This window comes from Pseudomonas sp., assembly GCF_048265905.1.
GTDB lineage: Bacteria > Pseudomonadota > Gammaproteobacteria > Pseudomonadales > Pseudomonadaceae > Aquipseudomonas.
This window is the reverse complement of the sequence record NZ_JBLXAP010000019.1, coordinates 1-47,288: the sequence shown is the minus strand read 5'-3', so window position 1 is coordinate 47,288 and position 47,288 is coordinate 1. Positions and strand designations below refer to the sequence as shown.

Here is a 47,288-nt window from a genome sequence, read left to right as displayed (position 1 = left end):
GCTGGGGCGCAGTCTTGTGGTAGCCAGTTGATCCACTCCTGGTTCATCGCGGCAAAATCTTGCTCGATGTTTTTAAGCCATATTTGTGCGCTCAGCAATCGGCTGCGATCAGAACCTGCTTCAGCCAGCAAGCTGTCGATTTTTGCCAAAACTTCAATGGTTTGACCGGCTACATCAAGCGAGCGGTTTGTAGGGACTTGGCCTGATAGAAATACCAGTTCACCGAAGTTGACGGCGCCTGATAAACGATCATTGGTTTGTATGCGTTGGATATTCATAAAACTCCCTATTAAGTGATGATGACGGACTTATGTGCGTGTGAGTCCGTCCAAGCAGATTGGTGGTGGCGCGGCGTCAATCAGGTTCGCCAATACATCGGCACTGCCGCAGGCAAGTGTGAAACCGAGGCTGCCGTGGCCGAGGTTTAGCCAGAGATTATTGATGCCACTCGCTCCCAGCCATGGTGTGCCTTGGGGAGTGGCCGGGCGTAAACCTGCCCATGCTGTTGCGTCCGCAAAGTTGCCCGCGTCAGGAAAGCTAAGTGCGGCGAGATCGCGTAACTGCTTGATTCGACGAGCATCCAAATTGCTATCCCAGCCGCCGACATCAACCATGGCGGCCACCCGAAGTTGATCGTCCAAGCGTGCGTATACGACTTTGTTGTCGTAGTCGGTTACGTTGGTTTCAGGCACTGACTTCTGTGCCTCGCGTTTACCGGCTTCGAGTTGCAGGCTGAGGCTGTAGCCTTTGAGAGGATAGAGCGGCACATCAATACCCAGCGGCTTGAGCAGCGCCAGACTGTGCACGCCTGCGGCGACAACAAGGTGGTCCACCAGATGGTCATCGCCGCAATTCAGTTGCAGCGCCTTGACTCTGCCATTGCTGATGCGCAAGCCTTTAACGTCGTAGTTGGCGTGCAGCTTGAATGCGCTATTGGCTTGAAGCCGTTTAAGCAGTTGCTGGCAGAATCGATAGCAGTCGCCGACTTCATCTCCGGGTGCATAAACACCGCCATGCAATTCATTTGCGATACCTGCAAGTGCGGGCTCGGTCTCCAGACACTGCTCAGCGCTGAGTAGTTGGCGATTCTCGTCAGCAGGCGCTTTGCTCGCTTTTGCCCAACTGGCAGGGTCACGGTAAACCACCAGTTTGCCGTTTGAGCGCCAGCCGAAGTCATCGAGTTCGTCTTGCTCACGCCAAGTGCGCAGTACTTTTTGACTATGTAGTGCTAAGCGCAACAAGTGATCTGTGTTGCGTTGATTGACCGAGCGTCTGCAAGCTGCCAGAAATTGCAGGCACCAGCGCCATTGTTGCAGGTTGAATTGAGGCTTGAAGCGTAGAGGCGCGTCGCTGCGTAACATCCAGCTGAGTGCTTCCAAGGGCACGCCTGCGTCGGCTAGAGGAGAAACATAGCGGTAACTAAGCTGGCCACCGTTGGCAAAACTGGTTTCCAGCCCGACCTCGTCACGTCGTTCAATGAGATCGACTTCATGACCTTGGCGTATTAGGGCATAGGCCGTCGTTAAGCCAATGACACCTGCTCCGATCACCGCGACTCGCATGTACACACCTCATACCAAATTGGTTTTCAGGGTATGTAAATGTATTAGCTTCAAACCAATGAAAGATTGCAGGTAGGCCATAACCAAAAGCTATGCTGTTGGACTGCAATTGGAGGAAGAAAACATGCACTTGCGTCATATCGAAGTGTTTCAGGCGATTTTGCAAACCGGTAGCGTCACTGCTGCGGCAGATTTGTTGAATATTTCGCAGCCGGCAGCCAGCAAGGCACTGAAGCATGCAGAGCTGCAGTTGGGCTTCAGGTTATTCAATCGCGTGCGCGGTAAGTTGGAACCAACTGTTGAAGCGAGAATCTTGCGTAACAAAACTGAAAGCCTGTCGGCTGACTTGCAGAGCCTGCGGCGCTTGGCAAGCAATCTCAAACAAGGGGTCGAGAAAACGCTGCGGTTAGTGTCGACTCCGGCTTTGGCGCAGCAACTTTTGCCAATGGCCCTAAGTCAGTGGCGCAAGAAGCACGCGGGCGTCAGTTGTGAGCTCGCGACCCAGCATTCCGCCGAGATGATTCAGCGTTTGTTATTACGTGAGGCGGATATTGGCTTGACCTTGCAACTAGTCGAGCATCCGGGCTTGCAGTGCGAGTTACTCGCGCAGGGTTGTATGCAGTTAATAGCGCCGGCCGGTTGCTGGAGTAAGGATCAGTGCGATGAGCCGGTTTACTTACAGGATCTTGCTGGGGCTCCGCTGATTGGTTTGGACACTCGCGATGCCTTGGGCGGCTTGATCGGTGAGCATTTGCGGGCACTGCAACCCGCTCCGAAAATTAATACCTGGGTGCAAACCTATCAACTGGCTGGCGCTCTGGTTATGGCCGGGCAGGGCATGGCTTTGGTTGATCCTTTGACTGCGAGAGTTGCAGCCATGGGCGGCGCTCAGATACGTGTGCTGGAGCCAAACCTGGTGGTTGGCTTGTACCTTTTGCGGCGCGTGGGAGAAGAGTATCCCAAGGCGCAGCAGGCGCTGATTGAGCAGGTCAGGCAAGTCGCAAATCGGCTGATGAATGAGCGAAAACTTAGCTAGACTTCTCACATGGTCAAGGGATTCACTGACAAAGGTCGCGGATGTTAGTAAGTCGCTTCGCTGCAGTTCGTTGTGGACCTAACGCGTTTTGGCTAAGCACATTCATTGCGCAGACGTGTCTGCTGCCTGCCCAAAAGAGCGCATTTTAAGCACCGGCTTAATTTAAGTTCACGCCGATGAACCCTTGCTTGTTGATTTAGTCATAAAGGGAAATAAATCGAGAGGTAAGCGTCATGAGTAAAGGTTCCGTGTTTCGTCGATTAGCAGCATGCCTGGCAGTGTTCCATATGCTGATGGTGGCGCAAGTGCCGCTGGCAAATGCAGCGATGATTGGTACCTCTGAAGTGTTGGCTGAACATCAGCAGCAAGTAGATCGTCAGCAGTTGCTGGGCATGCTCGATGAGCAAGGCGTGCAAGAAAAACTGCATAACCTCGGAGTTGATCGCGACACAGTTGAAAAACGCATCAACAGCCTGACCAATGCTGAGCTTGCCCAGTTCAACCAACAGCTGGATCAAGCGCCGGCGGGCAGCGGCGTCATCGGCATCATTGTGTTGTTCTTTGTAATCTTCATCGTTACCGATATGCTCTGCGCTACCGACATCTTCAGTTTTGTGAAATGTATAAATCGATAACCAGGCTATTCGTTCCAGTCGTACTCACTATTCTACTTTCAGCTTGTGCGCAATCTCCGGTGTTATCACCGGAGATTGCGCAGTTGCCTGAGCGAGTGGAGCTTAGTGATGTGCCATTTTTTCCGCAGACCAAATACCAGTGCGGCCCAGCGGCGTTATCGACCATGCTGACTCAGCGCGGCATCGCGACTAGTCCAGGCGTGCTCAAGGATCAGGTTTATATTCCAGGTCGTGAAGGCAGTTTGCAGATAGAAATGGTGGCGGCTGCACGAACGCACAACATGCTGGTGTATCCACTGCAACCTAAGCTTGAGTCGATACTCAACGAAGTTGCTGCTGGTAACCCGGTGTTGGTGCTGCAGAATCAGGCATTTGACTGGTATCCACAGTGGCATTTCGCAGTGGTTGTGGGTTTTGACACCCGCGCTAAAACACTGATCTTACGCTCTGGCACGACACGTCGCTGGGTTACTGATTTTGCCGGTTTTGATGAGAGCTGGGCCCGTGCTCAGCGTTGGGCAGTGGTTACTATGCCGCCAAATAAATTGCCAGCCAGTGCTGAGCTGCAAACCTGGCTCAAGGCGGCAAATGATCTGGAGGAAACCGGTCGTAAGCAGGCTGCACAAAGCGCTTACCGCACGGCAACTCGGCAATGGCCGAGTGAGTCCCTGGCGTGGTTTGCCATGGCCAACAGTCGCCACGCCAGCGGTGATGCTGCTGGTGCTGAGGCCGATCTGCGCAAAAGTGTGCAACACAAACCTGACTTTGCTGCCGGTTGGTTCAACTTGTCGCAGGTATTGGCAGAGCGTGGCTGTGGGCAACAGGCTACGCAGGCGCAGGCGTGCGCAAAACAGTTGGCGCCTGAAGATGAACGGTTTAGTTCGCCATTGAAAGTCGCCCCGCAAGCTGCCGGGCAGTGTTCTGTATTGCAGGCCTGTTCGGTCGTGCAGTAACGCTTTGAGGGTATAAAAAACGGCGCCAAATGGCGCCGTTTTCATTGGAGCTTCTAAAGCTAGGTTTAGAAACCGAACTTGTCACGCAGGCTGTAATACCACGCGCCCATCGCCGTGAAAGGTACACGCAGCAAGCGCCCGCCTGGGAATGGGTAATGCGGCAGGCCAGCAAATGCGTCAAAGCGTTCCGCTTGGCCGCGCAGCGCTTCGCCGAGCACTCTACCCGCGAGGTGAGTGTAGGTAACGCCGTGTCCGCTGCAGCCTTGTGAGTAGTAAATGTTGTCGCCGATACGGCCAACTTGCGGTAGGCGCGATAGGGTAAGCAGGAAGTTACCGGTCCATGCGTAGTCAATCTTCACGTCTTTAAGCTGCGGGAAGGTTTTGATCATGTTCGGGCGAATGATTGCCTCAATGTTGGCCGGGTCGCGCGCGCCATAGACCACACCGCCACCGAATACCAAGCGCTTGTCGCCAGTCAGGCGATAGTAGTCGAGCAGGTAGTTGCAGTCTTCTACGCAATAGTCTTGCGGCAGAATACTCTTGGCCATTTCATCAGATAACGGCTCGGTGGCGATCACCTGAGTGCCGCATGGCATCGATTTGGCGCTGAGCTCGGGCATCAGGTCGCCTATGTAAGCGTTGCCCGCAACAACTACAAACTTAGCTTTGACTCGGCCTTTTGGCGTATGTACAACAGGGTTCGCACCGCGCTCAATGCGGGTGGCTGGCGACTGTTCGTAGATAACTCCGCCCAGAGACTCAACCGCCGCCGCCTCACCCAGCGCCAGGTTCAGTGGGTGGATGTGGCCGCCGCTCATGTCGAGCATGCCGCCAACATAGTTGTCTGTGGCAACCACTTCACGGATGCGCTTGGCGTCCATTAGCTCAAGCTGAGTGTGGCCGTAGCGTTCCCAGAGCTTCTTTTGCGACTCCAGGTGGGCCATGTGCTTGTTGGTGTTGGCTGCGAAAACGCCGCCGTCTTTGAGATCGCATTGAATGTTGTACTTGGCAACGCGCTCACGAATGATGCGGCCACCCTCGAATGCCATCTGGCCAAGTAGTTGCGCTTGCTTTGGGCCGACGGTGCGCTCAATTACGTCTATATCGCGGCTGTAGCTGTTTACGATCTGGCCGCCGTTACGGCCGGATGCACCGAAACCGACTTTTGCAGCTTCAACAATGCAAACTTTAAAGCCATTTTCGAGCAGCGAGATTGCAGTTGATAGGCCTGTATAGCCTGCGCCGACAATGCACACGTCGGTATCGACGTCACCATTAAGTTCCGGGCGGGCAGGGACGGGATTCGCGGAAGCCGCGTAATAGGATTGTGGATATTCCGTGTGCGCCATTTTGCAACCTCTGTTGTTTATTTTTTACGAATAGCCAGATGCTACCCGAGTTAAAAATGCCCGGCTAGTGGTCTTTAAGAAATCTTCAGCAGTCCTTTTATGGCTAAAAAATGCTTTTATTCAGTCGGTTAGCGAAAAAACTATTGACAGTTTTGTGCTCGGACGTAGAATGCGCACCCATTGCAGGCACATAGCTCAGTTGGTTAGAGCACCACCTTGACATGGTGGGGGTCGTTGGTTCGAATCCAATTGTGCCTACCAAACATATCCCGATCTGCACGGGAGCGAAAAAGGCGATCTGAAAAGATCGCCTTTTTTATTGCCGGAAAAAAGCCGATTGGAGTGTTTGTAAGGCTTGCTTTGGCGGTGCAGCGACTCAGGCGGCTATGTTGATGAAACTGAAAACGGCTCTAAATTGCCGGTTTTTATGTGCTATAGTGCTGCCTCGATTGAAATCATTGATTGGTTTTTCGAGCTATTTCAATCAGTTAGGTGCTTTTTGAAGGTTCTGCAGGTGTATGAACCCGGTATCTAATAAAAGAATTGCTAAAAATGGTCGCCTAGGCGGCCGTTTTTTGTGTTGTATGTTCACGTTTTACGTTACGTAAACTTCCAGTGACTGCGGTTCGGTCTGGTCGGCTTAATGCTACTGCCATAGTAAGGCAGGGATTCCGCCGAATCGCTTACTGGCTCATCCCAACCCATGTGGCCTTTGGTAGAGGTCACCACTAGGAGAGGAGGCGCCATGCCCATCATTACTCTTCCCGACGGCAGTCAACGTCCATTCGATCACCCGGTATCCGTACTTGAGGTGGCTCAATCTATCGGTGCAGGTCTGGCTAAAGCCACTGTTGCCGGTAAGGTTGACGGCAAGCTGGTTGATGCCTGTGATCTGATTGATCACGACGCAACGCTGCAGATCATCACGCCCAAAGATCAGGAAGGCGTTGAGATAATCCGCCACTCTTGTGCGCATTTGGTCGGTCATGCAGTTAAGCAGCTGTTCCCGGAAGCCAAGATGGTGATCGGTCCGGTCATTGATGACGGCTTTTACTACGATATTGCCTCGCCACGTCCCTTTACTTTGGAAGACGTAGCGGCGATCGAAAAACGCATGCAGCAGTTGATCGAAAAAGATTACGACGTAATCAAGAAGGTCACGCTGCGCGCTGAAGTCATTGAGCTGTTTAAGTCGCGTGGCGAAGACTACAAGCTGCGTCTGGTCGAAGACATGCCTGACGAACAGTCGATGGGCCTGTACTTCCACGAAGAATATGTCGACATGTGCCGTGGCCCGCACGTGCCGAACACGCGTTTTCTCAAAGCCTTCAAGCTGACCAAGTTGTCGGGCGCATACTGGCGCGGCGATGCCAAGAACGAGCAATTGCAGCGCGTATACGGCACCGCTTGGGCGGATAAAAAGCAGTTGGCTGCTTATATCCAGCGCATTGAAGAAGCTGAAAAGCGTGATCACCGTCGCATTGGTAAGCAGCTTGATCTGTTCCACTTGCAGGAAGAAGCGCCGGGCATGGTGTTTTGGCATGCCAATGGCTGGACCTTGTATCAGGTGATCGAGCAATACATGCGTCAGGTGCAGCGTGAGCACGGTTACCAGGAGATCAAGACGCCGCAAGTGGTTGACCGTATTCTCTGGGAGAAGTCCGGGCACTGGACCAACTACGCGGAAAACATGTTCACCACTGAGTCGGAAAGCCGCGATTACGCGATCAAGCCGATGAACTGCCCTTGCCACGTGCAGGTGTTCAATCAGGGATTGAAGTCTTACCGTGATTTGCCGCTGCGTCTGGCTGAGTTTGGTGCTTGTCATCGTAATGAGCCGTCTGGCGCCTTGCACGGCATCATGCGTGTGCGCGGTTTTACTCAGGACGATGCACATATTTTCTGCACCGAAGAACAGGTTAAGCAGGAAGCGGCTGATTTCATCAAGCTGACGCTGCAGGTTTATGCAGACTTCGGTTTCACTGATATCGCCATGAAGTTGTCTACGCGTCCCGCTAAGCGTGTGGGTGCGGAAGAGTTATGGGACCGTGCGGAAGGTGCGCTGGCCGATGCTCTGAATGAGTCGGGTCTTGAGTGGGAATATCAGCCAGGTGAGGGCGCGTTCTACGGTCCGAAGATCGAGTTCACTCTCAAGGACTGTCTGGGTCGTAACTGGCAGTGCGGTACTTTGCAGTACGATCCAAACTTGCCTGAGCGTCTGGATGCCAGTTATATCGCCGAAGACAACAGCCGTCGTCGTCCGGTGATGTTGCACCGTGCGATTCTGGGTTCGTTTGAGCGCTTCGTCGGAATGCTGATCGAGCAATATGCCGGTGCATTCCCTGCGTGGCTTGCTCCAGTTCAGGCTGTGGTGATGAATATCACCGATAAACAGGCCGATTTTGCCCTTGAAGTGGAAAAAACTCTCAATCAAAGCGGCTTTCGTGCCAAGTCTGACTTGAGAAATGAAAAAATAGGCTTTAAAATCCGCGAGCATACTTTGCTCAAGGTTCCTTATCTCTTGGTTATTGGAGATAGGGAAGTTGAAACGCAAACTGTCGCCGTGCGTACCCGTGAAGGCACTGATCTGGGCTCAATGTCCCTATCCCAATTCGCTGATTTCGTTACGCAGGCGGTTTCCCGGCGTGGTCGCCAAGATTTGGAGTAATCACTATTAAGCGTGAAATGAGACAAGATAAACGAGCTGCACCCAAAGCGCCGATCAATGAGAATATCTCGGCACGCGAGGTTCGGTTAATAGGCGCTGAAGGCGAGCAGATTGGCATCGTCTCTATTGATGAAGCGCTACGCATAGCTGAAGAAGCTAAGCTGGATCTGGTTGAGATTTCTGCTGACGCTTTGCCCCCCGTATGTCGCATCATGGACTACGGCAAGCACCTGTTCGAAAAGAAGAAGCAGGTAGCAGCGGCGAAGAAGAACCAGAAACAAGTACAGATCAAAGAAATCAAGTTTCGTCCAGGGACGGAGGAAGGGGATTACCAGGTAAAACTACGCAACCTGGTACGTTTCCTTAGTGAGGGGGACAGGGCCAAGGTTTCATTACGATTCCGTGGTCGTGAGATGGCGCATCAGGAGTTGGGCATGGAGTTGTTGAAGCGAGTTGAAGGTGACTTGCTTGAATACGGCACCGTTGAACAGCACCCGAAGATGGAAGGACGCCAGCTTATTATGGTCATCGCCCCCAAAAAGAAGAAGTAATCAACAGGGCACGGCAGGCCTTGCGATTATATTTATTAACTGAATGCGGAGTATCCGAACATGCCAAAAATGAAAACCAAGAGTGGTGCAGCGAAGCGCTTTCTGAAGACAGCTTCAGGCTTCAAGCACAAGCACGCTTTCAAGAGCCACATCCTGACCAAAATGTCCACTAAGCGTAAGCGTCATCTGCGCGGCAGCACCATGGTGCATCCGTCTGACGTGGCAAAAGTGGCGCGCATGCTGCGCGTTCGTTAATTCGGTTAGGTAGAGGAAATAACTCATGGCTCGTGTTAAGCGCGGCGTAATTGCTCGTAAGCGTCACAAAAAAATTCTGAAACTGGCTAAAGGCTACTACGGCGCACGCTCACGCGTATTCCGTGTTGCCAAGCAGGCTGTGATCAAGGCAGGCCAATACGCCTACCGCGACCGCCGTCAGCGGAAGCGTCAGTTCCGTGCCCTTTGGATCGCTCGTATCAACGCTGGCGCACGTGTAAACGGTCTGTCTTACAGCCGTTTCATTGCTGGCCTGAAAAAAGCGTCCATCGAGATCGACCGTAAGGTATTGGCTGATCTGGCAGTGAACGAAAAAGCGGCGTTTGCTGCGATTGTCGAGAAAGCGAAAGCCGAACTGGCTTAAGTCCCCGACAATCACCGGGCTCGCCCGGTGCAAGAGCGGGGTCAAGGTCGTCACGAGCGAAGATCAGGCAAGGCGGAAGAGCGCGAGGGTGCGGAGTTTACGAACTGTAAATGAGCAGCCCGAGCGGGATTCCAACGCAGTATGATCAAGCGCAGTAGTCCTTGAACTCGTTCGAAACGTCACCGATAGGGGAAGAGCTTGAGCTCTTCCCCTATTTCGTATCTGGAGTCTGTAAATGGAAAATCTGGATGTGCTGGTCTCGCAAGCGCTTGAGGCCGTGCGCAACACCGATGATGTGAGCGCCCTGGAACAACTGCGGGTTCACTATTTGGGCAAAAAGGGCGAGTTGACTCAGGTGATGAAGACCCTGGGCAGCCTGTCTGCAGAAGAGCGCCCGCAAGCCGGTGCTCTTATCAATGCGGCCAAAGAGCGTGTTCAGGAAGCCCTGAGCAGTCGCAAGGATATTCTGGAAAACGCCGCGCTGAGTGCCAAGCTCGCAGCGGAACGTATCGACGTAACCTTGCCTGGCCGTGGCCAGACATCGGGTGGTTTGCACCCGGTTACGCGCACCTTGGAGCGTGTAGAGCAGTTCTTTACTCGGATAGGCTACGGCATTGCTGAAGGCCCCGAGGTCGAGAACGACTATCACAACTTCGAGGCGCTCAACATTCCCGGCCATCACCCGGCGCGGGCAATGCACGACACCTTTTATTTCAACGCGAATATGTTGTTGCGCACTCATACCTCTCCGGTACAGGTACGCACCATGGAGTCGCAGCAACCACCGATCCGCATCGTTTGCCCGGGTCGTGTGTACCGTTGTGACTCGGATATCACCCATTCACCGATGTTCCATCAGGTTGAAGGGTTGCTGGTCGACGAGGGCATTAGCTTTGCCGACCTGAAAGGCACCATTGAAGAGTTTCTCCGCGTGTTCTTCGAGAAGCCGCTGGGCGTGCGTTTCCGTCCATCATTCTTCCCCTTCACCGAGCCATCGGCTGAAGTCGACATGCAGTGTGTGATGTGCAGCGGCAAAGGTTGCCGGGTGTGCAAGCAGACGGGTTGGCTTGAAGTGATGGGTTGCGGCATGGTTCATCCGAACGTTCTGCGCATGAGCGGCATCGACCCGGAAAAATACTCCGGCTTTGCGTTCGGCATGGGTGTTGAGCGTCTGGCTATGCTGCGTTACGGCGTTAATGACTTGCGCCTGTTCTTCGATAACGACCTGCGATTCCTAGCGCAATTCCGCTAGCTAAAACGCTGTAAGTAGTTAATCGAATTGATGAGGAAGGCAGGATGAAATTCAGTGAACAGTGGCTGCGCAGCTGGGTTAACCCGCAGGTCAGTCGTGAAGATTTAGTCGCTCGCCTGTCAATGGCGGGTTTGGAAGTCGACAGCGTCAGCGCCGCAGCAGGCGAGTTCAGCGGCATCGTTGTCGGTGAAGTATTGAGCACCGAGCAGCATCCGGATGCCGACAAGCTGCGTGTGTGCCAGGTCAGCAATGGCGCTGAGACATTCCAGATCGTCTGCGGTGCGCCGAATGTGCGTCCAGGCCTGAAGATCCCGTTCGCCATGATTGGTGCGGTATTGCCGGGCGATTTCAAGATCAAAAAGGCCAAGTTGCGCGGCGTTGAGTCCAACGGCATGCTGTGCTCGGCTGCTGAACTGCAAATCAGCGAAGAAAATGACGGCCTGCTCGAGTTACCGGCTGATGCGCCAGTGGGCCAGGATGTTCGTGAATACCTGAATCTCAACGACGCCAGCATTGAAGTCGACCTTACTCCAAACCGTGGCGACTGTCTGTCGCTCGCTGGCCTGGCGCGGGAAGTTGGTGCGCTTTATGCCGCGCCGGTTACTCGTCCTGAAGTGGCTGCAGTCGGCGCTGTTCATGATCAGGTGCGCCCGGTGGAAGTACTGGCCCCGCAAGCCTGCCCACGTTATCTGGGACGCGTGGTGCGCAACGTTGATCTGTCCAAGCCTACGCCGCTGTGGATGGTCGAGCGTCTGCGCCGTTCGGATATCCGCAGCATTGATGCGGTGGTTGATGTCACCAACTATGTGATGATCGAACTTGGTCAGCCGATGCACGCGTTCGACCTTGAGCAGATCAATGGCGGCATTCGTGTGCGCATGGCGGAAGAGGGCGAAAAGCTTGTTCTGCTAGACGGCCAAGAAGTAACGCTGCGCAGTGACACCCTGGTTATCGCCGATCACCAGCGCGCTCTGGCAATCGCTGGCGTGATGGGCGGCGAGCACAGTGGTGTTGCCGAGACCACCCGTGACCTGTTCCTTGAGGCTGCTTTCTTCGACACCATTGCGATTGCCGGTAAAGCGCGCTCCTATGGTCTGCACACTGACTCATCACACCGCTTCGAGCGCGGCGTGGATTCACAGCTAGCACGCGAGGCGATGGAGCGTGCGACTGCGTTGCTGCTCGACATCGTCGGCGGCGAGCCTGGCCCAATCATTGAAGTGGCCAGCGACGCTGATCTACCTAATGTTGCGCCTGTAACTCTGCGCTCTGAGCGCATTGAGCAAATGCTCGGCTTGAAGCTGGATGACGCTGAAGTGGTTGGTCTGCTTTCTGGCTTGGGTCTTGGCGTTAGCGCTGATGGTGCAGGGCAGTGGCAAGTGTCGGTGCCAAGTCACCGCTTCGATATCAGCCTTGAGGTTGATTTGATCGAAGAGTTGGCGCGTCTCTACGGCTACAACCGTTTGCCAGTGCGTTATCCGCAGGCGCGCCTGGCTCCGCAAACCAAGGCCGAAGCTGCTGTTGAGCTGCCGGCGCTGCGTCGTTTGCTGGTTGCCCGTGGTTATCAGGAAGCGATTACCTACAGCTTCATTGATCCGAAAATGTTCGAGCTGTTCACGCCGGGCGTAAAACCATTGATGTTGGCCAACCCTATCTCGACTGACATGGCGGCGATGCGTTCGTCCTTGTGGCCAGGCTTGATCAAGGCGCTTGAGCACAACCTTAATCGTCAGCAGCCGCGCGTGCGTTTATTCGAAAGCGGGCTACGCTTTGTTGGTCAGCTGGAAGGGCTTAAGCAAGAAGCAATGTTGGCGGGTGTTATCACCGGTCGCCGCTTGCCTGAAGGTTGGGCGCATGGTCGTGATGATGTTGATTTCTATGACATCAAGGCTGATGTAGAAGCGCTGCTGGCGAGTGCCGGTGCTGCGGATGCATTCAGTTTTGTATCAGGTGAGCATCCTGCGCTGCATCCAGGTCAAACCGCACGTATTGAACGCGATGGGCGCTTGGTTGGCTATGTGGGTGCTATTCACCCTGAACTGGCTAAAAAGCTGGATATCGATCAAAGCGTGTTCATGTTTGAACTGCTCCTGAGCGAAGTTGCTCAAGGGCGTATGCCTGCGTTTGCCGAGTTGTCGCGCTTCCCAGAAGTACGTCGCGACTTTGCATTGGTGGTTGATCGTGAGGTTCCAGCGGCTGCATTGCTGGCATTAATCCGTGAAACAGCAGGGGAATGGCTAACAGACCTCAAGCTATTTGACGTGTATCACGGTAAAGGCATTGATCCTCATAGAAAAAGTCTTGCAGTTGGCTTGACCTGGCAGCATCCATCGCGCACTCTTAATGACGATGAGGTGAGTACTACTACACAGAATATCCTCACCTCCCTAGAACAAAGGTTCAACGCCACGTTAAGGAAGTAGCGTATGGGGGCTCTGACGAAAGCTGAAATGGCCGAACGTCTGTATGAAGAGCTAGGCCTGAATAAACGGGAAGCCAAGGAGTTGGTTGAACTGTTTTTCGAAGAGATCCGGCAAGCGCTGGAGCTCAACGAACAGGTCAAGCTTTCAGGATTCGGTAACTTTGACCTGCGCGATAAGCGTCAGCGTCCCGGTCGTAATCCAAAAACAGGGGAGGAAATCCCTATCACGGCTCGCCGTGTAGTGACTTTCCGTCCCGGCCAAAAACTTAAAGCCAGGGTTGAGGCTTATGTTGGAACCAAGTCATAACGACGAATTACCTGTCATACCAGGCAAACGGTATTTCACGATCGGCGAGGTTAGCGAACTCTGTGCCGTCAAACCGCATGTATTGCGGTATTGGGAGCAGGAGTTTCCACAACTCAATCCGGTGAAAAGACGCGGCAATCGCCGGTATTATCAGCGACAAGACGTGCTGATGATTCGTCAGATCCGTGCGCTTTTGTACGACCAAGGCTTTACCATTGGCGGCGCACGACAGCGTTTGTCCGGCGATGAAGCCAAAGACGATACCACTCAGTATAAGCAGCTTATCAAGCAGACTATTACCGAGTTGGAAGACGTTTTACATGTGCTTCGTCACTAGAGAATCAAAGGCAAAAGGTTCCATAATTCAGGACCTTATTGTATGATTCTCAACGTTTTCGAGGTTACGCCAACACGTAACCACGCCTAGTCGGGGCGTAGCGCAGCCTGGTAGCGCACTTGCATGGGGTGCAAGGGGTCGAGTGTTCGAATCACTCCGTCCCGACCATATAATCCTAGAAAATCCAATCACTTAGCGGTGATTGGATTTTTTTGTGGGCGGTGGTTTTTCTCATTGCTCATTTTTACCCCACTTTTTACCCCACCAGTGTTATTGAGTGTTTCCAACAACATTGGTTTTGTGAAAGGCGACATGTCATTTATCGAGCGGTGTGATTCAAGAGAGACTGGAAAGGACCCACACCTCTAGGGAAGCATCTGACAAGTCCTCAGAAGCAAACTCGCCGTGAACGCTTCCTTGCCGAAATGGGTTAAGTTCAATGATCTGTCGTGAGTTACCTAAACTGGGGACAAGTGGAGGAGAAGCTCGGTGGGGAATTGCATGCCGGGTGGTGTGACAGGGAGAGAAGCCTGTGACGTTCGACCCCTATACCGATTGCTGGCAAGGTGAGGTTAGAACTTATAGCCAAGAGCGACCATGTATACCCACGGATCGATATCCACATTGAGCTTCAAGGTGCCGACACCCGCTAAGTCCGCATGGGCATTGGTGTCGATGTCGATATAACGCACCTGCCCATTGACCATCCACTGGTCGTCTATCATGTAGTCGGCACCGATTTGTGCGGCCATGCCCCATGAATCGTCCAGATCAAGGTTGCTGTAGCCTTTGGCTTCAGCGCTGCTTGAGGTATCCGAGTCGTAGAAAGCGGTGTAGTTGATGCCAATACCTGCGTACGGTTGGAGCGCGTAATTATTGTCTAGCGGGTAATAGATCAAGCTTAGGGTTGGTGGCAATTGTTTGACATTACCTAGATCTCCATTGAGTCCAGCCAAGCCGCCTTGCAGGCCATGTACGCCCACATCGTGGTTGAAAGTAGCGGCCAGTAACTCAATACCCAAATGGTCAGTCATCATGTAGGCAAAGTTAAGGCCTAGTTGAGTGTCGCTTTCAACGGTTGCGCTGCCGCCCAGGTTTCCAAGGGAACTCTTCACTCCAGAGCTATCTTCGTTCGGGTCAACGGTGATCGCACCAGCGCGAATGATTATGTCGCCAGCTTCATGTGCGTGCACAAAACATGGGGCAATCGTAAGGGTGAGCAGTGGAGCTATGAGCGTGTATTTATTCATGAACAATTCCTATTGAATTACTAGGTTCTTCGATAATGGTAAAGTTATAAGTCTCTAAATAAAGCAAGTATGGATATAACTTAATAAGTCGTTGGGTCAACTTTATAAAAAATCTGGCACATTACAAATGCAATTTTATTATAAATTTCAGGTGGTTCAGGTAATTATATAAAAACATCCTCTGCTGATTTCTGGTGACATCGACGGACCCACCGTGCAATATATTTTTTGACTGGTAGCTCCAAAGGCCTAAGTGCATTAAGGATGTGTTCGACGAATTAGAATAATGTGTTTATATAGCTTCTCTCACCGCTCACGCAAGCAATATGACTTAAGCGGATAACTAAAGCTAACAGCATGAAGTAAGGTGTTGCGTTCATAGAAACGTCATCTGGTGTACTTATCATTGAGGGGGTAGGCCGTCCTTATAAATCTGAATTGAAACTGACAAATTCAAGCATGGTGCGTGTGTACATACGCTAGCTACTATCTGGGGAACTTGCTTTCAAAAAAATGCGAATTTTGTAAGGGTGATGAACGCCGAAACTGCGCTTATGTCAGGGGTATAAGTAGGGAAGTGGAGATGTTACTCAAAAATTTATGAATATTTGAGTTTTTAGTACAGTTATTATTAGCTAAATAATGCTTAAAGCTGTACCGCTTAGAATCCGCCTCAAAACGTCTAGTGACATGGAGTCAGTAGCATTTCTATGATCAGAATATTATTAGATATCCCCTGGTTTCTACCCATTGAATAAAATAATTAATAATCCACTTATAAGGTACAGCTTCACAAACCAAATTTTTACATTGTGAGAATGGAAACTTAACGGTGATCGTCTGGAGGGCCTTTCGGATAATTACTACATGGAGGCGCTAGACAGTTGTCACGACAACTGCTTGCAACGCTGGCATAGCTTGGTGTTGGTATTTGAAGGCGTAGCGCCACCCACCCGGTTAGGCGGTCTGAGCGCAGTGACACTGAATTACAATGTTAGTCTGAAGCCATCATCCTCATCAATTTCTTAGGCCCCCGCACACGCATCGACTTGACCTTCTGCTCGATGCGGTAAAGAGTTGTGTAAACCGATCAATGATCGCATTGCCCATTCGGTTGCCTGTAGTGGTTCTTGGGCATATGCTCGACCTGATTGCTGTGAAATCTTCAATTTAGGTTTATAAAACGCTGTACAATATTTCATGTGTATCCAGTGCTATCCCAATATCAAGGAAATGGCTGATGTCAAAACTCGCGGAATTTCGTCAACTTGAAAAAAATTTAGCAGAACAACTCCAAGCACTCGAAGCCCTCAAGGACGATGCTGGCCTCAAGCAGGAAATCGAATTCGAAACCAAACTTCGCGCTTTACTTGCCAAGTATGGTTTCAGCTTGAAAGACATCGTTAATTTGCTTGATCCACAAGTCGGTCGTCGCACTCCTGTGACTGTGCAGAAAGGCGGTAGCCGCAAGCCCCGCCAGGCGAAGGTCTACACAAATCCTGAGTCTGGAGAAATCATAGAAACTAAAAGCGGCAACCACAAGATGCTGAAAGAATGGAAAGCAAAATACGGCTCTGACATAGTTGAGTCTTGGCTAACCAAATGAGTTCGGTTGAGCATAAAAAGGCCCTTAAAGGGCCTTTTTATTGCGCTCGATAAGATGGTCTGTCGTCGAGACAGGCTAGGTTGACCGCTATGCGAATGCCTTGGCTAGGCTGAGAGAGCATTGTGCTTGTTATGGAGGGCTAGGTGTAAGCTCCGTTCGCTTCTATATCCGGAGAAAACTCAACCAGATTTTTATCGCCAGAGATGTTCAATCAATGCCCAGTCATCGTGCGCGCGAACCATCTACTCAGCATATTGCTTGGTATTCGGGTGTTGGCAAGAGTCAATCCAGCCTCGGTGTGTATAACTGACGCTAGTGATATTGCCCCCAGTAGCATGGAGTTACCACTCTTGATTCATTCCGATGTTCGGTAGGTTATGTTCTACTGTTAATAAATAAGCCTTATTTTGATAAATAAGGCTTATTTTGTAAGACCTTATCTATTTGTTATGGAAGGGGAAGGGCCGTTAGGACCGGTTCGTAAAATTGGATATACACCATATCTTCTTTTGCGTTATCAATATGGCACCCGGCGCAGGCTTCCTTTGGTGACTCCGTCGAAACAGCGGAGTACGGTGGCGAGTGGTGGCCGAAGTTGAAGTAACCCCAATTTTTGGTTTTTGCAAAGCGTTTACTGTCTTTGACGGACACATCTAGTCCACTTGGCCCCCCCCCTGGGAAATAACCTCTACCTGATGGTTCGACACTTGAGCCATCCGGCAGCGGACCTTTTTGGGTCAGGTGCAGTTCTTTCACCATCATCGTGCCTTCCGGCCAAGTTCCCGTTTTCCTATATTGCTCGAAAGCTGCGGGCTCTACGTAAACATTATGAAACTCAGGAAAACCAGCGTTTCCATTGTTCAGTCCGTTTGGCGTTAGAGGAGCCCCGATAAATACCCATTTACGGAAATCCTTTGGCTGTACCAATTGACCTTTCTCGTTGAATGTCGGGCCAATTTTTACGTCAGGATAGTCTGCTGAGTGCGCCCCAGCAGCATATAACCCAATGCAGGCAGTTATCGCTAGCGCAGTTGACCTATTAAGTATCAGGCTTTTCATTTTGTAATCTCCAGTAGGACTGAGTCGAACCTCTGATCTTCGTTGCTAAATGATTTAATAGTAATGCAAGTTGAAGGCTAGCGAACGAGCGTAGGTCCATCTTTCAAAAACGTGCGGAATTTAGCTCGCACTGATGGAGCTGCTTGACATTAGTGGCTGACATTCTGAGAATAAAATCTAAATCTAAGTAAAACATGCCCATGATCTATATGCGGAGTGAATAGACAAAAAGAATACTGGATTATTTTTTTAGCACAGCGCTTACCTGATGGCTTTGTTTAGGTTCTCCAGTTACTTATTGTCTTTCTCGTCTCTACTGGTTGTTAAACTTGTCGGAACAGTAAACAGGGCTTGATGCCTACTGAATTCTGATAGAAACAATAAATAAATATTATCGGGAGTCTAATATGAACAGTAAATCAACTAATTTTTTTTCTTCGAGTGTACTAGCTGGACTGCTAGCCCTGGTCTTTGCTTCGCCTTTACTTGCGGAGGATGGTGACTCTACGCGTGGTAAAATTGTTTTTCAACAATGCTCCATTTGTCATCAAATTGGTCCAATGGCGAGCAATGGAATTGGCCCAAATTTGACAGGTGTACTGAATCGGAAAATGGGATCATTTACAGATTTTTCTTATGGTACAGGCTTGGAAAAAGCAGCTCAGGCCGGAATGAGCTGGAATAAGGAAAAAGTTTTTAATTGGCTCGCTGATCCTCAAGGCTATATCAGGAGTGTTGTGAATGATGAGTCTGTTACTACAAAGATGACTGTGAAAATTAGCGACGAGCGAGCGCGCCGAGATGTGATTGAGTATATCTCGACGTTTAGCAACGAGTGATCCGTCTGATTATGTGAAAAAATTTAATCAATAATTATCTAACTATTCAGATGGTCGCCAATAAAGTTTAATAATGCTTAAGTGGTTATTGGAATTGTAAGCTAAGACGATTTTTACATTTATTAACGCGGGCATACGGCTATGGAATTTCGTTGGTTTCATCGAATGGGTTCTCCAAAATGGTTCTATGATACGAGCAGCTACTTTTTGCCGTGGTTAAGTGGTCTGGCTGCTCTGTTAGTTATTACTGGTGTCATTTGGGGGTTGGCATTCGCCCCTCCTGATTACCAGCAGGGTAATAGCTTTAGAATTATGTATGTCCATGTTCCAGCAGCAATGCTGGCGCAATCGTGTTATGTCATGTTAGCGATATGCGGGATTATCAGATTAGTTTGGAAAATTAAAATTGCAGATGTTGCCCTAGCAGCCGCTGCGCCTGTTGGTGCGTGGATGACCGCTGTTGCCCTGGCAACCGGTGCTATCTGGGGTAAGCCGACTTGGGGCTCGTGGTGGGTTTGGGATGCACGCCTTACATCTATGTTGATTTTGTTATTTTTGTACTTTGGCCTAATCGCACTGGGTAGCGCTATTACCAACCGGAACAGTGCGGCTCAGGCATGCGCGGTACTGGCAATAGTCGGAGTGATTAATATCCCCATTATCAAATACTCAGTCGAATGGTGGAACACGCTCCATCAAGGCTCAAGCTTTAGTCTTACTGAAAAGCCAGCAATGCCAGCTGAAATGTGGCTCCCCTTATTATTTACCATGCTTGGGTTCTATTGCTTCTTTGGCGCAGTGTTGTTGCTAAGAATGCGTCTGGAGTTACTAAAGCGTGAATCTCGAACCAGCTGGGTTAGAAACGTTGTTATGAAAAGCTCTATGGGCCTCGACGTGAAGGGAGCAGTTCAATGACATTTTCCTCCTTTAGTGACTTTGTTGCGATGGGGAATCATGGCCTGTTTGTGTGGACTGCTTATGGCATCTGTTTTCTGGTGCTTTCCATTAATGCATTGCTGCCGTTTTTTGCACATCGACGGTACTTGCAGCATGAGTTTCGTCGATTACGGCGGGAGGAAAACAAATGAACCCGGTCCATAAACTGCGGTTGCTTTTTGTGCTTAGCATGGTCGCCGGGATTAGCACCGCTTCCGCTCTAGTACTAAGTGCCCTGCAGGAAAATATAAACCTCTTTTATACCCCTACTCAAATAGCCAATGGCGAAGCCCCAAAAAACACGCGGCTTCGTGCTGGCGGAATGGTAAAGGAGGGGACAGTGCATCGGTCAGCAGACACGTTAGACGTTTCGTTTGTGGTCACTGATTTCAACAAGTCAGTGACCATTACCTACCACGGAATTCTCCCTGATTTATTTCGTGAGGGGCAGGGCATCGTCGCTCTTGGCAGGCTTAACGCAGGAGGGGTGGTTATCGCTGATGAAGTACTGGCCAAGCACGACGAGAGGTACATGCCGCCCGAAGTTTCAAAAGCCTTAAAAGATAGTGGCCGGTCTGCGCAGAGTGACTCTGAAATACCAGTGACTAGGGGTGATTGATGATTCCTGAACTTGGTCAACTGGCGATGATACTCGCTCTGTGCTTTGCTAGCGCGCAAGCTGTAGTGCCTCTGCTGGGTGCTTGGCGTGGTAATCGACTATGGATGGGATTGGCTCAACCCACAGCATGGGCACAGTTTTCGTTCTTGCTGTTTGCTTTTGGCTGTTTGACTTATTCATTCGTGGTGGATGACTTCTCGGTAGCCTATGTCGCAGAAAACTCCAACAGTGCTTTGCCTTGGTATTACAAGTTCAGCGCAGTCTGGGGTGCCCATGAAGGGTCTCTGTTGCTTTGGACATTGATCTTAGGCGGTTGGACGTTTGCTGTGTCTGTGTTCTCTAGCCAATTACCGCAGGTCATGCTGGCCCGTGTACTTGCCATAATGGGCATGATTAGTGTTGGCTTTCTGTTGTTCTTAATCCTTATGTCTAATCCTTTCAGCCGAATCCTGCCGTTGACTCCACAAAACGGTCGCGACTTGAATCCACTGCTTCAAGATATTGGTTTGATCATTCATCCACCGATGTTGTACATGGGATATGTGGGGTTCTCAGTAGCGTTTGCTTTCGCTATTGCTGCATTAATTGGTGGTCGTCTCGACGCTGCTTGGGCACGTTGGTCAAGACCTTGGACGATCATTGCATGGGCCTTTCTTGGCGTAGGTATTACGCTTGGGTCGTGGTGGGCCTACTACGAATTAGGCTGGGGCGGATGGTGGTTTTGGGATCCAGTGGAAAATGCGTCTTTCATGCCATGGCTGGTGGGAACAGCCCTAATACATTCCCTTGCCGTCACTGAAAAACGTGGTGTGTTCAAAAGCTGGACAGTATTGCTAGCCATCTCTGCATTTTCTTTAAGTCTGCTAGGTACCTTCCTCGTACGCTCTGGCGTACTGACATCGGTGCATGCTTTTGCCTCCGATCCTGCTCGCGGCGTATTCATTCTGGTTTTTCTGTTGATGGTGGTGGGAGGTTCATTAACCTTATTCGCCATTCGTGCGCCGGTTGTCATAGGTCGTGTCACTTTTGGTCTGTATTCGCGTGAAACCCTGTTGTTAAGCAACAATCTTTTGCTGGTTGTAACGGCTTCGATGATATTGCTAGGGACTTTGTATCCCTTGGCACTTGATGCTCTAACCGGGGCGAAAATGTCAGTGGGACCTCCATATTTTAATGCGCTCTTTGTCCCTTTGATGGGCATGCTTATGGCATTAATGGCTGTTGGTGTCTTGGTACGATGGAAAGACACTTCGTCCAAATGGCTATTGGGCAGACTCGCCCAGGTGTTGGTTGGTAGTGCGACTCTGGCGGTGATTGCTGGATTTGGTTTGGCAAATTTCAACTGGGCTATATTTATCACTTTCCTGCTAGTGGCGTGGATGCTGCTAGCAGGTGTGCGTGATCTCTTGGACAAAACTCGACATAAAGGTTTACTCAAAGGTATGCGTGCATTGCCCCGAAGTTATTGGGGGATGCAACTAGCGCACTTAGGGGTAGCTGTGGTTGCGTTGGGGGTGATGTTGTCCAGCCAAAACAGCGTCGAGAGAGACCTTCGTTTGACGCCTGGTGACTCTGTTGAGTTGGGAGGCTACGTATTTTTCTTCGATGCCATCAAACACGTTCAAGGCCCTAACTTCATATCTGACAAAGGCACTATTCGTGTACTGGAAAATGGGAAGGAAGTCTCCTTGTTACATCCAGAGAAGCGCTTTTACACCGTACAACGTACAACGATGACAGAGGCAAGTATTGACGCAAGTTTCACCCGCGATCTTTACGTTGCGCTTGGCGAGCCCCTAGACAATGAGGCATGGGCGATACGAATACATATTAAACCGTTTGTGCGATGGATATGGTTCGGGGGGCTGATCACCGCAGCGGGAGGCTTACTGTCGACGTCGGATAAGCGTTATAGAGTCAAGGTGAGAAGAAAAGTTTGTGAAACGTTCGGCCTCATAAAAGCTCCCGTATGAAGAGTTTGCTATTGGTAATTACGCTGATGTTTTTTCTTGGCACGGCAGCATTTCTCCTCAGCGGTCTGTATTTCGACAAGTCCTCATTACCGTCTGCATTGATCGACAAACCATTTCCCGCTTGCTTCCTGCAGTCCATATTCGGTAAGTCACCATTGATAAGTTATTGATTTTCTGGGAAGCGTTACTAGTTAGTACTTAGAGGTTACATAATACGTTGATTGCTGGATTTCACCCGCAAGCGCTGAGCATATAGGCCAAACAAAAGAAAGAATTACGGAGTCAACCATAAAAACATAAATGCTTATGCCCTGAATCTGTTCAGAAAGTTCAAAGAGTTCGATCAGTTAAGTAATCGCAACGAACGAGATGGGCCTAGTTTGGATCTTGGTATGCATGGCGTTCTAAAAGCCTTCTTGGTCGACAGCAAGCACATCAACAAGCATGTAGCGTTACGAATGGGGTGATTGGAGTGAAATGCTCACTGAACTTTTTCAATGGATGGTAGACGAGGTTGCCAAATGAATCGGTTTTTATGCGGAGTTGTCTTGGCATTAGGTTTCGCCAGTTCAGTACAGGCTGCCAGTGATACTTACGTGTTCAATGATGAGACTGAACAGGGTCGATACATCGAATTGACTCAAGAGTTGCGTTGCCCTAAATGTCAGAATCAGAATATAGCCGACTCTAACGCTTCCATTGCAGCAGATCTACGCAAAGAGATTTTTCGCATGCTTGGAGAGGGCCAGAGTAATCAGCAAATAATTGATTTTATGGTTGATCGTTATGGAGAATTCGTACGTTACAAACCCGAACTGAATAGACATACCTGGTTGCTCTGGTTCGGGCCCGTCGGTTTTCTATTGGGAGGGTTGTTGGTGATTCGTTTGATTGTTGTACGACACCGTATGCGGCATGGTGATCAAATCGACGTACTTACTGAGCAAAAGCGTCAACAACTAAGCCACTTGCTGGAACAAAAATATAATGAGTGATTTCTGGCTAGGTGTGGGTTTGTTGTTGCTGGTTGCTTTCAATTTCGTATTGATTCCTGGGTTACTTATTCGTCGCTCTCAAAGTGAAGAGGGTCGTACAGCCCTAAATGTGAGACTGTATCAGGAGCGCTTGAATGAGATGCAAGTTGAGCAAGAGTACGGTGTGTTGTCGGTGACGCAAAAAAATAGTGTCCTTGCTGAAGCAGCGAGCGTATTACTGGCGGACACCGAAGGAGTTGACATCAAACAGTCCTCGGCTACAGGTAAATGGCTGCCGCTGTTAGTTGCTTTCTTAGTACCAGCTCTCGGGTTATTCCTGTACTTGCATTTCGGCGCCAGCGACAAAGTCAAACTGTCTCGTGAGTTTGCACAGCCCCCAAGTTCTTTGGCACAGATGAGCAATCTCTTGGAACGTGCAGTTAATGCTCAACCAGCATTGGCTGAAAGCGCCTATTCTCTCGCTCAAAACTATATGGCTCAGGGGCGATTTGACGATGCAACTCAAATGTTCGAGCGAACGGTGTCGATCGCCGGTCGCCGTCCTGAATTGTTAGGGGCATGGGCTAACGCACTATATTTTGCACAAAATAAAAAGTGGTCGCCAGCGATGAAGGCTTTGACGGATGAGGCTTTATTGGGAAACCCGAATGAGGTCATGAGCTTAAACCTTTTAGGGTTGGCCGCCTTTGAGGATGGGGACTATAAGAACGCATTAAAGTATTGGAGTCACGCGTTAACACAAATTAATTCAGGTGATGCATCACGTGTCCCTTTAATGGAAGGAATTCGCCTAGCTCGAGAAGGTATTTTAAAAGGTACCAAAAGCAATAAATCTATAAGTAGCGATGCAGGAGAAATATAACAAACTCTGCTTCATGCTTGGGTTGAAATTTCTTCTGAAATTTTAATTATGATTGATCAAGATGACAGCTCATTTGTATTTGCATAGATGCCATACGGCTCCAAAGCTCCTCTTACCGTCAAGCGACTACGGATCTCAAACCTACCTGCCGACGTAGAATTTTCTGATGCTGATTCGATGATTGCTAATAACGTCCTATCGCAAGCATCTAAGGCTTAGATAACTGCTCGAATCTCAAAAGCTGGGACGGCCAAATCGGGAGAATGCTTAGGGCACGGTTCAGCGAAGATAAATTGGAAAAACATGATCTAACTATTGATCGTCCAGATACCTGGTTAGTATATTGAATGCGAAGGGATATTGTACGAAAATAAGGTTAGAAATGTATAAAAACCAATTAGTATACACCTTGATATAAGTTGCTAAATTTTAGGCTCAGCTTCGACGGTAAATAAATTGAAGGCTAAAGGCTTGTTGTCGAAGGCCGGATCATTGATTTTCTACACAGAATTCATACTGGGTGACCGATCAAGGAATTCAATCATTGGTATTTCTTTCCAGTAGTCTACCGTAACTTCTACGGCAATATTCGAAGAGACCTAGAGGCCTGTCAGGTGATAAGTAGTGTAGGGGATTTCAAGTCGAGCACATTTAGCTATTGTCTGTAGCTAATTTACTGCGAGTTTTAGGCTAGCCGTCCATCGCATGAACAATCAGTGCAGTCAATGGCACAAAGTTCTTCGAGCGCATCATGCTGTCATGTGTTCATCGCACGAGTAGATGGAGGTTGCTCTTGATTGGGCCCGCCAAACCAATAACATGCTAGGTCAAATTATTTAATGGATGCTTTCGTTGCTAGTACTGAGCAAATCTTGGTTGCCGAGAAAAATAATTAGTCAGAATATTTGTACTAGCAGCTTATGATTTTATTGTCATAATTGTCGATTAAGCTTTAAAGTCTATGGTGTGGAAGTGAAACGAGCGTAATAAGTACATATCAACTACGTTCTTATCAGTGGCCCGTCTCTGTTTACACCTGAAATTTAAGCTACTAGTTAGCTCCTCCGCCACCCATGCTTCTATTATCAGCTCCCACTAACGCGCGTTGCGTTAAGTTGATACATTTATTGGTGTCTCCAGCTTTTTTGGCTTCTAATGCATTTTCTTTAGCTTGTTCAAGTTTTTTTGCGGTCCCACCTACTAGATTTTGACCGGCAGTAAGAAGGAGGTCATCAATTTTCTGTAAATTAATATCGCATAAAGTAGTATCAGCACGAGACTGAATTGAGAATGCTGATATGCTGAGTGATAAAAACAATGCGGTTTTATTAATCATGAGGTACTCCAATAATTATTGTATGGGTCGTTGTACGTGCGTAATGCTTTTTACATCACAACTTGTTTAAGTTGAATCATATTTTAAAACAAAAAAATATCAATTGTTATTTTGTGAAGGTCGCGTAAATGATTATATTGCTAATGAGATTGGTGGCGTGATTGAGACTAAGGGCTGTCATGCTTTCCTCCTATTATTTAAATGTTTATAACATCATATAAATGTACTTGTAGATATGCTCATGAGTTAAAAGTCAACAGCGACAACTCCTTGGGCTCTAGAATTTGCTGGAAATCCATCCTTTAGGAGGTCGACTGAAAATACTGACTTGAGCAGACCATCCTTATTCACTGAAAAACTATGGATAGCATTTCCAACCTTCGAGGAGTTTTCTTCGGTCTGGTTAATTCTTTGATTGATGACATAAATGAAGTCCTCCTCGGGTGAAAGTGCTATCTCAAATGAAGTACTTCCAGGTTGCAAGACATCCCGATTGTTGATGAAGGGCTCTCTAGGCCATGGGGTATCAACAACCTGGATTTCGATGGGCGACAATGCATTTTCTCCAGAAATATCATAAACGGATATAGTGCTGGCGGTTTGTTGAGTGTTTTGGCGCGGCAGATTGTTTACGGTGTAAAGCCGCGTTGCTTGCTTATTAACCAATATCCAGCATATATCCTGCCCGCTGTTACTAACCGAATTGATAAATCGCAAATTGCCTACTTCATCATATAAAAAAACACCAAGTTGGTTTCTCGTTACCAGTCCAACATACAGAATTTTTTGCGACGGATGACTCCAAATGCCCAAAGGCATTGTTGGTACACCAGGCGATCCGATATATAAGTAATCTTCAATTGTCTCAGGTATTTTTGTCTGATTAACAAGTGATATTATTCCTTCATCATCGACTGTTAACGTTTTTAATTGACCTTGAACACTGGCTTTAGGGCCGGCTAAAAAGGACCTGGTTTCATTTCCGTCAAAGTCGACATCAACTTGAAATTCATCAGCAAAAAATAGGTTTTTTACGATGGGCGAGGCATGAATTTGCGCTGGTTTTTGGAAGTCAGGCACATTTAAAGTGTCGGCATAAACCAAGCTTCCATTTTCTTGAATTATAAAGGAAGTATAACTGGCACCCTCTGGGTCGGATAAACTATCCTTTTGATGATAGTCCTCGTTCCTATTAGCGACAATCATAATGTTTCCTGAAATATTAATACTTACTGGTGCGATGCCTTTGGAAGGGAACGGCGAACCTGCTATTTTAGTGAGAGTTCCACCTTCGTCTATATTGAATCCCGCTACGCTATTGCTGTGAGTGTTAACAGCATAAAGTCTTTTTTTATCGTTCGTGACAATGATTTGAGAATCATTATCCTGTGGGCCAAGCTTTCCGTATGTATCGTTATTAATTCCGGTTCCATCAGTTTTATAAAATCGGATAAACCGCAAAGCCCCATCATCTAATCGACGATATTGAGCGACTGCATTTTCGTTTTTTGAAATGTTATTTGTTAACGTGTAAAGAAATTTTTTATCATTAGCTGCTAAAGCAGAAAAACTTAAAAAAATAGCTGCAGTAAACAGAGATATTTTAGATAGTACGCTCATGGAAATACCCTCAGGTGAGTTTATTGGTAGACCAAGCTTTCATATTTAGAATATAGGATTTACTGTAATTAAACCCAATGCTACTATTGAAATACGCTAGCATTTGCACAGGTGGCATGCTTTCAGAAAATTGCGAAATTTTTCAGAAAGACATCAAATTGTCGTCTTTATTAGTCGACAAAATCTGTATCAGTTGGCAGCAGCGACAGTTGAGAAAATTACTTGTAGTTGTCCACCGGAGTTTGAGAAGGTTTATATTTATATGTATATTTTCGCACTGCGATTTTCTTTTTCTGTGGTTGAACGCTTAAGTAGATCTCAATACTTGCAGCGAGCCACATCGAATAGGCCAGAAGTTCAATACTTTCTTCTACAGTGGTTTTAGCAAGACGAACATAACCTTCGCCTAGAACTAGATGCCAAAAACTTCCCATGCCGAACACACGTGAAAATACGAGAATAGTTAGCGCGGTAGTCATGGTTCCAAATGCACGCATATGAGTGAAAGTGGCAAGTGCATGTAGGGTGGTTTGGCGGTTTTTTTCATTGAACACAAAACCTACCGTTAGCATTATGATCGCAGTGAAAGGCCAGTACCATGCGCTATGAGCTATTGGATCCAAGAGACCATCAAGTTCCCTAGCTAATAGACATCCAAAAAATCCACCTAACAATACGTTAAATCCTTTGTTTTGATATTTTGCGCTTGTCAAAAACAATACAGCACACAAACCTAACATCACCTCTTGCGTGATTTCTACAAAGGAAACTTCTAATATACGAGTTTTGAATACGGCTATGTCTAGCCAAATCATGCCCAAGGTAATACCGGTTAATGCTAGCTTTAAAAAAACCTCAATGAATGTAGTTTGTAGTACTTTAAGATCAGAATTCATTTAATACCCTCAGATTCAAGTCATCAGGCGTGACAACTGACGAATAGTCGGTGTCACGTGATTTAACTAATCGCTCATATTGTAAGCTGATGAACCTTAACCTTGGTCGTCATGATGGTTCTTTCAAAAAACTGCGATATATAGTGGGGGGAGTAAAAAATACAGCAACCGTAACTGCTTAGGCGTGATTAGATTAATTTATTTAAATTTTTACGACGTTCACTCTGACGGCTACACCATTGCGGCATTAAGGCAGAGTCGTTTGTTTGGTGGTTAAAGATGGATTTGCAAATTAATATTATTTTTGTGTACAAATACAATTTGTGATGTATAAATGAATAAACGGGATATGGATTTCAGTGTACAAAGCTCTATGCGATGTTTCCTATGCGTTCAACGTTAGCCAAATATTGTTATAGCCCAATGGCTCTAAGCAGTCCGATAGAATATTAAGCTTCGCTACAGCCATATAGATAGGTTCTACCAGGCCCCAACGGCAGGGAGGGCAGGTTTAGGTTGGAAGGTTTCGGAGAAAGGGGCATCTAGCTTAGGCTGCCCCCCCAAACTTTCAGGGTCTACTTGTCACGGCTTGCTGGCTAGGCTTGTGCCCCTGGCTATGCTTGGTAACTTGGTTTCATGAGAAACTGCGGTCTTACAATGGTAGTGAATAATGCAACGCGTAGCTCTCTATCCCGTCGTTATCACTGGTGATTCCTGCATTGGAATAGTGCGTCGCTCGAATTCCGAACTCGTGTCCGCCAGCAAAACGCAGCCCTACGCCAACGCGGTCTTCAAATTGGAAGGCACTTCCGAGGTCGTTGTTCTCAATTTCGGTGCCGGAAAATACTGCCACACCTACGCCTAACTCGATATATGGTTTAACGTCTTCACTGGAAAACTCGTAAACAAGTACGGGTGAGAAGGACAAGCTATTATCCCCAGCCGTCTTATCCCCCTTCCAGTACGTGTACGCACCGCTCCAATAACCAGTTAAACGACCGACGTCGCTTTCCCACCAGCTCTTGCCCCAGTCGAACTGCAGGCCCAAACGATAAGTCATGGTCGACTCGCCAGTTTGGCCGATCGCGAATTCTACACCGGCAGCCTGCGTGGTAATGCTGTGCCCTATCAATGTGGCCGCAATAGCAGCCAAGCAAAACAGACGTGTCATTAGCAACCTTCTTTTTGAACAGTATTATTTTGTTTTGTCAATTGTCTGTCGAGCAGCTGAGGTCATTCTTGGATCCTCGACTTACATACCTACAAACAACACAAATACGATCGTATTTCAGAGGGTCATCACGGTATTTCGGAAACGTGCCAGATCTGGACTGTTCATAAGTTTTGTCTTATGAACCGGGCTTTGGGCGAGAGTCATTGGTTTCAAGAGCGAGCGGCAAGTGAAAGCTATGATGAAGTTATAGCGGCCGTTGAGGGCTGACTAGTTACTGTGTAATTGATACGTTGCGCAATGTTGTGCTTCGTAGTGCTCTAAATCAGTGGGTGAGAACGTAGTCTCAAGCGTCTCTAGGCAAAATGTAATTGTCATAGAGGGGGCATTGTAAGCTAAAAAACCGCACGTTTTTGGAATAAGCCTATAAAACAATGAGTTACGGTCACGTACCAACTGTTGGTTTGTATCACCCTAGATACTCTAATCAGATTAGGTACGGCCAACAATCTAGAGAGTTATATTTCCAATTTACACATTTTCCGAATTTTAAAGAAATCAAAACTAGGGAAGATTGATGGTGCCTTGCTGTACGTACCCAGTTAATTTTTTAGCCGAAGAAGAGAGTTCGCTTGCCCCCGAGGACCAAAATATACTAGCAACCTCTATCATGGAGCTTTGTGAATCAAGAGTTGCAACAAACGCAATTAAAGCTGGAGTCCGCGCGCCTGATTTCACGCTCGCGGATACGGAAGGAAACGAAATAAGTTCGACTGATCTAAGCCGAAAAGGACCTGTAATTGTCGTTTTTTTTAGAGGGCTATGGTGCTGGTACTCACACGCAAATCTAGTTGCTCTTGAGGCTATTAATAGTGAGTTTAATAATAAAGGGGTGTCAATCATTGCCGTATCGCCACAGTTACATTTTCGCAAAGCAGATATAGACAGAAAGCAAGCTATTAGCTTTCCACTACTCTGTGATGCTTACAGTCGAGTTGCCATTGATTTTAAGGTCGCGTGGCGCCTGTCAAGCCAGTTGAAGCAAACGTATTTCGAGCTAGGCGCTAACCTCGATAAGTTGAACGGAACAGATTGTGATCTTCTACCAGTTATATCGTTATTTATTATCGATCGGCAAGGTGCTATTGTGTACTCGGAAGTCAACACGAATTATGTTCAATTAATTAATGTACATGAGATTCTTGTCGTGTTAGATAATATTGCTTCAGTTAGAAAAAAGCGCGTAATAATATAGCTGCATTCCATACTCAGTTAAAGTGAGATGAAAAATGCGACACTCAAGGCTTGTACGCTCACCTAAAGCAGGTCTCTATCACCCTATGGTGTTAGTCAGTGCACGTATCTTGAATTGCGAATCGGCAGGCAGTTACAGTTCCAGTACTGGACGTTTCACTATAATTATATTTCTTAGCGATAACGGACGCATAGTTTTTAGAAATACTTCAACAAGTATTGATCTTGAGGCAAAAATTGGCACAACCGTATTGATCAAGAATGCGCAAACAGAGCAGACCATGTCATGGAGTGCTTCGAATAGATTACTCGAAATAGCAATTGAGGATAGGTTCGTAACTGATGTGATCGCCATGGTTACGCCTAGTAAAACTGCGCTCTCAGACGTTATTGGGGTTTATGGCCCGGAAGCAGGTTTTGGCGCTCTTGCTAAACGCTTGGCGCGTAAAATGCTCGGGCAACGAAAAACTAGCGCCAGTTTGGTGGCGAATGGATTCTATTGCGCGCCCACTGCACGCTTTCTCATTGCAATGATGGTTAACCTACGTAGCAGCACCGGCGGAAATAAACCGAATAAACAGAGGCCACATCTATCAGAAAAGACGTTGAAAGCAATCGCAGATCATATTGAAAGTGAAATATCATCTGCAATAAGTGTTTCCGAAATGGCCCAAATCGCAGCTCAAAGTAGGTTCCATTTTGCCCGCACATTTCGGGCTAGTACTGGACGTTCTCCTCACTCTTACATCTTGGATAGCAGGCTTCGTCGTGCAGAGTTTTTGCTCTCTGAAACTAATACTAGCTTGTCACAAATCGCCACCGACTCGGGCTTTAGCTCACAATCACATTTCACAACAACGTTCAAAAAACGAATAGGCATTACACCTGGGCAGTATCGCGACCTTCATCGTTGAAAATTAAGATTACGCAATAAATGGTGGCTAGCATGAAAGACCGCTTAGCCATAAATCGACCGATCTCATGTATAGGCGGCTAGGTCATATCTTGGACTCTTCCAGTAATAGCTGAATCATCTTCTCTTGCCCGTCATAATTACCCTCTCCAAAGTGATTAAAACGTAGTTGCCCCTTGGCATCGATCAAGTATTGTGCAGGCCAGTAGCGGTTGTTGAAGTTGCGCCAGAGTGCGTAGTTGTTATCGATCGCTATCGGGTAGGTGATGCCGTATTCTTTTACTTTGTCCTTGACGTTGTGAACGATGCGTTCGAAGCCGTATTCCGGGGTATGAACGCCGATCACTATTAATCCTGCCTTCTCGTATTTCTTAGCCCAGCTTTTGACGTATGGCAGGGTGTGTTTGCAGTTAATGCAGTCAAAAGTCCAGAAATTCACCAACACCACTTTGCCTTTGAGAGACTCGTTGCTCAATGCTGGTGAGTTGAGCCATTGCACGGCACCGTTTAGCGACGGCCCAGGGGGCTGGATGTTGCTTATTGGCTCGGCCCTGACCTTATTAACGAAGTAGTCAATGACCTTCGGCACTGTATGCAATACATCATTTTCAACGTTGTTGATATCTTCCGAGGAGGTGCCCGCGAACAGTGTGTTATCTGTTCCGGTGGAGATGACTGCAGCCCCAGCAAGTACCGCGACACCGGCGCTACGACGCAGCCAGCTTGTGACAGGAATTGTCGGTTTCAAGTGATTGACCAAACGGCGGCCGGCGAAGATCAGGATGCCTAGCGACAACGCGCTGCCGAGTCCGTAGGCCAATAGCAATAGGCTTGTGTTTACGTTCGCGCCCTGCAGCATGGCACCGGTGAGAATCATACCTAAGATTGGTCCAGCACACGGTGCCCAGAGCAGGCCGGTGGCTACACCGATCGTTAGCGAACTAAGCGGCCTGGATATTTTGCGGTTTTTAGGATCGAGACGATTACCTAGCAATACGAACGGATACATTAGCAAGTCGCCGGCCTTAGTGGAGATCAGTGATATGGCAAACACCACCACCACCGTAAGAGCAATGTAGCGACCAGCGTTGCTGGTTTGAATCACCCAGTCACTGCTGACTACAGCCACACTCGCGACCAAGGTATACGTTAATGCCATGCCGCAAAGCATGAGCAGAATAGATGAGCGGTTGCGATTAGCACTTGCGAACAGGAATGGAACAACTGGCAAGATGCAGGGACTTAAGACGGTGAGTATTCCACCTATAAAAGCTATTAGTAACATGGATCACCTTCAAGAATGAGGGGTGTATGGCATTTCTGGTTGAAGTGGATAGGTTTCAGTGGGATTAATATTAAAGTGGCTACTTCCTCGGTGTGAGAAAGTTTTTCGTGAAGATTTTTATTCTTAAATCCGAATTGTTTAAGATAAAATTTAACTTGGCTTTAGGTCTGCTAATGGTTGTGAATATAATATCGATAGTTTTCTATAGATGCTCTAATCTATAGTTTGCTAAATGATAGTGCGTTCAACTAAGTGACTATTTTGGTTTGCGATGAAGTTATTAAATTTCGGGGTAGTCTATTATTGTGTCATTAACGCGATTTACTGTACTGGTGAACATAGTTGAAGCAATGGCGAGAGATATTCCAATTATTTGGTGTTCAGAATATCCCGCACGAATAATTGACTCTACAAGACTCAGACTGATCGTGCCCTTACAAAACATGATATTTCGGACAAATTCTAGGAGGACGTCGCGCCGGGAATCGCCCGTGCTATTTCCTTCTCGAATGTTTGAAATTGCTTCGCGTGAAAGTCCAGAGAATTTAGCTTTTAGACTATGGGCCGTAACACTGTAATGACAGCCAGCCCATTCGCTGACAATCAATCGAATGGCTTCTAAATCTGCGTCAGAAATACCGCTGTAGGCGACAACCTCATCAAGACGCAGCATTGCATCTAATCCCTCAGGGTTATGTGTTCCGATAGTCAAATATGCATTAGGAATCATACCGGCAGCTCTTTTTATAGATGCGAAGGTTTCTGCCGCAAGTCCAGTAGCTTCAGTTGGGTCAATTGTGGTCAAGCGAGACATTGAGTGTTCCTTTGGATATACCATCCAGCAGCAATACGTAAGATGTCTTCAGCCTAACTCTGGACGTTCGTCCTGTTAATGCTAGAGTTAATCATTTATATGCTCGAGCGTCTCAAATGGATATCTTAAGTAGGTTGTTGTTTTTGATGCCGGTGAGTGGGACATTGGATATTCGGTGTCATTTCAGTCCGCCTTGGAGGCTAGATTATGCTGCCTCTGGGCCGAGAGAAATCCCGTACCACATACTCCTGCGCGGTACGGCTCAAGTCGACGATGGTGAAAGTCCCGTTCTATCGATGCAAGCGGGAGACATATTGCTGATCCCTTCTGGTGTACCACATGTTCTATATGAAGGGGACGGAGCTCTATCAGCGGTAGGCAAGGTGCGCAACGAGCGAGGACTTAAGATTAAAACCAATGGAAGCGATGTGAAGCCTGTAAACCTGCTTTGTGGACGATTTATTTTGCCGTTGTCTCCGCGACAAATGATTAAAGACAACTTACCAAGGCGATTAATCATTAAAGGGATTAACGAATCTAATAACTGTATCCATTCAGCCGAAGAACAAGTCGCCAGCACTCGACTCGCTCGCTTAATTACATTGATGCATGAAGAGGTAGTTGAGCATGGCCCTGGTAGTGAGTCGATTATGAACCATATGTCAGGGGCTCTCTTTGGCTTGACTTTGCGTTTAGCAAGTGAAAGTGCAGAACCTCCTGCGGGCTTGCTACGTCTCACGCAGCGCTCAAGGCTTCAGCCCGCTTTTACGGCAATGTTTGAAGAATACTCTAAGGCATGGACAATGGCGGAGTTGGCATCCTTGTGTCTTATGTCTAGGGCGACATTTGCAAGGCAATTTACTGAGACTGTTGGCAGGTCTGCTAATGATCTATTGGTTGAAATACGTATGGTAAATGCTAGTAAACAGCTTGCACACACATCGGATTCTATATCGAAAATAGCCCAAGATAGTGGATATAAATCAGACGCTGCCTTCCAGCGAGCATTCAAGAAGCACTTAGGCATGACGCCAGGTAGATGGCGATTGCAGTCGGCTCTTTTAACTGCTCAAGATTCATACAGGTCACCTGTGACTTGACTATCGTTAGCCCGTTATGATTCGTCTAAGTGTCGATGAATGCCAAAAAAGAGGGGTGTAGATTGTAACTTCTGAATCCGTAATATGTAACTGCATGCAGCTTTATCAACCAAAAATTAATTGCCGGGTAATTAATTCGGAAACGTTGTATCAGTCTGAGAGCAGAGAAAGACAACGTGTTTTTAAAATATCTTACCGTAAGCTAAAGTGTACTGAAGGCCGTTGTCTGGGATTGTTAATATAATATTCCTCTTCGATATCGTTGCGCTAGGCTGAACAGGCAGCCAACGTAAAGCTATTCTTGTAATCCTCATAAGAAGCGCATGTTTCTGAAATGATATTAGGTTGAAATCAGTTAAAGTTGTACCGATATTGATATCGAGGCATAAGAATCACTATTAGATAATATTATATTTACTGATATACGATAAAGTCGTATAGGTAATTAAAGCCGACCAATAACTTTGCTCCAAAGGAGTATTGTGAACATTTCGGCACTTTCACATAATGATAAAATAGGAAAATTTATAATGATTAACAATTCTCTCGGTGCGGTAACTACTAGGGTAGGATGGTACTTCGTTTTTTCTGCGCTGACTGTCATTTATATTTGGTTTGGTGGTATGAAATTCACTGAGTATGAGGCGAACGGGATTTATGGTTTTGTAAGTCATAGCCCGTTGTTATCTTGGATGTATGGCTTTATAAGCGTAATGGGGTTCTCATATTTTCTAGGCTTTCTCGAAATTGCAATTGGGCTATTGATCGCTGCAAGGTGTATATCTCCAAGGCTGTCATTTATTGGGGGGGGGCTATCTGCCGGTTTATTCATCACAACACTCTCATTTATGTTAACTACCCCACAGGTATTTGAACCTACACTGGGCTTTCCAGCTATATCCGTTGTTCCCGGCCAGTTTCTACTAAAAGATATCTGCTTGTTAGCAGCGTCAATAATGGTAATTGGAAATTCGCTGACAGCAATAGAAGATCGGTCTGCATAAATAGCTATGGTTAAAAAAAATAATACACACTTTAGGGCTACTTAAAGTAAGCGGCTCCCTAGCCGTGTGGCGCAGGGAGCCAGTTTTTATTATTTTTATGTCTGCTTTTGAAACGCTGATACCAAGTGGCTAACAAAGGATCGTGCGACAGTTTTAGATGCAGCGCCTGCAGGAAGTAATGCACAAAGCTTGAAATCCCCCATGTCCCAGTTTTCAAGAACACGAACCAATACGCCTGATTCTATCTCGGACTGACACGACCAAAGCCCCGTCGCAATAATGCCAACTCCGCTAACAGCTGACGCTATAGCTACTTCATTTGTGCTGGCGGTCATTCTGCCTTCAATACTGATTGATATAGCCCTTCCGTTGCGAAAGAAAAACCAAGAGCCAACTCTGGATGGAGAAGGCCCGGCAATGACTGAGTGGGTTATCAATTCAACAGGTGAGGTTGGTACTCCCTTGCGTAGCAGATACTTAGGAGAAGCCACTAAAATCCTTGGAGTGCTATCAACAAGTCGCATTGATGCTGTCGTATCCTCAGGTGCCGCTACTTGAAGGGCGAGATCTACAGGTTCTCTTATCGCATTCCGATCAGGTTGATCCGCAATCAAATCAACACTGAGAGCCGGATGAATATCAAGAAACTCTGATAGTCTCGGCACAATCTCTCTCAGTGAAACACCTGAATGTATTCCAAGTCTTAATCGTCCTTGGTGCTCAATACCTCCGCGAGTTGCAAGATTCGCTTCATCGAAAGCCGCCAATATAGGCTCTAAGTTAGCCAAGTAAATTTCACCTACCGGTGTTAATACTACCGCACGTGTTGATCGAACAAGGAGCATTGATCCTAAGTCGCGCTCCAGTGCGGCTATTATTCGCGAGGCTGATGACTGAGATATACCTAACTCTCGGCCTGCCTGAGAAAAACTACCTGTATAGGCGACACGTACGAACAATCGAAAGGGGAAAAGATACTCACTCATGCAAAATCCAAATTTCTGTTATCTGCGTTTGATGGCTAGTTTATCAAGGAATAATAACTGATGATCTTATAGTCAGTCAGCATTGGCGTGGAGGTTAATATTGAATCATAACTTATGATGTGAGTGCATCTTTGATCCTTTAGATTGTCGAGTATCAATTGCATGGAGTTAAAATTCACTTCGGTAGCTATTGTGTTAAGCATAAAGTATTGATTCTACCGATGTTAATTCGAACTAATAATAATAGATGCGAACTCTCAGTGATGCCTAATAGCTATCATTTCGCCAGGTCAGGAGAAAGTTCTAATGCCTCGCTTGTCAACAACCTATCCATCATCAGCCTCGGGCGCCGTCTCCGAAATCTATGCTTCTATACAAAAAACAGCGGGTATGGTTCCAAATGTATATGCAACTATTGGAACGCATGCTCCAACAAGTTTAAAAGCTATACTTGAAATTGACGAAATAATAGAAGCTAGCACACTTTCAAAATCGGAAATAGAAGCTATTAGGCTTGCGGCAAGTGTTAATGCCGGCTGTGAATACAGCATTGCTGCACATGCATTTTTAAGTCAGTTCTCGGGGTTGTCACAAGACACGGTAAGTGACATAAGGTCGTTGCGGTCAACTAAAATTGAAAGGCTGGACGCGCTAATAGATTTTGTTCACGTTCTAATAAATACGAGAGGGGTAGTAGATTTGTCTTGCGTTCAAAAACTACTCGATTTTAATTGTACTGAAAAAAATCTAATAGAAATTTGCCTTGTTGTTACATCAACAAAATTCATTAATTTTGTTAATCGTATAAATGATACACCCATCGACTTTCCTCAGTCTGCACCCGAAAACGAAGCTCTGTAAAAGAATACAAAAAGCGCACGTTTTTGAAATTTCTTCCCTCTAACCTGAGCTAGCCTGACTAAATCCGGCAGGAGTAATACCTGCCGGATCCAGAGGGCTAAAGCTGCCAAATGGCCGAAATCCGCGGGCTGTAGGTGATTGCAAACGAGTCTGTACCGATAGTGGCGTGCGTTCTTTAACGCGCTTTGAATCTGTCAAGCTAACCAAGATGCCGCGCGAAAATGCGCGACAACGCTGGAGCAAGTGAATGGCTCACCTTATTAATAGAGAATTTTACAACCTTTCTGCGGACTGCAGAGAACGGCTCAACCTTTTAGGTGTTTTAGTTTGTACTCTTGGAAGAAAGTTTATCGGATTATTTACTTTACGTATACGTAAAAATTGGAGACGTATTCCTTTGAGTTTGACTGGCACTGGTGCGGAATAATTAAAAGATGAATATACTAATAATAGTAAGTCAGTGGCTTACGCTGGCAGCCACAAATGCTCGGAGGTTAATATGACAACGCTATCCTTTGCCCATTCAGCTTCAGCTGTAGCTCCAATATATATGATTGTCAGTGCGAGATCTCTAATTCAAAAAGGAAACCAGAAGTATTCGTCTCGGGCGGGTCAAGTGACTATTATTATTTTCCTAACTTCTAACGGCTCACTATCTATCGCTGATTTAGAAAGCCGTAAAGAAATAGAAATAAAGTGTGGTACATGCCTAGTGCTGAAGGGGGGTGATAGCGACCAACTGGTTACTTGGGAAGTTCCTAATAGTTTTGTTGAAATAGTTATCGATGACCGTTTTTTGTTAAGAACCCTCGAAACCTTGCAGTTAAACTTTACTTGCCTTAAACATATCGTGCCTCACTATGGGCCGGAGTTTGGTTTTGATGGTGTAGCACGTCGCGTAGTTGAGAAGATTAGTGAGGGGATCAATACTTACGCCAGCTTAGTTAGAACTGGTTTTCACTGCCCGGGTGCCGCCAGATTCATTATTGCAATGATGCTAAAAGGGCCAAAGCGAAATGAGTGTGATTATGAGGTGAAGTCTCCAAAACTATGTTTGCCAGAATCTAGATTTACTAAAGTAGCCGAGTATATCGAGCAACGCATTAACTACTCAATTCACGTTGGAGAGCTCGCGAGCATCGCAGCGCAGAGCCATTTCCACTTTACCCGCACCTTTAAGGCTAGAACAGGTCAATCTCCTCACGCCTATATTGTAGGACACCGATTGCGCCGTGCTGAGTATATGCTTGCTGAATCCAATCTGAGTTTAGCGCAAATCTCACAGGAGTGTGGTTTTAGTTCACAGTCCCACTTTAGCACCGCTTTTAAACAACATGTTGGAATAACACCTGGGCAATACAGAGATCTTTGGTTTAATTGATTTTGGAGGAATCTATGATTTGATTTTAAATTCATACTTTTAAAAATAAAGTTAATGCTTTAGAGGTGAGATTTGTATCTGGTTAATGTCCTGGGTGCATAAATTATACAGTGTATTAACTAAAGCTGTAGCCTATAATTCTGAAGAAGGATGTCAAAATGATTTTTAATAGAATGGTAACATCTACTGTTTTGGCAGCATTGTTTGTTTTTTTACTTTCGAATGCATCACTAGCAGAGACGAAAGTTTCACCCTCAGATGCCGGTGTTACAACATATTCAAAAACATTTGAAAATTACGTAGACAAGAATGGAAATATAAAAGTGCCAGAAGACTATAGGACAGAGTTTATATTTCTTGGCTCCTTCGCAGTACCTGGTGGGGACTCTTTAGGAGGGCTAAAAGAGTTGCATCAAGTATATGTTGATAGGGACTCGATTGAGTATTATCGTGCCCACGGAAATTTTCCCGATGGAGCCATGCTAATTAAAGAGCTGCAAGGTACAGCTGCAGCTGATCTTACCACAGGCCATGCTTCATTTTGGGACCAAGGGTTAGGCTGGTTTGTGATGATAAAAGATACAAAAGACCGTTACCCAGAAAGTGGAATCTGGACTGATGGCTGGGGGTGGGCCTTAATTGCTCAAGATGCCCCATTGGTTACAACCAACAAAGATACAAGTACATGTATTGCTTGCCACACTCCGGTTAAGAAAACTGATTGGGTCCACGTATGGGGATATCCGCTTCTCGATGCTCGCGACAAATTTTCAACGCTTAATAACTAACCACCCGTTTCCTTAGTTTAATTTCGACACATGCTCATGTGAATAATGGAGGGATTAACTGATCCGCAAACAAACATAAATGTTAATCGATTTGAAGTGTCAATATTTGAGGTAAACGGTGTTGTTAGTCTACTGCAAGTCTCATCATATAAAGTGAAAGTCGAGCGCGGATTCGTTATATGTATGTACTTTGTACGTCCGTGCTCGAAATCCATCGGAAGACTTGCTTGCGCCGCATTGAAACGGCTGGTCTTTGGGTCAAAATCACTCCAATCACCAGCCATTGTCACGACATCAACTTTTATCATTTATGTTGTAGCGGCAAGCACCGCTTCAGGAGTTCTTCGAAAACCGATAGCGAGGCGGTTGAACGTATTCATGAGGCCGATGGCAATAGTCAAATCTGCCAGTTCCTTCTCGCTGAAAACAGCAGCGGCCGCCTGAAAATCTTCGTCCGGAATTCCCGTTTTTGCGACCAACGTGACGCTTTCCGCCCAAGCAAGAGCTGCCTGCTCTTGTTTACTGAACAGATCACCGGCTTCATGCCAAGCTTGCACTAGTGCCAGTTTTTCGATCTTGACCCCTTTCTTGCTGAGATCACGTGTGTGCATGTCCAGGCAATATGCACAACTGTTTATCTGGCTGATACGCAGATATACCAGTTCGACCAGTACGCTGTCTAAGCCAGACTGCATGACGTAACCATAAACACCGCCTAGGGCTTTAATGCCACCAGGAGCAGCTTTCATGTAATCGAGTCGTTGATGCATTTAATAGTCCTATTTATCAGGGGTAGTCAGTTCTGTGTCATCTGTATCGACAACAAAAACAGCAAGTAACTTGGCAGGTTCAGTATTGCTCGCGTTACGGCTTGTCAAATGATGGGCGCCAGGTGCTTCAAAGAAACTCTCACCCGGTGCATAGACTCGTTCAGGCTCTCCCTTCACTTGGCTGACAATATGTCCAGAGACGACATAGGCGTAAATGAATGCCGACTGTGCGTGGAAGTGCGGTTTTGATGCTCCGCCGGGGAGATAGGATACTTCTACGGCAATGAGCGACTTACCTGGAATGTTTGGGATGATGTGCGAGAAATTCGGTTCGACTGTTTCACTAGGCTCATGCGCTGCTGCCGTGCCAGCCAAAGTCAAAGAGAGAGCTACCAGTAGTGACACCAAAATATGGTTTTTCATTGCAACCTCCATTAATTTTTACAAACGAAGGATGCATCCATTGAAGATTATAAAGAAGAACCAAAAACATATAATTTTGATATACCAAGGAGCATGGTAACTACGCTAAACCTCAGACTTGGATGGAGGCAAATCTCCCATGACCGAGGAACCGTCAAGGTATATGCACGACGATTGATAGTGATGTGCTCGCACCGAGCGCCAGATTACTCTAGGGCAGGGCAGGGCTCTGAGAGTGTCAGGCAAAGAGGTATGCGAGGGGTTAGCTTATGCTCAGTTGAGCGTTCCGTCCCGCTTCAAAGGGACATATGTAACAAGTAGGCCAGTCGAGGTAGAAGTTTCTGACACTAATTGCGAAGGACGATTTTATTGCCGTCGCAATACCTGTGCTTATGTCCGTACCATCCATTTTTCAGGTGAGTGCCAGCGCCGGATTGCTTTCCTATTGCGTTGTTCTTATGCATCAGGGCACGTACAGTTCGTTCGGAGGTAGCTGCACCAGCAATTTATCCAGCTCTGCGTGACGCTGGATTACGGCGTGAGGTTGCGGCTTATTCAGCGCTTCTACCTTCATGGGACATCGGTAGGTCCGGTTCCTAAGGCAACGCTTATGCAGTTCGTTGCACCCCGTATGGATCTCCACTTTCCGAGTTTCTTCTAGGTCACCGTGATTTCCAGCCCACGCTGAACTGCAGGACGCGCGAGACCGCGATCAAGCCACGCCTGTACATGAAGAAAGCGGTCGAAGCCAACAAGCTCGCGTGCTTCGTAAAAGCCGATCAGGTTTCGCACCCAGCCGAGCAGCGAAATATCGGCGATGCTGTAGTTGGCCCCCATCACCCAGTCGCGACCCGTGAGTCGATCGTCGAGAACACTCAGCAGCCGAGCTGATTCGGTTGCGTAGCGGTCGCGCGGTCGCTTGTCCTCATAGGCCTTGCCAGCGAATTTATTGAAGAAGCCAACCTGGCCGAACATCGGCCCGACGCCGCCCATCTGCCACATCACCCACTGGATTGTTTCGTAGCGAGTATTTGGATCGGCCGAGATAAATTGCTCCGTCTTGTCGGCAAGATAGAGGAGGATTGCGCCTGATTCGAATAACGCGAGTGGTGTGCCGCTCGGCCCGTTGGGATCATAGATTGCGGGAATCTTGCCGTTTGGGTTGAGCGCGAGGAAAGCCGGATCGTGGTTTTCGTTCGTCATGATGTCGATCTGGTGCGACTCGTAGGCGAGGCCCGTTTCCTCAAGCATGATGCCAACCTTCACCCCATTGGGCGTGGGCAGGGAAAATAGTTGCAGCCGTTCAGGGTACTGCACCCGCCAGCGCGTAAAAACTAGATGATCGAGTGTCACTTTCTTTCTCCTGAGCTTGGCTGCATTCGGATCGAGCCAGTCAGCGGAACGGCAGGGTAATCTTTCTCGGGGTCGAATACGTTATTGAAGAAGTTCGTCAGGGAGAACATGGCCACCAACGCGAGGATCTCCATGACGTTCGCATCCGTGTAGCCAGCGTCGCGGATGGTTTTTAGGTCGGCGTCGCTGATATGGCCGCGGGTATTGATGACTTTGTGCGCAAACTGGACGCCGGCATCGCGCTTCGGGTCGCTGGAATGCCCCTTCCTCGCTAGAGTGATTTCGTCGGCCGGCAGCTTAGCCATACTGGCAGCATAGGTGTGAACCGCTAGGCAGTAACTGCAGCCATTCACCTCGGAAACAATGAGACTGATGGCTTCACGCGTCTTCATATCGAGCACCTTGTTCAAGGAGCTACGGAAGGTGGCCCATGCGTTGAACGCGATTGGGCTCTGTGCGAAGGTTGCCAACATATTTGGGGTGAACCCAAGGTTCTTGCTGAATACATCGAGAGCCGGCTTCGAATCGGCCGGCACCTGTTCTGGCTTTAGAGCAATAGTTCTTGGCATTGGGCCTTCCTAATTAAGCGTCCTAAACTTGGCGGCACATACGAAACACCCAGACGCGTCCCCGAGAATATTTCCTTGGTGCATCTGGGCTTAGTATCACGCAGGCATCACAGTAGACTTCAAAGCCTCATCGCAATTGGACGTTACGACTAGATAGAAGTCAGATCGAGCCAGCAGGCTGAACAAGGGGAAAGTCCTTCTCATGATCGAACACGTTATTGAAAAAGTTCGTCAGGGAGAACATGGCCACCAACGCGACGATCTCCATGACGTTTGCATCCGTGTAGCCAGCATCGCGGACAGTTTTGAGGTCTGCGTCGTCGATATGACCGCGAGTCTCGATTACTTTGCGTGCAAACTGGACGGCGGCGTCCCGCTTCGGATCGGTAGCATGGCCTTTGCGAGCGAGGATGATTTCATCGGTTGACAGCTTGGCCATATGCTCAGCCGTAAAACTGTGAACGGTCAGGCAGTAGTTGCACCCATTCACTTCGGAGACAGCGAGGCCGATGCTGTCACGCGTCTTCACATCGAGAGCCTTGCTCAAAGAACCGAGCAGAGTGGCCCATGCGTTAAACGCGATTGGGCTCTGCGCGAAGTTCGCCATCATGTTTGGAGTGAACCCGATGTTCTTGGTGAACGCATCGAGAGTTGGTTTCGAATCGGCCGGTACCTGTTCCGGCTTTAGAGCTGCAGTTCTTGCCATTATGATCATCTCCGTAAACTACTGATTTCAATGATTTGGGAAAGTCCGTGTGGGATCTATCCCTAGGTTTACTTCGGGCCCAAGTTTTGGGTCGAAGCGGGTCAGGCGCTTCAAGCGTGAGGAGGTTATGAGTTCCTCTCGCCCGGTGGCCGTATAATCGTTCGGCACGACCACTGCCACGACGAAGCAGCTATACCAAATCCAGCACATCATCTATCGGACGACGCGGCTTTGGAGCCCAGTTTCCTGATCTCTCCGGCCCCACAGACAAGAGCATGACCGGCACCTCGTTTTCGGCCAGCCCGAACTCACGAGCTACCGCTTCAAAATCGAAACCGATCATTGGGGTCGAGCCCAAGCCCAGTGAGCGTGCTGCATAGATCATCGCAGCCGCCCCAAAGGTGGCGGTGCGTACGGCCTCGTCGCGTCGACGCTGTGGGTAGGCCATATACAGATCGCGCGCGGGAATTTCCCATTCCGGCACCATTGCTGCCGGCATGACGTCTGCCTCCACGAGCGGTGCAAGACGATCCGGTATTACGCTGGTATCGACCAACTGACCGCAGACGATGAAAGTGACGGCCGCTTCGGTGGTCGCGGGTTGGTCCCACGCAATAGGACGTAGCCTTGCCTTGGCTTCAGGCGAGCGTACGGCGATAAAGCGCCAGTTCTGCAAGTGGAAGGAGGTCGGCGCGCTAGTGCCAATTCGCACCAATTCACGGATTTGGTCATCGCTCAAGGTAGCGGTAGGATCGTAGTACTTAGCGGCGCTGCGACTCAAAATACATTCGATGACAGCATTGGTCATGGTGAGGGGAAGGGCGTTTGTCATGTTGTTCTTCTCTTGAGGGCTTATTTGATGGGCGTGGTCAACGGATTGTCATTAATGTCAGGGGCGAAAGCGGCAAGCAGCTTTGCCAGCTCGGTTTTGCTCGCGTTTCGGTTGATTGAATGGTTCGAGTTCGGCGGTTCGGGCCAACTCTCGCTGCCCGATAGATACGCAGCTCACCGTCTTTTACCTTCGACTTGATCGCGGCTGAGGTCATACAGTCGTAGATAAAAGCCAACTCCACGGGGGGGGATGGATAGATCGACTCCTACCGCAATTAGCAACTTGCCTGGGGGATTTTGAATGGCCGCCTTGAGGTTTTTCATGACGGCTTTTGCTTTGCCACCAAGGGCGGAGGTGATGTCAGCTATTGAAAAGGAAAGGAACGCGTAAGCAGCGGTGATCAAGGTTCGGATAGTCATGAAATGCCTCCTTTTTCTATACAAAAAAAGCATCAAAAGCGCGAAAAATGGTGCCCTGCAGCAGCAATTACGAAGCCCTAAAACCTAAATGGCGAACGCGGTGCCATGAAGGGAGTATCCGAATAAATCCGATCTGAGGTTGCGCCAACTGGGTGAGTACGATTCGTCTATGGGGAATGATTCAACGCGCCACCGGCACACGCTGAGTAACTAGGTTTACGAGATACAGGCGGTCCGTCTTAGCTCCCGCTCTCTATATAGAGCGGGAGCTAAGACGGTTAATCACCGTTTTGTAATCTTGCGACGTGTCCACAATGTGATACCCACAACGAGTGCACCGAACAGGAACGCAGCCACAGCAATGATGGACGCAAGTTTCCAATGCAGCCGCGGCGGCAGAACAGTATTAGCGACACGTTTGAACTGGAGATCATTGGCGACCTCCGCAGCGAGTTCGTCACTTGTCAACTTTGCAAGCAAGGTAATAGCTGCTTCATAGGAAACGACGCTACCGTTGGACGTTAGGACGCCGTCATCAATGACGACGTTGATGTCGGATTGCACGAGTACGTCCGGGTAATTCTTTTGAAACGACTCTTCGCCACCCGCCCAAGTCGTGGCTCGTTTTCCGTCAAGAACGCCTGCTTCGGCCAGCACCAACGCACCTGAACAATTGCTTGCTATCCAGTCTGCCGTTTCTGACTGATCCTGTATAAAGTCAATAAGCGCTCGGTTGCCGAGCACGGCGTCCATATCGTAGCGACTAGGCACGATGATCGCGTCATAATGGGGCGCTTCAGCAAGGAGCCTGTCGGCCTTTAGCTCGATGCCTTCCTCGGTAAGGATATTGAGGTCGCCGTCCGCGGCTACGGCCTCGACATTGATTTTTTGCAACCAGGGTTTCTTGGCAGCGTTTCCGAAGACTTCAAGTGGAGCGGTGATATCGCTGCTCAATACCCCGTCATAGACGATCACGGCGACATTAATGGAATTATCGTCGGCCTTAGCAGGGGCGGCAGCAAAGACAGAGCTGGTCATTGAGAACGCGAGGGGGATGCAGGTGATGATCGTTTGAAGCTTCATTGGTTGTCTTCTTAAGATTTAAAATATCATTTAACTTATCGTCCTGTTGGGTCATAAGAAAAGAACCAAAAATATAAAATAGTTGTGTACCATGGGTTTATGACAAAGCTTGTGAATTTCACGATTGATCGCTCCGCCAAGACCCCGCTTGCCGAGCAGATCCGACAAAGAATCACCTCCGCGATCGAAAACGGTGTCCTTGAACCGGGGGCGCGCCTGCCGTCATGGCAGGATCTAGCCACCCAGCTCGGCGTTGCTCGTGGCACTGTGCGAACAGCCTATGAACGGCTCGCTGCCGCGCAATTGATCGTAGCGTCCCGCTCGACTGGAACGCTTGTAGCTCAGCGCCCTCGAATGAAAGTAAAGAGTGAGGCGAGGCCGGATCCTGGCTCTTTTATGGAACGCTATTTTCTGATGACCCAGGCACCTGCTTTCTTTCAAATGGGTGTTCCTGGGACAGAAACCTTTCCGAAGACGCTCATCGCGCGCATCCGTGCAAATGCTATTCGCGCAGAGGTAAGCGCTGCGCCCATCTATCCAGATCCGCGCGGCGAGCTTGAGCTCAGGCGTGAGATCGCGGGTTACCTCGCCATCTCCCGCGGGATCGATTGCTCGCCGTCACAGATCATTGTCACAGGCGGCTATGGTGCTGGACTGGGACTGACGCTTCGAGTGCTTGGCGTTGAGGGTGAGAAGGCCTGGATCGAGGACCCTGGGTTTCCATTCGCCCGAAAGGGGCTTGAGCTCGCGCGTATGACTCTCGTGCCAATCCCTATTGACGAGGACGGTATTGATGTTGACTACGGGCTGAAATACGCCCCTGACGCCAAATTGGTAGTCGTGACTCCGGGACAGCAGGCACCATTGGGGTCAACTTTATCGCTCGAACGTCGCCTAAAACTGCTCGACTGGGCAGCAACGAGCGGGGCTTGGATCATAGAGGACGACTACCTGAGTGAGCTGCAACTGGCTGGGCGGGCTGCCCCAGCGCTCGCATCATTCGATCGCACCGAGCGCGTCATCCATATTGGCTCATTCAGCAAGACGATCACTCCCACACTCCGTTTAGGGTTTATTGTTGTACCGGCTGCGCTCATGACCTCTTTCACCGAAGTAGCTGCCTGTCTTGCGCCGCCCCCCGGCCCCGCAGTTCAACTTGCGATAGCCAGGTTCATGCGGGAAGGCCATTATCTCCGGCATCTCCGCCGCACCAAGCGCTTCTATGCCGCAAAAAGGGAAGATTTGCTGGAGCAGATTCAACACCATTTCGACGCTGACCAAGTGATGCCTACAGGCTTAGCAGTCCTATTGCGGTTACCCGAAGGTGCCTCAGACTTCACAATTATCCACGAATTGCGGAGATTCGGCATGTTTCCTTCACCACTCTCGGCTTGGTATGCCTCCGCGCAATTCAGTCGGCCAGGGCTCTTGTTGAGTGCAGCGACATCGCCGACAAAGGAGCTTGCGAAATACTGTGACCGCTTGGCTAATATCATCCAACGTTACATCTGAATATTCAGTGCAACCCCAGTTGCTGCTCGACCATCGGCTTCCACAGCACTAAGCCGACTCCTCTTGAAGCTCGGGGATATATTTTGCAGCCGAACACTCTGTGCATTTACATGTAAATATTGGCGTGCAATCCACTGATTTGAGAGGGAGGGCAGCTAGACTAGGTGACGATGGGGCGCAAAACTTTCACTGTAGGCTGTGCGTGTAGGTTTGCAAAAGTTGTTTTTTCTGTAAAAACATATGCTTGTATGGTTTGCGGTTTCTATATTGGGTGCAAGAGGTCGAGTGGTAATCCCCCCATTTTTAGTTCTCGCCAGAAGTAGAGGTTAGGCCGCTAGGGCCAGCTTCTGTTTGGGGGTGATAC

47 protein-coding genes and 2 tRNA genes are annotated in these 47,288 nt (G+C 48.2%); 29 read left to right on the top strand and 20 right to left on the bottom strand.

Going from position 1 to position 47,288, the window contains the following annotated elements:
• Both ACN0UH_RS18500 and ACN0UH_RS18495 read right to left on the bottom strand, forming a co-directional pair.
• On the bottom strand, positions 1-278 hold a 278-nt coding region (locus tag ACN0UH_RS18500), incomplete at its 3' end, for a RidA family protein (RefSeq protein ID WP_417663436.1).
• A gap of 30 nt (positions 279-308) precedes the next feature.
• Complete coding sequence (locus tag ACN0UH_RS18495; RefSeq protein WP_417663435.1) at positions 309-1,562, bottom strand: D-amino acid dehydrogenase; 1,254 nt, start codon at positions 1,560-1,562, stop codon at positions 309-311.
• 124 nt (positions 1,563-1,686) lie between these two features.
• On the opposite strand from ACN0UH_RS18495, the gene ACN0UH_RS18490 reads away from it, so the two are divergent.
• The 3 genes from ACN0UH_RS18490 (at position 1,687) to ACN0UH_RS18480 (ending at position 4,186) form a co-directional block, all read left to right on the top strand.
• Complete coding sequence (locus ACN0UH_RS18490; RefSeq protein ID WP_417663434.1) at positions 1,687-2,598, top strand: LysR family transcriptional regulator; 912 nt, start codon at positions 1,687-1,689, stop codon at positions 2,596-2,598.
• Between the two features lie 233 nt (positions 2,599-2,831).
• A complete protein-coding gene (locus ACN0UH_RS18485; protein WP_417663433.1) occupies positions 2,832-3,233 on the top strand; it encodes a PA2779 family protein in 402 nt (133 codons plus the stop codon).
• Positions 3,218-4,186: a PA2778 family cysteine peptidase gene (locus tag ACN0UH_RS18480; protein ID WP_417663432.1), complete on the top strand. Its 969-nt coding sequence runs from the start codon at positions 3,218-3,220 to the stop codon at positions 4,184-4,186. Before ACN0UH_RS18485 ends, ACN0UH_RS18480 begins: the two co-directional genes overlap by 16 nt.
• A 65-nt stretch (positions 4,187-4,251) precedes the next feature.
• Here ACN0UH_RS18480 and ACN0UH_RS18475 read toward each other — a convergent pair whose 3' ends face one another.
• Complete coding sequence (locus ACN0UH_RS18475) at positions 4,252-5,535, bottom strand: NAD(P)/FAD-dependent oxidoreductase (protein ID WP_417663431.1); 1,284 nt, start codon at positions 5,533-5,535, stop codon at positions 4,252-4,254.
• Between the two features lie 184 nt (positions 5,536-5,719).
• Between ACN0UH_RS18475 and ACN0UH_RS18470 the strand changes: the two genes are divergently transcribed.
• The 10 genes from ACN0UH_RS18470 to ACN0UH_RS18425 all read left to right on the top strand — a co-directional run bounded on the left by ACN0UH_RS18470 (position 5,720) and on the right by ACN0UH_RS18425 (position 13,877).
• Positions 5,720-5,796, top strand: a tRNA-Val gene (locus ACN0UH_RS18470).
• 484 nt (positions 5,797-6,280) lie between these two features.
• Entirely contained in the window at positions 6,281-8,203 is a 1,923-nt protein-coding gene (gene thrS / locus ACN0UH_RS18465; protein WP_417663430.1) for a threonine--tRNA ligase, read from the top strand.
• Entirely contained in the window at positions 8,203-8,754 is a 552-nt protein-coding gene (gene infC / locus ACN0UH_RS18460; protein ID WP_177408727.1) for a translation initiation factor IF-3, read from the top strand. The genes thrS and infC overlap by 1 nt, the downstream gene beginning before the upstream one ends.
• A 60-nt stretch (positions 8,755-8,814) precedes the next feature.
• A complete protein-coding gene (gene rpmI / locus ACN0UH_RS18455) occupies positions 8,815-9,009 on the top strand; it encodes a 50S ribosomal protein L35 (protein WP_087517320.1) in 195 nt (64 codons plus the stop codon).
• 25 nt (positions 9,010-9,034) lie between these two features.
• Positions 9,035-9,391 (top strand): 50S ribosomal protein L20, encoded by a 357-nt coding sequence (gene rplT / locus ACN0UH_RS18450; RefSeq protein ID WP_010489095.1) that lies wholly within the window; start codon positions 9,035-9,037, stop codon positions 9,389-9,391.
• Between the two features lie 235 nt (positions 9,392-9,626).
• Positions 9,627-10,643, top strand: a complete 1,017-nt coding sequence (gene pheS / locus ACN0UH_RS18445) for a phenylalanine--tRNA ligase subunit alpha (protein WP_417663429.1) — start codon at positions 9,627-9,629, stop codon at positions 10,641-10,643.
• A gap of 44 nt (positions 10,644-10,687) precedes the next feature.
• Positions 10,688-13,066: a phenylalanine--tRNA ligase subunit beta gene (pheT, locus tag ACN0UH_RS18440; RefSeq protein WP_417663428.1), complete on the top strand. Its 2,379-nt coding sequence runs from the start codon at positions 10,688-10,690 to the stop codon at positions 13,064-13,066.
• A gap of 3 nt (positions 13,067-13,069) precedes the next feature.
• A complete protein-coding gene (gene ihfA, locus ACN0UH_RS18435) occupies positions 13,070-13,372 on the top strand; it encodes an integration host factor subunit alpha (RefSeq protein ID WP_087517317.1) in 303 nt (100 codons plus the stop codon).
• Positions 13,353-13,709, top strand: a complete 357-nt coding sequence (locus ACN0UH_RS18430) for a MerR family transcriptional regulator (protein WP_087517316.1) — start codon at positions 13,353-13,355, stop codon at positions 13,707-13,709. Before ihfA ends, ACN0UH_RS18430 begins: the two co-directional genes overlap by 20 nt.
• A 91-nt stretch (positions 13,710-13,800) precedes the next feature.
• Positions 13,801-13,877 (top strand) — tRNA-Pro (locus ACN0UH_RS18425).
• Positions 13,878-14,281: 404 nt separating this feature from the next.
• Here ACN0UH_RS18425 and ACN0UH_RS18420 read toward each other — a convergent pair.
• A complete protein-coding gene (locus ACN0UH_RS18420) occupies positions 14,282-14,959 on the bottom strand; it encodes an OmpW family outer membrane protein (protein WP_417663427.1) in 678 nt (225 codons plus the stop codon).
• Between the two features lie 1,240 nt (positions 14,960-16,199).
• Between ACN0UH_RS18420 and ACN0UH_RS18415 the strand changes: the two genes are divergently transcribed.
• Positions 16,200-16,565 carry a histone-like nucleoid-structuring protein, MvaT/MvaU family gene (locus tag ACN0UH_RS18415; protein WP_417663426.1) on the top strand — a complete coding sequence of 122 codons (366 nt, stop codon included), beginning with the start codon at positions 16,200-16,202 and terminating at the stop codon, positions 16,563-16,565.
• A 447-nt stretch (positions 16,566-17,012) separates the two neighbouring features.
• Here ACN0UH_RS18415 and ACN0UH_RS18410 read toward each other — a convergent pair whose 3' ends face one another.
• Positions 17,013-17,624, bottom strand: a complete 612-nt coding sequence (locus ACN0UH_RS18410) for a cytochrome P460 family protein (RefSeq protein ID WP_417663425.1) — start codon at positions 17,622-17,624, stop codon at positions 17,013-17,015.
• A 407-nt stretch (positions 17,625-18,031) separates the two neighbouring features.
• On the opposite strand from ACN0UH_RS18410, the gene ACN0UH_RS18405 reads away from it, so the two are divergent.
• The 7 genes from ACN0UH_RS18405 (at position 18,032) to ccmI (ending at position 23,848) form a co-directional block, all read left to right on the top strand.
• A complete protein-coding gene (locus ACN0UH_RS18405; protein ID WP_417663424.1) occupies positions 18,032-18,463 on the top strand; it encodes a c-type cytochrome in 432 nt (143 codons plus the stop codon).
• Between the two features lie 141 nt (positions 18,464-18,604).
• Entirely contained in the window at positions 18,605-19,378 is a 774-nt protein-coding gene (locus tag ACN0UH_RS18400; RefSeq protein ID WP_417663423.1) for a heme ABC transporter permease, read from the top strand.
• Positions 19,375-19,551: a heme exporter protein CcmD gene (gene ccmD, locus ACN0UH_RS18395; protein ID WP_417663422.1), complete on the top strand. Its 177-nt coding sequence runs from the start codon at positions 19,375-19,377 to the stop codon at positions 19,549-19,551. The genes ACN0UH_RS18400 and ccmD overlap by 4 nt, the downstream gene beginning before the upstream one ends.
• Complete coding sequence (gene ccmE / locus ACN0UH_RS18390; RefSeq protein ID WP_417663421.1) at positions 19,548-20,018, top strand: cytochrome c maturation protein CcmE; 471 nt, start codon at positions 19,548-19,550, stop codon at positions 20,016-20,018. Before ccmD ends, ccmE begins: the two co-directional genes overlap by 4 nt.
• Complete coding sequence (locus ACN0UH_RS18385; protein ID WP_417663420.1) at positions 20,018-21,991, top strand: heme lyase CcmF/NrfE family subunit; 1,974 nt, start codon at positions 20,018-20,020, stop codon at positions 21,989-21,991. The genes ccmE and ACN0UH_RS18385 overlap by 1 nt, the downstream gene beginning before the upstream one ends.
• 521 nt (positions 21,992-22,512) lie before the next feature.
• Positions 22,513-22,986 (top strand): cytochrome c-type biogenesis protein CcmH, encoded by a 474-nt coding sequence (locus ACN0UH_RS18380; RefSeq protein ID WP_417663419.1) that lies wholly within the window; start codon positions 22,513-22,515, stop codon positions 22,984-22,986.
• Entirely contained in the window at positions 22,979-23,848 is an 870-nt protein-coding gene (ccmI, locus tag ACN0UH_RS18375) for a c-type cytochrome biogenesis protein CcmI (RefSeq protein WP_417663418.1), read from the top strand. The genes ACN0UH_RS18380 and ccmI overlap by 8 nt, the downstream gene beginning before the upstream one ends.
• Before the next feature lie 1,051 nt (positions 23,849-24,899).
• Here the strand turns inward: ccmI and ACN0UH_RS18370 are convergent.
• The 4 genes from ACN0UH_RS18370 to ACN0UH_RS18355 all read right to left on the bottom strand — a co-directional run bounded on the left by ACN0UH_RS18370 (position 24,900) and on the right by ACN0UH_RS18355 (position 28,871).
• Positions 24,900-25,184, bottom strand: a complete 285-nt coding sequence (locus tag ACN0UH_RS18370) for a hypothetical protein (RefSeq protein ID WP_417663417.1) — start codon at positions 25,182-25,184, stop codon at positions 24,900-24,902.
• A 246-nt stretch (positions 25,185-25,430) separates the two neighbouring features.
• Complete coding sequence (locus ACN0UH_RS18365; protein WP_417663416.1) at positions 25,431-26,804, bottom strand: beta-propeller fold lactonase family protein; 1,374 nt, start codon at positions 26,802-26,804, stop codon at positions 25,431-25,433.
• 218 nt (positions 26,805-27,022) lie between these two features.
• Positions 27,023-27,700, bottom strand: a complete 678-nt coding sequence (locus ACN0UH_RS18360) for a hypothetical protein (protein WP_417663415.1) — start codon at positions 27,698-27,700, stop codon at positions 27,023-27,025.
• 652 nt (positions 27,701-28,352) lie between these two features.
• A complete protein-coding gene (locus ACN0UH_RS18355; RefSeq protein ID WP_417663414.1) occupies positions 28,353-28,871 on the bottom strand; it encodes an acyloxyacyl hydrolase in 519 nt (172 codons plus the stop codon).
• A gap of 670 nt (positions 28,872-29,541) precedes the next feature.
• Between ACN0UH_RS18355 and ACN0UH_RS18350 the strand changes: the two genes are divergently transcribed.
• Positions 29,542-30,126: a peroxiredoxin-like family protein gene (locus tag ACN0UH_RS18350; RefSeq protein ID WP_417663413.1), complete on the top strand. Its 585-nt coding sequence runs from the start codon at positions 29,542-29,544 to the stop codon at positions 30,124-30,126.
• A gap of 280 nt (positions 30,127-30,406) precedes the next feature.
• The gene (locus ACN0UH_RS18345; RefSeq protein WP_417663412.1) at positions 30,407-31,039 is read left to right on the top strand and encodes a helix-turn-helix domain-containing protein; all 633 of its coding nucleotides are present in this window, start codon (positions 30,407-30,409) and stop codon (positions 31,037-31,039) included.
• Positions 31,040-31,123: 84 nt separating this feature from the next.
• On the opposite strand, the gene ACN0UH_RS18340 is transcribed toward ACN0UH_RS18345, so the two are convergent.
• Both ACN0UH_RS18340 and ACN0UH_RS18335 read right to left on the bottom strand, forming a co-directional pair.
• Positions 31,124-32,323, bottom strand: coding sequence for a cytochrome c biogenesis protein DipZ (locus ACN0UH_RS18340; protein ID WP_417663411.1), 1,200 nt, complete (start codon positions 32,321-32,323; stop codon positions 31,124-31,126).
• Between the two features lie 280 nt (positions 32,324-32,603).
• Complete coding sequence (locus ACN0UH_RS18335; RefSeq protein ID WP_417663410.1) at positions 32,604-33,137, bottom strand: carboxymuconolactone decarboxylase family protein; 534 nt, start codon at positions 33,135-33,137, stop codon at positions 32,604-32,606.
• 116 nt (positions 33,138-33,253) lie between these two features.
• Between ACN0UH_RS18335 and ACN0UH_RS18330 the strand changes: the two genes are divergently transcribed.
• Both ACN0UH_RS18330 and ACN0UH_RS18325 read left to right on the top strand, forming a co-directional pair.
• A complete protein-coding gene (locus ACN0UH_RS18330; protein WP_417663409.1) occupies positions 33,254-34,237 on the top strand; it encodes an AraC family transcriptional regulator in 984 nt (327 codons plus the stop codon).
• Between the two features lie 530 nt (positions 34,238-34,767).
• Complete coding sequence (locus ACN0UH_RS18325) at positions 34,768-35,241, top strand: YkgB family protein (protein WP_417663437.1); 474 nt, start codon at positions 34,768-34,770, stop codon at positions 35,239-35,241.
• A 95-nt stretch (positions 35,242-35,336) separates the two neighbouring features.
• Here the strand turns inward: ACN0UH_RS18325 and ACN0UH_RS18320 are convergent, their stop codons facing one another.
• Complete coding sequence (locus ACN0UH_RS18320; RefSeq protein ID WP_417663408.1) at positions 35,337-36,227, bottom strand: LysR family transcriptional regulator; 891 nt, start codon at positions 36,225-36,227, stop codon at positions 35,337-35,339.
• Positions 36,228-36,533: 306 nt separating this feature from the next.
• On the opposite strand from ACN0UH_RS18320, the gene ACN0UH_RS18315 reads away from it, so the two are divergent.
• The 3 genes from ACN0UH_RS18315 to ACN0UH_RS18305 all read left to right on the top strand — a co-directional run bounded on the left by ACN0UH_RS18315 (position 36,534) and on the right by ACN0UH_RS18305 (position 39,257).
• The gene (locus ACN0UH_RS18315) at positions 36,534-37,088 is read left to right on the top strand and encodes a carboxymuconolactone decarboxylase family protein (protein ID WP_417663407.1); all 555 of its coding nucleotides are present in this window, start codon (positions 36,534-36,536) and stop codon (positions 37,086-37,088) included.
• A gap of 499 nt (positions 37,089-37,587) precedes the next feature.
• Positions 37,588-38,469 carry a helix-turn-helix domain-containing protein gene (locus tag ACN0UH_RS18310; RefSeq protein ID WP_417663406.1) on the top strand — a complete coding sequence of 294 codons (882 nt, stop codon included), beginning with the start codon at positions 37,588-37,590 and terminating at the stop codon, positions 38,467-38,469.
• A gap of 158 nt (positions 38,470-38,627) precedes the next feature.
• A complete protein-coding gene (locus tag ACN0UH_RS18305; RefSeq protein ID WP_417663405.1) occupies positions 38,628-39,257 on the top strand; it encodes a cytochrome P460 family protein in 630 nt (209 codons plus the stop codon).
• 308 nt (positions 39,258-39,565) lie between these two features.
• Here the strand turns inward: ACN0UH_RS18305 and ACN0UH_RS18300 are convergent, their stop codons facing one another.
• The 8 genes from ACN0UH_RS18300 to ACN0UH_RS18265 form a co-directional block, all read right to left on the bottom strand.
• Entirely contained in the window at positions 39,566-40,027 is a 462-nt protein-coding gene (locus ACN0UH_RS18300; protein WP_417663404.1) for a carboxymuconolactone decarboxylase family protein, read from the bottom strand.
• 9 nt (positions 40,028-40,036) lie between these two features.
• Positions 40,037-40,450, bottom strand: coding sequence for a cupin domain-containing protein (locus ACN0UH_RS18295; RefSeq protein WP_417663403.1), 414 nt, complete (start codon positions 40,448-40,450; stop codon positions 40,037-40,039).
• Between the two features lie 657 nt (positions 40,451-41,107).
• Positions 41,108-41,803, bottom strand: a complete 696-nt coding sequence (locus ACN0UH_RS18290) for a glutathione S-transferase N-terminal domain-containing protein (protein WP_417663402.1) — start codon at positions 41,801-41,803, stop codon at positions 41,108-41,110.
• Positions 41,800-42,372: a carboxymuconolactone decarboxylase family protein gene (locus tag ACN0UH_RS18285; protein ID WP_417663401.1), complete on the bottom strand. Its 573-nt coding sequence runs from the start codon at positions 42,370-42,372 to the stop codon at positions 41,800-41,802. The genes ACN0UH_RS18290 and ACN0UH_RS18285 overlap by 4 nt, the downstream gene beginning before the upstream one ends.
• A 160-nt stretch (positions 42,373-42,532) precedes the next feature.
• Complete coding sequence (locus ACN0UH_RS18280; RefSeq protein ID WP_417663400.1) at positions 42,533-43,078, bottom strand: carboxymuconolactone decarboxylase family protein; 546 nt, start codon at positions 43,076-43,078, stop codon at positions 42,533-42,535.
• A gap of 190 nt (positions 43,079-43,268) precedes the next feature.
• Entirely contained in the window at positions 43,269-43,910 is a 642-nt protein-coding gene (locus ACN0UH_RS18275; RefSeq protein ID WP_417663399.1) for a nitroreductase family protein, read from the bottom strand.
• Between the two features lie 173 nt (positions 43,911-44,083).
• Positions 44,084-44,329 carry a hypothetical protein gene (locus tag ACN0UH_RS18270; protein WP_417663398.1) on the bottom strand — a complete coding sequence of 82 codons (246 nt, stop codon included), beginning with the start codon at positions 44,327-44,329 and terminating at the stop codon, positions 44,084-44,086.
• Between the two features lie 282 nt (positions 44,330-44,611).
• Positions 44,612-45,412, bottom strand: a complete 801-nt coding sequence (locus ACN0UH_RS18265) for a DJ-1/PfpI family protein (protein ID WP_417663397.1) — start codon at positions 45,410-45,412, stop codon at positions 44,612-44,614.
• Between the two features lie 111 nt (positions 45,413-45,523).
• Between ACN0UH_RS18265 and ACN0UH_RS18260 the strand changes: the two genes are divergently transcribed.
• Entirely contained in the window at positions 45,524-46,924 is a 1,401-nt protein-coding gene (locus tag ACN0UH_RS18260; RefSeq protein WP_417663396.1) for a PLP-dependent aminotransferase family protein, read from the top strand.
• The last annotated feature ends 364 nt before the right edge of the window (positions 46,925-47,288 follow it).

Bases quoted from the DNA above. Each gene is read 5' to 3' on its own strand.
- ACN0UH_RS18430 (WP_087517316.1), top strand. From the start codon at position 13,353: ATGTTGGAACCAAGTCATAACGACGAATTACCTGTCATACCAGGCAAA.
- ACN0UH_RS18350 (WP_417663413.1), top strand. From the start codon at position 29,542: ATGGAGCTTTGTGAATCAAGAGTTGCAACAAACGCAATTAAAGCTGGA.
- ACN0UH_RS18405 (WP_417663424.1), top strand. From the start codon at position 18,032: ATGAACAGTAAATCAACTAATTTTTTTTCTTCGAGTGTACTAGCTGGA.
- ACN0UH_RS18480 (WP_417663432.1), top strand. From the start codon at position 3,218: ATGTATAAATCGATAACCAGGCTATTCGTTCCAGTCGTACTCACTATT.
- ACN0UH_RS18410 (WP_417663425.1), bottom strand. From the start codon at position 17,624: ATGAAAAGCCTGATACTTAATAGGTCAACTGCGCTAGCGATAACTGCC.
- ACN0UH_RS18400 (WP_417663423.1), top strand. From the start codon at position 18,605: ATGGAATTTCGTTGGTTTCATCGAATGGGTTCTCCAAAATGGTTCTAT.
- pheS (WP_417663429.1), top strand. From the start codon at position 9,627: ATGGAAAATCTGGATGTGCTGGTCTCGCAAGCGCTTGAGGCCGTGCGC.
- ACN0UH_RS18495 (WP_417663435.1), bottom strand. From the start codon at position 1,562: ATGCGAGTCGCGGTGATCGGAGCAGGTGTCATTGGCTTAACGACGGCC.
- ACN0UH_RS18320 (WP_417663408.1), bottom strand. From the start codon at position 36,227: ATGAGTGAGTATCTTTTCCCCTTTCGATTGTTCGTACGTGTCGCCTAT.
- ACN0UH_RS18295 (WP_417663403.1), bottom strand. From the start codon at position 40,450: ATGAAAAACCATATTTTGGTGTCACTACTGGTAGCTCTCTCTTTGACT.
- ccmI (WP_417663418.1), top strand. From the start codon at position 22,979: ATGAGTGATTTCTGGCTAGGTGTGGGTTTGTTGTTGCTGGTTGCTTTC.
- ACN0UH_RS18345 (WP_417663412.1), top strand. From the start codon at position 30,407: ATGTCATGGAGTGCTTCGAATAGATTACTCGAAATAGCAATTGAGGAT.
- ACN0UH_RS18275 (WP_417663399.1), bottom strand. From the start codon at position 43,910: ATGACAAACGCCCTTCCCCTCACCATGACCAATGCTGTCATCGAATGT.
- ACN0UH_RS18340 (WP_417663411.1), bottom strand. From the start codon at position 32,323: ATGTTACTAATAGCTTTTATAGGTGGAATACTCACCGTCTTAAGTCCC.
- pheT (WP_417663428.1), top strand. From the start codon at position 10,688: ATGAAATTCAGTGAACAGTGGCTGCGCAGCTGGGTTAACCCGCAGGTC.
- ACN0UH_RS18325 (WP_417663437.1), top strand. From the start codon at position 34,768: ATGATTAACAATTCTCTCGGTGCGGTAACTACTAGGGTAGGATGGTAC.
- ACN0UH_RS18280 (WP_417663400.1), bottom strand. From the start codon at position 43,078: ATGGCAAGAACTGCAGCTCTAAAGCCGGAACAGGTACCGGCCGATTCG.
- ACN0UH_RS18360 (WP_417663415.1), bottom strand. From the start codon at position 27,700: ATGAATTCTGATCTTAAAGTACTACAAACTACATTCATTGAGGTTTTT.
- ACN0UH_RS18300 (WP_417663404.1), bottom strand. From the start codon at position 40,027: ATGCATCAACGACTCGATTACATGAAAGCTGCTCCTGGTGGCATTAAA.
- ACN0UH_RS18355 (WP_417663414.1), bottom strand. From the start codon at position 28,871: ATGACACGTCTGTTTTGCTTGGCTGCTATTGCGGCCACATTGATAGGG.
- ACN0UH_RS18385 (WP_417663420.1), top strand. From the start codon at position 20,018: ATGATTCCTGAACTTGGTCAACTGGCGATGATACTCGCTCTGTGCTTT.
- ACN0UH_RS18285 (WP_417663401.1), bottom strand. From the start codon at position 42,372: ATGCCAAGAACTATTGCTCTAAAGCCAGAACAGGTGCCGGCCGATTCG.
- rpmI (WP_087517320.1), top strand. From the start codon at position 8,815: ATGCCAAAAATGAAAACCAAGAGTGGTGCAGCGAAGCGCTTTCTGAAG.
- ACN0UH_RS18475 (WP_417663431.1), bottom strand. From the start codon at position 5,535: ATGGCGCACACGGAATATCCACAATCCTATTACGCGGCTTCCGCGAAT.
- ccmD (WP_417663422.1), top strand. From the start codon at position 19,375: ATGACATTTTCCTCCTTTAGTGACTTTGTTGCGATGGGGAATCATGGC.
- ACN0UH_RS18415 (WP_417663426.1), top strand. From the start codon at position 16,200: ATGTCAAAACTCGCGGAATTTCGTCAACTTGAAAAAAATTTAGCAGAA.
- ACN0UH_RS18305 (WP_417663405.1), top strand. From the start codon at position 38,628: ATGATTTTTAATAGAATGGTAACATCTACTGTTTTGGCAGCATTGTTT.
- ACN0UH_RS18315 (WP_417663407.1), top strand. From the start codon at position 36,534: ATGCCTCGCTTGTCAACAACCTATCCATCATCAGCCTCGGGCGCCGTC.
- ihfA (WP_087517317.1), top strand. From the start codon at position 13,070: ATGGGGGCTCTGACGAAAGCTGAAATGGCCGAACGTCTGTATGAAGAG.
- ACN0UH_RS18485 (WP_417663433.1), top strand. From the start codon at position 2,832: ATGAGTAAAGGTTCCGTGTTTCGTCGATTAGCAGCATGCCTGGCAGTG.
- ACN0UH_RS18310 (WP_417663406.1), top strand. From the start codon at position 37,588: ATGACAACGCTATCCTTTGCCCATTCAGCTTCAGCTGTAGCTCCAATA.
- ACN0UH_RS18265 (WP_417663397.1), bottom strand. From the start codon at position 45,412: ATGAAGCTTCAAACGATCATCACCTGCATCCCCCTCGCGTTCTCAATG.
- rplT (WP_010489095.1), top strand. From the start codon at position 9,035: ATGGCTCGTGTTAAGCGCGGCGTAATTGCTCGTAAGCGTCACAAAAAA.
- ACN0UH_RS18365 (WP_417663416.1), bottom strand. From the start codon at position 26,804: ATGAGCGTACTATCTAAAATATCTCTGTTTACTGCAGCTATTTTTTTA.
- ACN0UH_RS18380 (WP_417663419.1), top strand. From the start codon at position 22,513: ATGAATCGGTTTTTATGCGGAGTTGTCTTGGCATTAGGTTTCGCCAGT.
- thrS (WP_417663430.1), top strand. From the start codon at position 6,281: ATGCCCATCATTACTCTTCCCGACGGCAGTCAACGTCCATTCGATCAC.
- ACN0UH_RS18270 (WP_417663398.1), bottom strand. From the start codon at position 44,329: ATGACTATCCGAACCTTGATCACCGCTGCTTACGCGTTCCTTTCCTTT.
- ACN0UH_RS18330 (WP_417663409.1), top strand. From the start codon at position 33,254: ATGGATATCTTAAGTAGGTTGTTGTTTTTGATGCCGGTGAGTGGGACA.
- ccmE (WP_417663421.1), top strand. From the start codon at position 19,548: ATGAACCCGGTCCATAAACTGCGGTTGCTTTTTGTGCTTAGCATGGTC.
- ACN0UH_RS18420 (WP_417663427.1), bottom strand. From the start codon at position 14,959: ATGAATAAATACACGCTCATAGCTCCACTGCTCACCCTTACGATTGCC.
- ACN0UH_RS18335 (WP_417663410.1), bottom strand. From the start codon at position 33,137: ATGTCTCGCTTGACCACAATTGACCCAACTGAAGCTACTGGACTTGCG.
- ACN0UH_RS18490 (WP_417663434.1), top strand. From the start codon at position 1,687: ATGCACTTGCGTCATATCGAAGTGTTTCAGGCGATTTTGCAAACCGGT.
- ACN0UH_RS18370 (WP_417663417.1), bottom strand. From the start codon at position 25,184: ATGATTAATAAAACCGCATTGTTTTTATCACTCAGCATATCAGCATTC.